A 57,101-nucleotide genomic window follows, 5' to 3' on the forward strand; every position below is an offset into this window, starting at 1 on the left:
GCGCGGCCTGCTCGACCGGGACCGGGCCGCGCTCGAGCGGGCCGCCGCCGAGCACGCCGACCCGTGGGCGCGCGCCGCGGCGGCCGAGGACCTGGGAATACTGATCACCGCGGCGGGCCCCGCCCTGCGGCGGGACGCAGTCGCGGGCCTGGACACGGCCCTCGCGGCCTACACGGCTCTGGGCGCGGCCCGCGACGCCGCCCGGGTGCGCCGCCGACTGCGGCGGCTGGGCATCCGGCGCCGGCACTGGAACCAGGCCGACCGGCCGGTCTCGGGCTGGGCGAGCCTCACCGACACCGAGCGCAGCGTCTCCGTGCTCGTCGCGCAGGGCCTCACGAACCGCCAGGTCGCGGACCAGCTGTTCATGAGCGCCCACACGGTCGCCTTCCACCTGCGGCACATCTTCCGCAAGCTCGACGTGACCTCCCGGGTCGAGCTGACCAGGCTGACCATGGAGGCGGACACCTGACATCCGCCGGCCGCTCAGCCGCTCAGCCGCTCGTGGACCAGCCGGACCGCCATGGCGCCCTCGCCCACCGCGGAGGCGACGCGCTTGATCGACCCGCTCCTCACGTCGCCCACCGCGAACACGCCCGGCAGATTCGTCTCCAACGGCAACGCGCCGCCGGTGCGGATGAAGCCCTTCTCGTCGAGGTCCACCTGACCGCCGAGCCAGGCGACGCACGGGTCGGCGCCGATGAAGACGAAGAGGACGCGGGCGTCGAAGGCACGCCGCTCGCCGCTCTCGTTGTTCTCGGCGACGACCACCCGAAGCGTGTCGTCGCCGACCAGTTCCCGCACCTCGGTGTGCAGGTGGATCTCGATGTTCGGCGAGCGTTCGAGCTGGTCGACGAGGTAGCGCGACATGCTCCTGCCGAGATCGCCGCCGCGGACGAACAGTCGTACCCGGCTCGCGCGCTTGGCGAGGTACAGCGCCGCCTGGCCGGCCGAGTTGCCGCCCCCGACGATCGCGACGGGCAGCCGCTCACACATCAGTGCCTCGACCTCGGTGGCGGCGTAGTAGACGCCGTACCCTTCGAACCGCTCCAGGTTCGGAACGTCGAGCCGGCGGTAGCGAGCGCCGGTTGCGATGATCACTGTGCGGGCCCTGATCCGTCCGCCGTTTCCGGCCGAGACGGCGTACTGTCCGTCCAGGATCTCCAGGCCGGTCGCCTCCACCGGGACGCCGAGCCGCGCGCCGAACTTCTCGACCTGGATGACCGCCCGCTCGGCGAGTTCGGCGCCGGAGACGCCAGAGGGAAAGCCGAGGTAGTTCTCGATACGGGATGAGGTGCCCGCCTGGCCGCCGGTGGCGATCGCGTCGAGGACGGTCGTGTGCAGGCCTTCCGACGCGCCGTACACGGCGGCGGCCAGTCCGGCGGGACCGGCTCCGACGATCACCAGGTCGGCGATGTCCTCCTCGACCGGCGCGGCCAGCCCGACCAGCCGGGCCAACTCGGCGTTGCTCGGGTTGCGCAGGAACCGTTGGCCGTTCAGGATCACCACCGGCGTGTCGGCAGGCGTGACGTGCAGACGCCGCAGGGCCTTTTCGGCCTCTTCGTCCTCTTCCAGGTCGATCCACCGGTGGGGCAGCCGGTTGCGCGCGGCGAAGTCGCGTAGCCGCCGGATGTCCGGCGAGAACCGCGAGCCGATGATCCGCAGACCGGCGCCCTGCTCGATCAGCAGCGACCGCCGGATGAAGTAGGCACGCAGGACCAGGTCGCCGAGAATCGGGTCCCGGGCCACCAGCGCGCGCAGGCGTTCCACCGGGACCCGCAGGACCCGGCCGGGTTCGTCGACGACCGCGCCGACCAGTATCGACTGTCCGGACAGCAGGCTGATATCGCCGAGGAACCGGCCGGGTCCGTGGACCCGGATCACCGCGTCACCGTCGAGGATCGCGACCTTGCCCTCCAGGACCACGAAGAAGTCGTAGTCGCGCTCGCCCTGGCGGAACAGGAACTGGCCCCGCCGAGTCGGCATGCGCTCCCCGTACCCGGACAGGCGTTCGATCTGCTCGGGGTCCAGGCGCGGGTACGCGCCGTTGAGGTCAGGCGTCTCCTGCAAGGGCCTTCTCCACCCACGCGCGCAGGACCGGGGCCGGTGCGGCGCCGGCCTGGCGGGCGACGACCTTTCCGTCGCGGAGGACGAGCAGGGTCGGCACGGCCTGGACGGCGAAGCGCTCCTGGAGCTTGGGCGCCCGGTCGATGTCGACCTTCACGAGCTTGATCCGGCCGGCCATCTCGCGGGCGAGCTGTTCGAGCGCCGGGCTGACCATGCGGCAGGGGCCGCACCAGGTCGCCCACAGGTCGACCACGACGGGCGGCGAGGCGCGTTCGGCGACCTCGGCGAAGTCGTCGTCGCCGGCGTCGGCGACCCACGGGAGCGGCTGGTGACAGTTCCCGCAGTTCGGGGCCCCGTCGGCCACGGCCGGCACGCGGTTCTTCGTTCCGCAGTGCGGGCACTGGACGATCATCTGTCCCCCTCGCGGTTCTCGTAGGAGATCACCAGTTCCTCGTTCTCCAGGCCCACGCGGATGACCGCGCCGTCCAGGATCTCCCCGGACAGCAGCGCGCGGCCGATCCGTGTCTCGACCTCGCGGGCGATGAACCGCCGCAGCGGCCGGGCGCCGTACACCGGGTCGAAGCCCTGCCGGGCGATGAAGGCGCACGACTCCGGCGTGACCTCCAGGGTCATCCGGCGGTCCGCGAGGCGGGACCGCAGGTCGTTGAACATCAGGTCGACGATCTGCTCGATCTCGCGCTGCGTCAGCGGCTTGAACAGCACGACGTCGTCCACGCGGTTGAGGAACTCCGGCCGGAAGTGCGACCGCAGGGCGCCCATCACGGCCTCACGGGCGTCGGGCTTGATCTCACCCTCCCCGGTGACGCCGTCGAGCAGGAACGCCGAGCCGATGTTCGAGGTCATGATCAGCACGGTGTTGCGGAAGTCGACGGTACGGCCCTGGGCGTCGGTGAGCCGGCCGTCGTCGAGGACCTGCAGCAGCGTGTTGAACACGTCGGTGTGGGCCTTCTCGATCTCGTCGAGCAGCACGACGGAGTAGGGCTTGCGCCGGACGGCCTCGGTGAGCTGGCCGCCCTCCTCGAAGCCGACGTAGCCGGGCGGGGCGCCGACCAGCCGGCTGACGGTGTGCCGCTCCTGGTACTCGCTCATGTCCAGCCGGACCATGTTCTCCTCGGTGTCGAAGAGCGCCTCGGCCAGCGCCTTGGCCAGCTCCGTCTTGCCGACCCCGGTCGGGCCGAGGAAGATGAACGAGCCGATCGGGCGGCGCGGGTCCTTGATCCCGGCGCGGGCCCGGATGATCGCGTCGGTGACGGCCTGCACGGCCTCGTCCTGGCCGACGACGCGCTCGTGCAGGACCTCGTCGAGCCGGAGCAGCTTCTCGCGTTCGCCCTCCTTGAGGCGGCTGACCGGGATGCCGGTCCAGTGGGACACGATGTCGGCGATCTCATCCTCGGTCACGACCTCGAGCAGCAGCCGGTGCCCGCCCTGCTTGGCGGTCAGCCGCTCCTCCTCGGCGTCCAGCCTGCGTTGCAGTTCCGGCAGCAGGCCGTGGCGCAGCTCGGCGGCCCGGTTCAGGTCGTAGTTGCGTTCGGCCTGCTCCGCCTCCCGGCGGACCCGTTCGATCTCCGACCGCAGCTCCTGGGCCTTGCGCAGGGTCTGCCGCTCGGCCTCCCACTGGGCGCGCATCGCGTCGGCCTCGGCCTTCAGGTCGGCCAGCTCCTTGCGCAGGTCCTCCAGGCGCGACCGGCTGGCCGGATCCTCCTCCTTGGCCAGCGCGGCCTCCTCGATCTCCAGGCGCATCACCCGCCGGGTGAGCTCGTCGAGCTCGGCCGGCATCGAGTCGATCTCGGTGCGCAGTTTCGCCGCCGCCTCATCCACCAGGTCGATGGCCTTGTCCGGCAGGAACCGGTCGGAGATGTACCGGTGGCTGAGCGTCACCGCCGCGACGATCGCGGAGTCCTGGATCTTCACGCCGTGGAAGACCTCCAGGCGCTCGCGCAGGCCCCGGAGGATGGAGATGGCGTCCTCGACGGACGGCTCGTCGACCAGGACGGGCTGGAAGCGGCGTTCGAGGGCGGCGTCCTTCTCGATGTGCTTGCGGTACTCCTGGACCGTCGTCGCGCCGATCATGTGCAGCTCGCCGCGGGCCAGCATCGGCTTGAGCATGTTGCCCGCGTCCATCGCGCCCTCGGCCGCGCCCGCCCCCACGACCGTGTGCAGTTCGTCGACGAACAGCAGGATCCGCCCTTCGGCGGACTTGACCTCGGTCAGCACGGCGTTGAGACGCTCCTCGAACTCTCCCCGGTACTTCGCGCCCGCCAGCAGCGACCCCATGTCGAGCTGGAACACGGTCTTGTCCCGCAGGCCCTCGGGCACGTCGCCCTGGTCGATGCGCTGGGCGAGCCCTTCGACGATCGCGGTCTTGCCGACACCAGGGTCGCCGACGAGCACCGGGTTGTTCTTGGTCTTGCGGGACAGGATCTGCACGGTTCGGCGGATCTCGCTGTCCCGGCCGATGACCGGGTCCAGCCTGCCGGACTTCGCCTCGGCGACCAGGTCCCGGCCGTACTTGGTCAGCGCTTCGTACGCGGCCTCGGGCGTGGCCGAGGTCACCCGCTGGCTGCCGCGGATCTTGGTGAGCTCCTGGAGGAACTGGTCGCGGCTCACCCCTTTGATGACGCCGTCCTCGATGAGGGCCAGGAGAAGGTGCTCGACCGAGACGTACTCGTCCTTCAGCCGCCTGGACTCCCGGTCGGCCGTGTCGAGCAGGCGGGACAGCCGCTGGGTGACGTAGACCTGGCCGGGCGCGGCGCCCGGGCCGGTGACCCGGGGACGCTTGTTGAGCTTCGCTGCGGTCTCGGAGCGCAGGAGGTCGATGTTCACGCCGGCCCCGGCGAGCAACCGGGGCGCCAGCCCGTCCGGTTGGTCGAGCAGGGCGAGCAGGAGATGCTCGGCGTCCACCTCGGTGTGCCCGAAGCGCAGGGCCTTGGTCTGCGCGTCGTGCAGGGCCTCCTGGGACTTCTCGGTCAGTCGGTTCAGGTCCATGGTCGACCTCCGGTGCGTTGCTGAGCGCGATGTCTCTGGGCCGCCTCCAGGGCGGCGATGCGGTCGAGCAGGTCGCAGATCAGGCCGACCGCCGCGTAGTTGAGCGAGAACCCGGTGCGGAGCCGCTGCACGCGTGCGATGACGGCGAGCTGCTCGGGGGAGAACCACAGTCCGCCGGAGACGTCACGGTCGGCGTCGACGATGCCCAGCGCGACGAACCGGCGGACCAGATCGGGATGGACGTGGGCGTCGCGGGCGAAGGTCTCCAGATCGAGCCGTACCGGCCGCATGAGCGCGTACCTCACGATCGTCTCCTCGGATCGAACGACGACTTGGCGGCCAGCTCCTCGAAGAGCCGTCTCTCCTCGGGACTGGGCTCGGGCGGCACCTTGATCTGGACCTCGGCGTACAGGTCCCCCGGACTACCGCGTGGGTTGGGCAGGCCGCGGCCGCGCAGCCGCAGCCTCCTGCCGCACGACGAGCCGGGCGGCACCTTCACCTTCGCGTCGCCGCCCGGCGTCCCGACCGGGGCGGTGGTGCCGAGCGCCGCCTCCCAGGGGGCGAGCGGCAGCCGTACGGTGACGTCACGGCCGTCGACGCGGTACCTCGGGTCCGGCGCGATGCGCACGATCAGGTACAAGTCGCCCGGCTGCCCGCCTTCGCCGCCGCGGCCGCCCTGCCCGGTGAGCCGGATCCGCTGGCCGTCGGTGACCCCGGCGGGGATGTCGACGTCGATGGTCCGGCCGTTGAGGCGGATCGTGCGATGCCCGCCGTGGTACGCCTCGTCGAGGCCGATCTCCAGCTCGGCCTCCTGGTCGGCGCCGGGCATCGGCCCCCAGCCGAAACCGCCTGGACGGCGTCCCCGCCCGGCGCGGCCGGCGCGTCCTGCGAAGATGCCGCCGAGCAGGTCCTCGAGGTCGACCTCCTCGCCCCCCGTACCGAACCCGCCGAAGCCGCCGAACCCCCCGGCTCCGGCCCCGGCTCCCGCGCGGGCCCGTCCGCCGGCGCCTGCGCCGGCACGGGCCCGCGCCCAGGTCTCCGGGTCGACGTCCGGCGGCACCCGCCGGAAGTCCTCGCCGAAGGCGTCGTAGCGCTTGCGCTGTTCGGGGTCGGACAGCACGGCGTACGCCTCCGAGGCCTCCTTGAATCGGTCCTCCGCGTCGGGGGCCTTGTTGACGTCGGGGTGGTATTCACGGGCGAGCTTGCGGTAGGCGCGCTGTATCTCGTCCTGACCGGCCGTCCTGGGCACACCGAGGATCTCGTAGAAGTCACGGGCCGGAGGCATCGGCCTGCCGCCCCTTCGAGACCACCACCTGCGCCGGACGCAACTGGTTCTCGCCGTGGCCGTAACCGGGACTGGTCACCTGCACGATCGTCCCTTCCGGGACGTCGGCGTCGGGAACGGTGGCGACCGCCTCGTGCCGGGTGGGGTCGAACAGCCGCCCCGCGTCGTCCTGGCGTGGGTAGCCGAGCCGTGCGAGCAGCGCGAGCGCCTGGTCGCGGACGGCGCGTACCCCGTCGAGGAGGACGTCGGGCTCCGCGCCGGCGTGCTCGATGGCCCGTTCGAGGTTGTCCACGACGGGCAGCCACTCGGCGGCGGTCCTGGCCCGCTCGTCCGACCGCAGCCGCTCGGCGTCGCGGGCGGCGCGCTTGCGGTGGTTCTCCAGGTCCGCGAGCGCGCGCTTCCACCGGTCCTCCAGCTCGGCGAGCCTCGTCGCCAGGCCGCCGTCCTCTTCCGCCGGTTCTTCCGGCCGCGTGTCACTCATCGGTCGTGAACTCCGCGTCGATCACGTCCTCGTCGCCTCCGGCGGCTCCGCCACCGGCGCCGGGACCGCCCGGACCGCCTGGAGCCCCCGGAGCACCGGGTCCGCCGGGACCTCCCGGCCCTGTGGCGCCCGGCCCGGCGCCGGCCGTCGCGGTGCCGAGCCCGTAGTAGACCTGCTGGAGCTCGGCGGTCAGGGACCGGAGGCGCTCGATCGGCACCTCTTCCTTGATCGCCTGGCGGGCGTCCATCACGAGCATCTCGGCCCGCGCCTTCTCGTGCGCCGGCACGGCGTCCCCGAGCTCCTGGACCCGCTTCTCCACCTGGTAGGCGGCCGAGTCGAGCGCGTTGCGGGCGTCGATCGCCTCGCGCAGTTGCTCGTCCTCGGAGCGGTGCTGCTCGGCGTCGTGGATCATCCGCTCGATCTCGGACTGGTCGAGGTTGGTGGTCTCGCTGATGGTGACCGTCTGCTCGACGCCGGTGTCCTTGTCCCGCGCGGAGACGTTGAGGATCCCGTTGGCGTCGATGTCGAAGGTCACCTCGATCTGCGGTACGCCGCGCGGGGCGGGCCGGATGTTCTCCAGCCGGAACCGTGCGAGGACCCGGTTGTCGGCGGCGCGTTCCCGTTCGCCCTGCAGGACGACGACGTCCACCGCGGTCTGGTTGTCCTCGGCGGTGCTGAAGGTCTCCGTACGGCGGGCCGGGATCGTGGTGTTCCGCTCGATGATCTTGGTCATGACGCCGCCGAGCGTCTCCAGCCCGAGCGACAGGGGAGTGACGTCCAGCAGGACGACGTCCTCCACCTCCCCCTTGATCACGCCGGCCTGAGCGGCCGCGCCGAGGGCGACGACCTCGTCGGGGTTGACCGTCATGTTGGGGTCCTTGCCCCCGGTCATCCTGCGGACGAGCTCCTGCACGGCCGGGATGCGGGTGGACCCGCCGACGAGGATGACCTCGTCGATGTCGTTCGCGGTGGTCTTCGCGTCGGCCATCGCCGTCTGCACCGGGCCCTTGGTGCGCTCGATGAGGTCGCCGGTGATCTGCTCGAACGTCGAGCGCATCAGCGTGGTGTTCAGGTGCTTGGGGCCGGTCGCGTCCGCGGTGATGAACGGCAGGTTGATCGTCGTCTGGGTCACCGAGGACAGCTCCACCTTCGCCTTCTCCGCCGCCTCGAACAGGCGCTGCAGCGCCTGGGGGTCGCGGCGCAGGTCGATGCCGGTGTCCCGCTGGAACTCGTCGGCGATGTGATCGACGATCCGGCGGTCGAAGTCGTCACCGCCGAGGTGCCCGTCACCGGCGGTCGCGAGGACCTCCACGACGCCTTCGCCGATGCTGAGAAGGCTCACGTCGAACGTCCCGCCGCCCAGGTCGAAGATCAGCACCGTCTCGTTCGCGCCCTTGTCCAGCCCGTAGGCCAGCGCGGCGGCGGTCGGCTCGTTGATGATCCGCAGGACCTCCAGGCCCGCGATCTTGCCGGCGTCACGGGTCGCCTGACGCTGCGCGTCGTTGAAGTACGCGGGGACCGTGATGACGGCCTCGGTCACCCGCTCCCCGAGGAACTTGCCGGCGTCGTCGGCGAGCTTGCGCAGCACCAGCGCGGAGATCTCCTCCGGCGCGTACATCTTGCCTCGGACGTCGAAACGGACCGCCCCGTCCGGGCCGGCCACCACATCGAACGAGACCGCGTTGATCTCGCTGGCCACCTCGTCGTACCGGCGGCCGATGAAGCGTTTCGCAGAGTAGATCGTGCCCTTGGGGTTCAGGATCGCCTGTCGGCGCGCGAGCTGCCCGACCAGGCGCTCACCCTGCTCGGTGAAGGCGACCACCGACGGCGTCGTACGGGACCCCTCGGCGTTCGGGATCACCGTGGGGTGACCGTCCTCGGTCGTGGCGATGACCGAGTTCGTGGTACCGAGATCGATTCCGACTGCCTTAGCCATTCCTTCCTCCTCGACCGGTCCGGCGGGTTCCCGGCCTTCCGAACGCCGGGACCGGCCGCATCGCTCAGTCCGAGATCTCTATTCGCCGTTGTCTCTCCGTCGTCGACCTGGGAACGCGCACGGTCAGCACGCCCGCAGAGAGGCTCGCTTGCACGCCGTCGGGATCGATCTCGCCGGGCAGGTGCGTGTGAAGCTCGAACCGGCCGGTACGCCGTTCTCTCCGGCGGAACAGGCCGCGCCCCTCCCGCTCGACGGTGTCGCCCGTGATGACGAGCTCGCGGTCCTCCAGCTCGATGTCGACCGCGTCCTTGCGCACACCGGGCAGCTCGGCCTCGATGACGTACGTGTCCTTGGTTTCGTACACGTCCGCGAGCGGCACCCAGGGGACCTCCTCCCCGAGACCGCCGAATGCGGCGTTCAGCAGCCCGCCCATCTGGTCGTAGACGTCGGCGAACTCCTCTGACCTGCCCGAGAGGGCGGTGCCGGGCTGATGCCGGCGTGTCATCGGCGGTGCCATGGCTCAGACCTCCTGGCCTCCTGGCTGATAGCGCCTTCACTATCGAAACTCGCTCTTCGAACAGGACCGCCACATCCTCCGACCTGGTAGACATCACGCCTCCGGCCGGAGCGGTCGCGGCCGGCGCGGTCTAGAGCAGGAGATCGAACACGCGGGTGACTCGCTCCCAGTGCTCGGTGCGCGGGTTCTTCAACCTCGTGTCGATGAGTTTGAAAGCGCGGGCGAGCGCCACCGTCAGCCCGCCCGCGAGCTCGGGGAGCCTTCCCTCGGTCTCCTCCGCGACGGCCAGGTCGAGCGGAGGGCGCTTCGCGAGCCGCTCGAGCAGGGACTCGACGTCGATCCCCTCGTCGAGCCTGCGGAACTCGTGGACGCACTCCTGCAGCCCCTTCGTCACGGGCAGGTCGTGTGGCTGGATGACGTCACGGGCGTTCGCCCTGGCGTGCGCCTGGCCGATCAGGAGCAGGTCGTGGGTCTTGCCGTCGACGAAGTCGTCGTAACGTTTGAGATCATCCTTGTCGACGTCCAGGCTCGCCGCCGCTCGGAAGAGACGCTGGAACTGGGGTATGCCGGTCGGGGGCATGGATACCACCTCCCACTGTCGAGCCTGGACCGCGGGGGCCCCGCCCGGCATCCCACATCCGGGTAGGTCGAAGGCAAGCCCGTCCGCCCGGCTTCGTCCGCGGGCGGCCGGGGGGCGAGAATGGTGCGAGGGGACGTTCGAGACCCGGGGGTGACGCGACGACGATGCTGGTCGATGTCGCCGTGGAGCGCTTCAGGTTCGTCTGCGGACGCTGCGGTCACCGCTGGATCACCGACTACGACGTGCAGTACGTGCAGGACGACGTCGGCACCACGTTCGCGTTCTACCGGCTCGACGGCGTTCCGGTCGAGCCGCCCACCGGCGGAGAGGTCACCTGCCCCCGGTGCGGAGCCGCGGGCGTCGCCGTCATTCCCAGCGGACGCCGTGACAGCCCGCCCGCGCGCCTGGAGAGCGGCGAGCCCCGTCAGCGTGTCCAGACCACCGCCGAAGAGCGGCGGGCGGCCGTACCTCACCTGCCCGCACTCGTCAGGGCGGACCGGTGATTCGCTCCGTGGGACGACCGCCCGACGGGGAGGCAAAATCCGGCAAAAGAGGCGGTTGCCCACGATTGCCGCAGGTGACCCAGGGCAAGGGCGGCGCGATGGAGGGCGGTGCGACGCCGAAGGAACGGAGGCGCTGCGATGCCCCAGACCGGATACCACTCCATCGACACCACCGTCGACAAGACGAATCGCATCCTGCACCTGATCGAAGAGTCCTACGACTGGCCGAAGGAGCGGCGTAACCAGTCCTACAACGCCTTGCGCGCGGTACTGCACGCGCTGCGCGATCGACTGACGGTCGACGAGGCCGTCGACTTCGCAGCCCAGCTGCCGATGCTCGTCCGCGGGCTGTACTACGACGGATGGCGCCCGAGCCAGGTGCCGAAGAAGATGCACAAGGACGAGTTCCTCGACCAGGTACGGGCGGAGATGCCGCCGTACGAGATCCAGGGCGGCACGGAGGACCTGGTACGCGCGGTCGTGGAGGCGCTCAGGGTCTACATCACCGAGGGCGAGTGGGAGGACATCAAGGCGGAGCTGCCGAAGGACCTCGCCGCCATGCTGCCCTAAGTCTAAAACTGCCCACATCCGTCCAGGCCGTGGTTGTGGTGCCAGCAACCACCGGAGGGCTCGGTGTCGAAGCGTACGGCGGCGACGCCGTTCCCCCCGAAGTCGTTGTCGTGGACCCACGCGACCCCGCAGGTTCCGCGATCGGTGATGACCAGCCCGTGGGTCTGGGTCTTGCGAGGTTCGCCGTCCCAGACACGGTTGTCGCGGATCGAGGGACTGTGCACGCTCGCGGCCAGCGTGATGCCGGCTCTGACCTCGGGTGCGTCGGGCAGCCTGTACGGTGCGCCGGGATTCGGCGTGCCCTCGGACCACGCGGTGGAGGCACCGGGACGGGAGGGCGCGAGGATGAGTTCGGTGGCGGTGTTGCCGATCACGATGGCCTGTTGCCCGCCGGCCGTGACCCACTTGCCGACGTGCCCATCCGCGCGCCAGCCGGCCGAGGTGTCCATCAACGAGCGTGCCGTGTAGAACACCGTGGCGCCCTCGCCTTCGGCCGCTGGTTCGCACTGCCGGCCGTTGCTGCGGATCCGGTTGCCGGCGATGTCGGGATCGGCGAGCGCCGACTCGACGAAGATGCCGTCGAGGCCGTTGTCCCAGAACTCGTTGGCATCGATGATCATGTTGGCGGCCGCCTCCTGAGGGCCCGCGGCCAGGTTGTGCTGCCAGTACCCGTAACGGCCGTTGCCGCTGATGCGGTTGCCCGCCAAGGTGTAGGGGCCCGGGGTGTTGCCGATCGCGACACCGTCCCAGACGTTGTCCTCGATGACGCAGCCGGTGATGATCCCGCCGCGCCCGGCGACGGCGGACGTGCCCAGGGCCGAGACGTCGTAGCCGGCCTGATGGTTGCCGATCAGGGTGCATCCGGAGACGACCAGTCCGTCCGTGCCCCAGTCGGAGAGGCCGAAGCGATTTCCCTCCGAGTGACAGCCGATGACACGTATGCCGCGGGGTGGCGGCCATTCCCGGTTCTGCAGTTCGAAGAAGATGCCGTTCGTGCCGTTGCGCACGGTGGTGCATGAGGAGACCGTGCAGCGTTCGATGGAGCCCCAGCCGCCGGTACCGATGCCGATGCCGGCGCCGCCCAGCCACTCGCCGCTGCGCTCAAGCCGCCCGCAGTGGACGACCAGCAGGTTCTCGACGAAGGTGTCCTGCAGGAAGTCGCAGCCGAACCCGGTGGCCGGAGTGTCGTGGATGTACAGGTCGCGGAATCTTCCCCGGAGGACGTACTGCAGGCCGAGTCCCTTGGCCAGCACGTCGTACTCGGAGAGGATCACGCCGGAGCCGTCGATTTCGAAGTGCGCGAAGGTGCAGTCGGCGACGTGGTTGTGGCGACCGGCGCCGTGTTGCAGCGTGGTGAAGTAGGCCAGTGGGGTGGCGGTGGTCGGGTCGCCGGGGTTCGCCAGGGAGAACCGTGTGGCCGCCGGGCCGGCCCCGATCAGGGAGATGCCGCTCCGCCAGACGGTGCCCCGGTCGCGGATCGAATAGCGGCCCGCCGGGCAGAAGATGGTGCGCGGCTGGCCGTCGTCCAGGTAGGCGTCCCCGAGCTTGTCGACCAGGTCCTGCAGGGCGGGCTGGTCGTTGGCCTTCCCGTCACCGACCAGCCCGTGCTCGAGCGCGTTGTGGAAGAAAGGGTCTGTGGACATCAGGAAACCGGATCCAGACGGTCGATGAGGGTGCGGCAACGCTCCTGGTTCTCCCGCGCGCGCTCGCGCAGGTACTGGAAGCGCTGCCGCAGTCGGTCGGTGCACGCGTGCCGTTCGTCCCACAGCCGGTCGAGCTGGGCCAGCAACGGTCCGGCCTGGCTTTTCGCGATGGCGGTCAGCGCCGGCGCGCCGACCGTCTGCGCGAAGTCGAAGACCTTGCCGGCGTACGGCAGGGGCAGCACCGGCACCCCGGCGCAGGCGGCGAATATCAGGAAGTGCAGCCGCATGCCGACCGCGAATTCCAGGTGCCGCATCAGCCCGGCGATCTGGCCGGGGCTGTAGGGGCGGTTGAGGATCCGCGCGTTCTCCGGCGCGCTCATCGCCGACAGCACCGCGTGCGCGTGGGCGATGTCGCCCCGCTCCATCGGAACGAACACCGCTTGGGCGTTGTATCTGCAGGTCATGAAGTCCGCGATCTCAGCGATCAGACCGTGGTAGGTCCTCTCGTCCAGGTTGTCGGCCGCGCCGCCGGGTTCGCGCACCGAGATCCCGACGAGGCGCGTCTGGGCGTCGATCCCCTCGCGGATCAGCATCTCCTCCGTGAACTCCTCCGGCTCCAGCAGCACCGCCGCGTCGGCGGTCGCCGAGATCTGCCGGGTGATCCCCATCCCCTCCAGGACGAGGATCGACTCCTGATCCCTGACCGTGAGGTCGGTCATCCGGTCGATGACCTCCCGTACGACGTCGATCTCCTCGTGGCCGGTCAGCGGTCCGGCCCCGATCGCGTAGCCGAACGTGGGGATGCCCAACTGGTGCGCCAGGCGTACGGGCCGCATGACCGAGGCCGCGAGGCCGTTGTGCAGGATTCCGCCGCCGCCGAGGACGAGCAGGTCCAGCCCGGTCTCCGCCTCGAGGAGCTGCCCCTGGGAGACCCCGGCGTAGGCCACCGCCGGGATGCCGAAACGGTTCTGGGTGTGTTCTGGGTGACGGCTGAAGACGACCCTTTCCGCAGCCGGTCGTATCTGCCGAAGGCTGTCCAGAACGCAGGCGAGGATGGCCTCGTCGCCGAGGTTCAGGCCTCCGTACGATCCGAGCACTCCGATCCGGAGTTCGTGCCGGTCATCATCCGACATTCGGTTCACCTCCCCTCGGGTCCGGTCAGCCGGACGAGGGATACGGTGTGATACGAGAGGCGTCGGTAGCGGCTCGGCGGCGGCCTCCGGCGCCGGGGCCACGGTCGGCGCACCGCCGCGCCGACCGGGACGCAATCACACACACCATGGTGACGGCAGCGGTGTGCCGCCACATCCTCACTTCAGGTAGCCCCGCCCCCGGGAGGACCTCCGCCGGCACGGCCGGGCGCCGTACAAGAGCCGCCGGGCCGAAGCGCGCCGTATGGCGAGAGCGGGACCCGGGCGCCCGCCGAGGGCGGCGCGGGGCTCAACGTTCTGGACACGGTGGGGCCCTGAGAGACTAGGTTCGTATGGTTTCACCGCGGCAGGGATCGTGGTGGGCCGGTGCACGGCGGAAGAGGTGGGTCGGTGGGCGCGGACACAGATGCTCAGATCACGGATCTGACCGTCCATGATCACGCCTGCCTGACCTTCGGGGAGGCCGAAGAGCTCGCCGATCTGACCGCCGCGTTCGTCCGCGACGGACTGACCGGGGGCGCGCGCGTGGTCTGGCTCAGCGACACCCCGCACGAGGCGGCGGCCGAGCTCGGCCGGCGCGGACTCGACTCCACGGACGTGCCGGGGCGGCGGGCGGCCGACCCGGCCGCCGACGGGGCCGGGCCGATCACGGTGGTCGGCTGCCAGGAGGGTCTGACGGCCGGTCGCGCGTTCGACGTCGGACGGGCCGTGGGCTGGCTGCGCGAACAGGTGGAGCTGACCCGCCGGAAGGGCTACCCGGCGCTGCGGATCGCCCTGGACATGGGATGGGCGTTGCGGCCGATCGCCGGCATCGAGCAGCTCCCCGCCTTCGAGCAGGAGATCGCCGCGATGGTCGGCGAGCCGGCGAAGAGGACGGCCGACGGCCGCGGCGCCGGGAGCGAGACCACCGGCGCGCTGTCGGTGCTGTGCCAGTACGACCGGGACCGGTTCGACCCCGTCACCCTCGCCTCGGTCGCGCCGTTCCACACGCATTCGGTCGCGGCGGCCACCTACCACGACGACGAACTGCTGCGGATCTGCCGCCAGTACGCGCCACCCGGGATCCGCATCGCCGGCCAGATCGACGTGCAGGCCCAGGAGCCGCTCTCGCTGGCGTTGGCCGAGGCGATCCGGGTCGAAGGCGACATCACCGTCAACATGGCGGATCTCACCTTCATCGATGTGTCCATCACCCGCCTGATCCTGGAGGCGGCCCGCAGCATCCCGCGGTCCCGCCGCATGGTCCTGCACTGCCACCCGGCGATCGAGTCCCGGTTCGTGATCCTGGGCGCCGCCGACCTGCCGAATGTCGATGTGAGCCGACGATGACGCACGACGCTCCGCACGATCCCCGCCGCCCCGACCTTGGGAGCGGGGAGAAGAGCGAACCATCGAGTACGGTCGGCGCGGCGCCGGAGCAGGCCGAGCCACCGGAGCCGCCGATCCTGGACCAGGTCTTCGACGGCGACTCCCTGTACGCGCTGCGTTCGGCGGTCGAGGCGCACGCGGTCGCGGCGGGCATGCCGCAGGGCCGGGCGGAGGACGTCGTGATCTGCGTGCACGAGCTGGCCACCAACGCCATCCGGCACGGCGCCGGGACCGGACGAGCACGCCTCTGGCACCTTTCCAGGCGCCTCCGCTGCCAGGTCGACGACGACGGCGCGCCGTCGGCCGCGGCACCGCCTCCCGACGGTGACCCCACCGACCGCTGGCCCTACCGGCGCGGGCACGGCCTGTGGCTGATCCGCTGCGCCGCCGACGCCGTCAGCCTTCGCTCCGACCGGACCGGTACCCACGTCGTCCTGACGTTCGCGCTGCCCGAGCCCGGACCCCGCCCGCCGTTCCGCCTGACCACCCGAGCGGTGCGGGACGGCACACCGGCGGGCCGGCCGCGGCTGATCCTCACCGCGACCGGACATCTCGACCGGAAGGCGGGCGCCGAACTCCTCGGCACCGCCACCGACCTGATGACCGACTCCCGCGCGGAGCTGATCCTCGACCTGCGCGCGGTCGCCTACTGGGACACCGCGGGAATCGCCGCGCTGTCCGGTCTGCAGCACCGCGTCCAGCAGGACCCGTCCGCGCGGCTCACCGTCGTCTTGGGGGAATCCTCGCTGCGCGAGCGCCTCCGGCACACCGGCCTCGCCGACCGGCTCCTCCTCGTCGCCGATCTCGCCGACCTCGGTGACGCCGTCGACCAGGACGGCGCCGACCTCTGTGACGGCGTCGACCAGGATGGCGCCGACCTCGCCGACGGCCCCGCCGAACGGCCGGAGGACACCGGCCCGGCGCGCTGAAGCTCCGGCGCCGGTCGCGGTCGACGGCCGCAGGGAACGGTCCCTGTCACGACGACTCACGCCGGCGGCTGGACATCGCAGACTCGGATATATCGGCGTACCGTGCGGGTCGTACCCCTGGACGGGAGGAGCGGGAATGACCGAGGTCGAGCACGTCGACGTGCTGATCATCGGGGCCGGGCTGTCCGGCATCGGTGCCGCCCACCACCTCCAGAAGGCGTTTCCCGGCAAGACGTACCGGATCCTGGAGGCACGGGACGCGATCGGCGGGACCTGGGACCTGTTCCGGTACCCCGGCGTCCGGTCGGACTCGGACATGCACACCCTCGGCTACCGGTTCCGGCCCTGGGACCAGGCGAAGGCCATCGCGGACGGGGCGTCGATCCTGCGCTACATCCGCGACACCGCCACCGAGGCGGGGGTCGACCGGCACATCCGCTTCGGGCACCGGGTCGTGTCCGCGGAGTGGTCGAGCGAGGAGGCCCGCTGGACGGTCGAGGCCGTGCACGACGGCGTGCCGGTCCGGCTCACCTGCGGTTTCCTGTACTCCTGCAGCGGTTACTACCGCTACGACGCCGGCCACACGCCGGAGTTCCCGGGCGTCGAGCGGTTCGGCGGCACGGTGGTGCACCCTCAGCACTGGCCGGAGGACGTCGACTACACCGGCAAGAAGGTCGTGGTGATCGGCAGCGGCGCGACCGCGGTCACGCTGGTGCCGGCCATGGCCGAGCGGGCCGCGCACGTGACGATGCTGCAGCGCTCGCCCACCTACATCATGGCGTTGCCGGCCGAGGACCCCATCGCGAACAGGCTGCGGCGCCTGCTCGGCAGCCGCCGCGCGTACCCGATCGTGCGGTGGAAGAACGTCGTGGTGATCACGCTGCTCTACCAGCTCAGCCGCCGCCGTCCGCGGCTCGTCAAGTCGGTGATCCGGAAGGGGCTGCTCCGGCGGCTGCCGCCGGGCTACGACGTCGACACCCACTTCACGCCCCGCTACCAGCCCTGGGACCAGCGGATGTGCTTCGTTCCCGACGGCGACCTGTTCCGGGCCATCCGCCGGGGACACGCCTCGGTGGTCACGGACCGGATCACGGAGTTCACCCGGACCGGGCTTCGCCTGGAGTCGGGCGCCGAGTTGGACGCGGACGTCGTCGTCACCGCCACGGGTCTGCGGCTGCTGGCCTTCGGCGGCGTTCGGCTCGCCGTCGACGGCCGCGAGGTCAGCCTGCCGGAGACGATGACCTACAAGGGCATGATGCTCAGCGGCGTGCCGAACTTCGTCTTCACCATCGGCTACACGAACGCCTCCTGGACCCTCAAGGCCGACCTCGTCAGCGAGTACGTCATCCGGCTGCTGCGGCACCTCGACGCCCACGGCTATGACCAGTGCGTGCCGCGCAACGACGATCCGACGGTCACCCCACGCCCCCTTCTGGACTTCCAGGCCGGTTACGTGCTGCGCTCCGTCGACGAGTTCCCCAAAGCGGGCTCGCGGGCCCCGTGGCGGCTCGGCATGAGCTACGCGCACGACCTGATCACCTTGCGGTATCGCGCCATCGACGACGGCACCCTGCGGTTCTCCCGCCGACCCGCCGCCGCCACGGCCGGGTAACGGGATCGCCCCTGACGCAGATCGACCGCAGGAAGGCTCGAATCCACCCCTTCCGGCCGGGACGGCGGGACGCGTAAGGAGAAGACGATGGCGCTGAGCACTCAGACGATGACCGACGAACAGCGCAAGGCGGTGGCGCTGGAATACCTCAAGCGCCTCGACCGCGGCGACGACTTCCTCGACCTGTTCGCCGACGACGCGCAGGTCTACTTCCCCAAGTGGGGCGTCGCGACCGGCGTGAAGGAGATCAAGGGCCTGTTCGCCGACGTCGGCGGCATCCTCGCCGCGATCGAGCACGACTACGCCTATCTCAACTTCGCCTACAACGGCGACCTGCTGGTCGTCGAGGGCACCTCTTCCGGGCGTACGGCGTCCGGCGCGGAGTGGCGGGCCGGCGTCACCCACGCCGGCCGCTGGTGCGACGTCTTCGAGATTCGCGACTTCGAGATCCAGCGGCTGTTCATCTACCTCGACCCCGACTACGCGGACGCCGACACCGCGCGGTATCCGTGGCTGGCCGATTAGGAACGCGGGCGCGGGTCAGGGTTTCCGGTCTCCGCCGCGCGGAGCGTCGTGGTCCGGGGCCGGAAGCTCCTGCGGCCGCTCGGCCTGGCTCTCCAGGCGGGCCGCCTCCTCCCGCAGCCGCGCGGCCTCCTCGCGCAGCCCCCGTGCGGACTCCGGTTCCTCGTCATCGGTCATCAAGCCCTTGGTCTCGGACTTGAAGATGCGCATCGACCGCCCCAGCGACCGCGCGGCCTGCGGCAGCTTGGTGGATCCGAACAACAGGATGACCACCGCGAGCACTATCAGCCAGTGCCATATGGACAACTCGCCCATCGCCCTCTCCTCACTGACCAGGACGCCGGGTCACAACGCGCTTGGTTCCGTATCCCTATCGTACTGTCGCGTCCGTCGAAGCTTGAGTCGCCTGCTAGATCCGATTTGACGCCTGTTGACGGTGGGACGGGTACATACACGACGGAATCGGCAGATGGAGGAGGCATGCGTAGACCGACCAGGCGTCAAGCCCTGCTGGCAGCCACCGTCGCCGGTGCCGGGTTGGCGGCGGGCGGCGTCCCCGAACTGATACGGCTGGTACGGCCGGACACCCGGCCCGGGAAGAAGCCCGCCCCGCACGCGCGTCCCTCCGGGGCCGGGCGTCCGGCCGGGGCCGGGCGTCCGCCGCGACGCGATCCCGGCTACGCGCACGGATCACCGCGGGCGCTGCGCAGGCCGGTGCACAGTCTGCACGACCTGACACCGGCCGCTCCGCCGAACGCCGTCGCGCTGACCATCGACGACGGCCCGCACGCGCGTTGGACGCCGATGATGCTGGATCTGCTCGCCGAGTACCAGGTACCGGCGACGTTCTCCCTGATCGCGAGCGAGGTCGCCGAGTATCCGAAGCTGGTCGAGCGGATCGTGGCCGCCGGGCACCAGGTCTGCGATCACACCGTCACCCACCCGCTGAACCTGCCGGGGCTCGGCGCCGGCCAGATCAAGGAGGAGATCGGCGGCGCGCACGACCGTATCGCGCAGGCCGCGGGGGTGGCGCCGAGGTACTTCCGCGCCCCCGGCGGCAACTGGTCCGCCCAGGTGATGGACACCGCGGCGGAGCACGGCATGATCTGCATCGACTGGCAGATCGATCCGCGCGACTGGGCGCGTCCCGGCACGATGTCGATCACCAGGAGCATGCTCGGCAGCAAGGCCGGCGACATCATCCTGTGCCACGACGGCGGCGGTGATCGTTCGGAGACGATCCAGGCGCTGCGGACGGTGCTCCCGGCCCTCAAGCAGCGCGGCCTGACGTTCGTGGCACTGTGACGCGGCGCGGTGACTCCTGTGTGCGGTAACGATCCGCTCTGGGGCGGGGTCTCGTCCGGTAAAGGGACGAATCAACGGGACCGGCCGCGGGCAGGCGGGTGACATGACCTTGCGCGAGCTGATCGCGTCATGGCCGGTTCTCCGCCAGCTCAGCGGCGGCGATCCACGGGGCGACGCGGCGAAGAGCCGGCGCACCGCCCGGCTGCGCCCTCGGATCCGTGACGCGGACAAGGTGGTCAACTCCGTCTGCCCGTACTGCGCGGTCGGCTGCGCCCAGAAGGTCTACGTCAAGGACGAGCGGGTCATCCAGATCGAGGGCGACCCGAAGTCGCCGATCTCCCGCGGTCGGCTCTGCCCCAAGGGGTCGGCCAGCCTGCAGCTCACCACCGGCTCCTCGCGGATGCACGAGGTCCTGTACCGGAGGCCGTACGGGACCGACTGGGAGCGGCTCCCGCTCGACCGGGCGATGGACATGATCGCCGACCGGATGATCGCCGCCCGCCGGGACGGCTGGGTGTGGGAGCACGACGGCCGGAACGTCCGGCACACGCTGGGCATCGCGAGCCTGGGCGGAGCGACGCTGGACAACGAGGAGAACTACCTCCTGAAGAAGCTGTGGACCGCGCTCGGCGCGCTGCAGATCGAGAACCAGGCCCGCATCTGACACTCCGCGACCGTCCCCGGTCTGGGGACCAGCTTCGGCCGTGGCGGCGCCACGACGTTCCAGCGGGACCTCCGGAACGCCGACTGCATCCTCATCCAGGGCTCGAACATGGCCGAGTGCCACCCGGTCGGGTTCCAGTGGGTGATGGAGGCCAAGGCCCGGGGCGCGGTCGTGATCCACGTCGACCCGCGCTTCACCCGGACCAGCGCGCTGGCCGACCTGCACGTGCCGATCCGCGCCGGCACGGACATCGCGTTCCTCGGCGGGCTGATCCGCTACGTCCTGGAGCAGGAGAAGTACTTCCGCGAGTACGTCCTCGCCTACACCAACGCGGCGACGATCGTCCGAGAGGAGTTCCGGGACACCGAGGACCTCGACGGCCTGTTCTCGGGCTTCGACGAGGAGCACCGGAAGTACGACCCCCGCAGCTGGCAGTACGCGGGGAGCGAGACGCCCGCGCCCGCCGGCGAGATCGACGAGGAACTCCTGCTGCTGACCGAGACCGCGCGCGTCGAGGCGCACGGCTCAGGCGGCCCGGAGGTCTCCGGCGAGATCCACACCGACGAGACGCTGCAGCACCCGCGGTGCGTCTTCCAGATCCTCAAACGACACTTCGCGCGGTACACGCCGGAGATCGTCGAGCGGATCTGCGGCGTCCCCCGGGAATCGTTCGACCGGGTCTGCGAGCTCATCACCGCCAACTCCGGCCCCGACCGTACGACGGCCATCGCGTACGCGGTCGGCTGGACGCAGCACACGACCGGGGTGCAGAACATCCGCGCCGCCTCGATCCTGCAGTCGCTGCTGGGCAACATCGGGCGGCCCGGCGGCGGCATCCTCGCGCTGCGCGGGCACGCCAACATCCAGGGCTCCACCGACATCCCCGCGCTGTTCGACCTGCTGCCCGCGTACCTCCCCATGCCGCATCTGGGGCAGAACGCCGGGCTCGCGGCCTACCTCGAGGACGAGGCCGCGAGCAAGGGCTACTGGGGCAACATGTCCGCCTACATGGTCAGCCTGCTGAAGGCATGGTGGGGCGAGCACGCGACCCCCGACAACGACTTCTGCTTCGACTACCTGCCCCGGCTGACCGGCAACCACAGCACGTACCACACCGTCCTGCGGCAGATGGAGGGCGTCTGCAAGGGGTACCTGCTGATGGGCGAGAACCCGGCCGCCGGCTCGTCCAACTCGCGGTACCAGCGCATGGGCATGGCCAATCTCGACTGGCTGGTGGTCCGCGACTTCTCCCTCATCGAGAGCGCGACCTGGTGGAAGGACGGCCCGGAGATCGAGACGGGGGAGATGCGCACCGAGGACATCCGCACGGAGGTCTTCTTCCTGCCCGCCGCGGCGCACACCGAGAAGTCGGGCAGCTTCACCAACACCGACCGCCTGCTGCAGTGGCGGGACCAGGCCGTCGAGCCCGCCGGTGAGGCCCGCAGCGACCTGTGGTTCGTGTACCACCTCGGCCGGCTGATCAGGGAGAGACTGGCGGACTCCGACGACCCGATGGACCTGCCGATCAAGCGTCTGACGTGGGACTACCCGACCGAGGGAACCCAGGGTGAGCCGTCCGCGGAGGCCGTGCTGGCCGAGATCAACGGCTTCGGCCCGGACGGGCGGCACCTGAGCTCCTACGAGGAGCTCCGCGACGACGGTTCCACGTCCTGCGGCTGCTGGATCTACTGCGGCGTCTACGCCGACGGCATCAACCAGGCCGCCCGCCGCAAACCCGGCTGGGAGCAGGACCACGTGGCACCGGAATGGGGCTGGGCCTGGCCGGCGAACCGGCGGATCCTGTACAACCGCGCGTCCGCCGACCCCGACGGCCGGCCCTGGAGCGACCGCAAGGCGTACGTGCGGTGGGACCCGGAGGCGCGGCGCTGGACGGGACCGGACACGCCCGACTTCCCGCCGACCCGGCCCCCGGACCACCGGCCGCCGCCGGACGCCACGGGCCCGGACGCGCTCTCGGGCACCGACGCGTTCATCATGCAGGCGGACGGCAAGGCGTGGCTGTACGCGCCGGCCGGCATCGTCGACGGCCCGCTGCCCGCGCACTACGAGCCCCAGGAGTCGCCGTCCGACAACCTGCTCTACAAGTACGGGCGCAATCCGGCCCGGGAGCTCATCGAGCATCCGATCAACCGGTACCAGCCCAGCGACGGCAAGCCGGGATCGGAGGTCTTCCCCTACGTCACCACGACCTACCGCCTCACCGAGCACCACACCGTCGGCGGCATGTCCCGCTGGCTGCCGTACCTCGCCGAGCTGCAGCCGGAGTTCTTCTGCGAGATCTCTCCGGAGCTCGCGGCCGAGCGCGGCCTGACCCACCTCGGCTGGGCCACGATCGTCTCGGCGCGCGCCGTCATCGAGGCCCGGGTCCTGGTCACCGAGCGGATGACCCCGCTGGTCGTGGAGGGGAAACGGCTGCACCAGATCGGCCTGCCGTACCACTGGGGGAGGAACGGCTACAGCCGGGGCGACTCGGCCAACGAACTGGCCCACCTCTCCCTCGACCCGAACATCCACATCCAGGAGGTCAAGGCGATGGCCTGCGACATCCGCCCCGGACGGCGGCCGCGCGGACCGGCGGCGCTGGAACTGGTCCGGGAGTACCAGCGGCGGGCGGGCATCACCGAGCGGACCGGCATGGAGATCTGACATGGCGCAGCGCATGGGCTTCTTCACCGACACCTCGGTGTGCATCGGCTGCAAGGCGTGCGAGGTGGCCTGCAAGGAGTGGAACGGCCTGCCGGAGGACGGCCTCAACTTCACCGGGATGTCCTACGACAACACCGAGAAGCTCGGCGCCGACACCTGGCGGCACGTCGCCTTCATCGAGCAGCGCAAGCCGCTGGCCCGGCAGGAGCCGGGAGTGGACCACACCGGCCCGGTGCCCCCACTGGGCACCCCGCCCGAGACGGCGCCGATGACCCCGATGACGCAGGGGGAGGGCGGTGACCTGCGCTGGCTGATGTCCAGTGACGTGTGCAAGCACTGCACGGTGGCCGCCTGCCTGGACGTGTGCCCGACCGGCGCGCTGTTCCGTACCGAGTTCGGCACGGTCGTCGTCCAGTCCGACGTCTGCAACGGCTGCGGCTACTGCATCCCGGCCTGCCCGTTCGGCGTGCTCGACCAGCGCAAGGACGACGGCCGGGCCTGGAAGTGCACGCTGTGCTACGACCGGATCGGCGACGGCCTGGAGCCCGCGTGCGCCAAGGCCTGCCCGACCGACTCGATCCAGTACGGGCCCCTGGACGAGCTGCGCGAACGCGCGGCGGCACGGGTCGCCACGCTGAACGACGCGGGCGTCGACGACGCCCACCTCTACCTCGCGGACACCGACAACGGGATCGGGGGAGCGGGCGCCTTCTTCCTCCTCCTCGACGACCCCGAGGTGTACGGCCTGCCTCCCGACCCGGTCGCCACGACCCGCGACCTGCCGGCCATGTGGCGCCACGCCGCGGTCGCCGCCGCGGGCCTGCTCGGCGCCGGCCTGCTGGCATGCGCGGGGAGGTCGCGATGACCGAGGAGGCGCAGGGGCGGGACGACGAAGAGACCGCCGGCCAGGAGGCGATCGATGAGGAGGTACGCGCGCGGCGCGCGCTGAGCGAGGAGGACCACGCGCGCGACGCGCTCACCGGCACCGCCGGCCCCCGCCGCCGTCGCCGCCGCGAACGGGCGGTGGTGCCCGAGCCGGAGTTCACGTCCTACTACGGCAGACCGGTGCTCAAGGCGCCCGTCTGGAAGGCGCTCGACATCGCGGGGTACCTGTTCCTCGGCGGTCTGGCCGGTGGTTCCTCGGTGCTGGCCGCCGGCGCCGAGGTGACGGGGCGGCCTCACCTGGCCCGCGGCGCCCGGATCGGCGCCGCCGGCGCGATCTCGATCAGCCTGGTCGCCCTCGTGCACGACCTCGGCCGCCCCGGGCGCTTCGTCAACATGCTCCGGGTGCTGAAGTGGACCTCGCCGATGAGCGTCGGCTCCTGGCTGCTCAGCGCGTACGCCCCGGCCGCCGGAGCCGCCGCCGTGTCCGCGGTGACCGGCCGGCTGCCACGGACCGGCACGGCGGCCGCGATGGCCGCCGCCGTGGCCGGCCCGGCCGTCGCCGCCTACACCGGCGTCCTCATCGCGGACACCGCCGTGCCCGGCTGGCACGAGGCGCATCGAGAGCTGCCCTACCTGTTCGTGTCCTCCGCCGCCGCGGCGGCGGGCGGTCTCGGTCTGCTCGTGGCACCGCTGGAGGAGTCGGTCCCCGCCCGGCGGATGGGCGCGGCGGGCGGGGCCGCCGAACTCCTGGTGGCGCACTACATGCGGCGCCGGATGGGCGTCGTCGCCGAGGCGTACGAGACGGGCCGGGCCCGTGTGCTCATGCGCGCGGCCGAGGCGCTGACGGGCGCGGGTGCCGTCGCGGCCGCCCTCGGCCGGCGCGACCGCCGGGTCTCCGCCGCGGCGGGCGCGGCCCTCCTCGCCGGCTCCGCGCTGACCCGCTTCGGCGTCTTCGAGGCCGGGATGATCTCCTCGTCCGACCCGAAGTACACGGTCGTCCCCCAACGCGACCGCCTCGGCGCCCGCTGAAGCGGACCCAGTGACCATTGAGGCTCAGTGCCGAGGATTTTCGTCGTCATGGCGACGGAAATCCTCGGCACAAGGCTCCGCGAGTGATCAGTCGCGGATTACCGCCTTCGTGCGCATCAGGAACTCTCCGAGGTAGGCGTCGTGGGGGACGCCGGGCGTCATCCAGTAGGTCGGGTGGTCGCCGATGTAGAGGTTCTTGATCGTGGGGTCGGCGAGCAGCACGTCGAGGAGCTTCTCGTCCTTGGTGACCGCGGTCAGCACCAGCGTGTCGTGGAACACCGCGGGCCCGGCCTCCCGGGTCCAGGGGGCCACCCACACGCACGGGAACGCGAGCTCGACGCCGGCCTGCTCGGCGAACGGGTCGGCGAGCTCGTGCACGGCCGGCCGGAGCACGGCGCTGCCGTCGGGGAGCTCGTCGACCACGCCGTCGCCGCCGAGGTGGGCCCTGGTGCCGGCGGCCTTGGCCCGCAGGTAGCCCTCGATCTTCCGGGCGGCCGGCATGGAGTAGGCGGTGAGCACCGCCTTGTCGTCCTCCGGCGGCAGGCTCGGGATGGCCGAGAGCCGGGCGGCGATCGCCTCGGCCACCGGGGCCGGGTCGCCCTCGACGAAGACGGCGGTGGTGTTCACGCAGGCCGTCCCGCCCTCGTGGCTGATCGAATCGACGATCATGTCGATGTGGTCGCGCCAGTCCGAGTCGGCGGTGATGAGGATCTTCGACCGGCCGGGCCCGTTCGGCAGGACCGTCGTGTCCGCGGCGTACTTGTCGATCACCTCCTGTCCGCCGTACACCATGCTGAGGTCGGCCTGGCGCAGGATCTCGTCCGCCTCGGCGTAGTCGGTGGGCAGCAGCACGATCTGGTCGTCGCCGAACCCCGACGCGCGGAGCGCGGAGATCAGGCGGTACGGCGTGAGCGGCTCGCGGCGCGAGGGCCGTACGGCCACCCGGAAGCCGAGCGCGAGGGCCTCCAGCCACAGGCTGTGCACGCCGGGGTGGTTGCCGGCCGCGTGCACCGCGAAGACGTCCCCGCGGCGGATCCACACCGCCGTGCCCTCCCGGGCCTTCGGGTCGCGCCAGTCGTTCACCGCGCCGACGGGCCGGGCCTTCTGGGCGCTGTCGTAGGAGTCGGCGGCGCTGCGGGCGATGGCCCGTACCGCGCGCTGGACGATCGGCAGCGGGGTGCCGGAGATCCGGCTCACCGTGTACTGGTAGTCGGTCGCGGACATGCCGTCGACCACTCCGGTGGCGAACAGCTCGCCCGCCGCGCGGAGCGCGGCCAGGCGCTCCTTCGTGGGAAGGGTCTCGGCCTTGTGCAGCGCGGACATGGCGCGGGTGACGAACAGCCTCGGGACGAGGCTGAGCTCGACCAGCGGGTTCCCGGCCACGTCGGCGACGGTCAGCCGGTTGCGCGCGCGGTAGGGGCCGTTCGGTCCCAGCGCGTCGATGAAGATGGGATCGGTCATGTGGCCTCCTCCGTCGGCCTTATGACCAAAGGTGCTGTGCCTACCGATTCCCTCGCTTCGCTCGGTCATCAGTACACCCCCTCGATGACGGCCTCGTCGTCGAAGTGGGCGACGGGGGAGACGTCGGCCACCGAGTCACCGGCCTGGCCGGCCGGCGGTTCGACCCGGGTGGCGAGGTCTCGTTCCAGGTTGTTGGGCAGCAGCATGTTCTTGGTCACGTGGTTCATCACGACCTGGCCGCGCTCGCCGTGGTCGACGGTACGGCCGGTGTCGGGGTCGACGACGCGGAAGGTGACCCACGGGGCGGGCGGGTCGAAGACGCACGCGTCGTCATGGGCGAGGTCGAGGCGCTCGTTCGAGCCGCCGAGGATCATCGTGCTCCCGTAGGTGCCGCGGAGCTTGATGCCCGGGAAGACCTCGGTGCGGTACAGGTAGCGGGTGTCGGCGTCCATGTGCGCGCCGCCCCAGACGATGCCCTTGACCTTCTCGTTGATCAGGTCGACGAGGTCGTCGTGCCGTGAGATCCGCTCCAGCAGCGGCGGCGTGGTGATGATGACGCCGACGTCCTGGGTGCGCAGCACGAAGGCGGCCTGCTCCACGAGGTGCTCGGCGTACGCCTCGGCCTCCTCGGCCTTGCCCGCGGCGACGAGCTTCTTCACCCAGCGCGGATCCATGTCCACCGTGAACCTGATGCCACCGCGGTCGGTGGCGTGCTGTTCGGACATCTTGCCGGCCATGTGCGGCCCGCTCGGCATGACGACGAGCCAGTCGACGTTCCTCGGGAACCCGGCGGCGTCCATCCCGGCGTTCATCCACGCCATGATCCGCGTCCACCAGTCCCGCAGGATGACCACGCGCTTCGGGGCGCCGGTGGTGCCGCCGCTCTCGTACACGCCGACGACGTCCGGCTCCGGGCCGTAGCCCCGGGGGATGAGGTCCTCGACGCGGACCTCGCGCAGCTCGTTGATGATGTTGGGGAACAGGGCCAGGTCCTCGACGGTCTTGACGTCACTGCGCGGGTCGAAGCCGAGCGTCTCCGCCCTCCGCAGCCAGTACGCCGAGCCCGTCTCGGGGTTGAAATGCCACTCCATCGCGGCGCGGACGAACTCGTCGGGGTCCGGCCGGGCGTCGAGTGGAAGATCCAGAATATGTTCGCTCACTTTGGCACACCCTCCTTGGCCGCGACGGGCGGCCAGGCGGTTCGTGGGTTGTCTTCGTTCTCCTTCCAGAGTATTTTTTATTACGGTACTGTCAAGTAAAGAAATGATCGTTTCCGCAGGTCAGGAGGCATGTGATGGTGGCGGATGCTCCTAGAAGGCAACGGGGGCGCCCGCGCGACCCGCTGATCGAGGAGGCGATCCTGCGGGCGGCGCGCCGCCGGCTCGCCGTCGACGGCTACTCCCGGATGACCATCGGCGACGTCGCCGCCGACGCCGGCGTCACCCGGCCCACGGTGTACCGGCGCTGGGAGAGCAAGCACGATCTGGTCGTCGACGCGCTCGACCATGGCTTCCGAGCGCTGCAGGAGGCGGCCCCGCCGGTCGACCTCGAGCGGCTCACGGCGCGCGAGGCCGTCACCGAGGCCGTCCGCCGGCTCGACCTCCGGGCGCCCGACCGGACGGGGATCATGCTCGTCGGCCACGTCATGGCCGAGGCCGAGCACAACCCCGAGCTCCTGGAGATGGTCCGGGCCCACGCCGTGCTGCCCCGGCGGCGGCTCCTCCTCGACACGCTCCAGGCGCTCCAGGAGCGCGGGGACCTCCGTTCCGGCCTCGACCTGGACGCCGTCGCCGACATGTGCATCGGCAGCTACTACGCGGCGTTCATCCGCGGGGGAGAGGACGAGGAGCTGCCGACGCGCGTGGTCGACACCCTCTGGCCCGCGATCTCGACCCGGCCCGGGGAGCCGGCCGACGAGGACCGCGCCGCCTCCTGAGCCCGCCCGCTCAGCGTACGACCATCCAGGAGAGGGGCCCCGTCGCCATCAGGACGACGAGGACGGCGAACCCGATGAGGCAGGCGACGCTCCACGGGAAGGTGCGCCGGAACAGCGTGCCCTCCCGGCCCGCCAGCCCCGCGACCGCCGCGGCCATGGCCAGGTTCTGCGGGCTGACCAGCTTGCCGAGGACGCCCGCCTGGCTGTTGGTCGCCGCGAGCAGGATCGGGCTGATCCCGATCCGGCCGGCCGCCGCCACCTGCACCGCGCCGAACAGCGCGTTCGCGGACGTGTCGGACCCGGTCGCCGCGACCCCGAGCCACCCGAGCAGGGGGGACAGCAGGACGAACGCGCCGCCGGTGCCGGCCAGCCACGTGCCGATGGTCACGGCCTGGCCCGAGTAGTTCATCAGGTAGGCCAGGGCCATCACCAGGACCACGGTCGTCGCGGCACACCGGATCCGCGCCGCCGCCAGGCCGTACTCACGGAGCGCGGTTCGCGCCGGCACCCGCAGGATCACCGTCGAGACCAGTCCGGTCAGCAGCAGGATCGTCCCCGTCGCGGTCGGCCAGTCGAACCGGAAGACCGCCAGGCTCAGCGGCCCGCCGTGGACGTCGACCACTCGCACGCCCGGCCAGGAGAACCGCACGCCGAGGCGGGCCGTCGCACGTGACACCGGGTCGTTCAGCGAGACGAGTGCGAGAAGCACGATCAGCAGCAGGTAGGGCGTGAACGCGCGCAGCCTGGTGGTGACCGGCGAGGGGCTCGCCGGCCGTTCCACCGGGGCCCCGGAACGTCCGGCGCCGGACGCCGCGAGAGCCGGCGTGGCGGCGGGCGACCACAGTCGTAGCAGGACCACGGCCGCCGCCGTCGCCCCCAGCGCGCCGACCAGGTCCGACAGCGGGTAGGCGAGGTAGTTCGACGTCACGAACTGCCCGGCCGCGAAGCCGAGCCCGGTGGCCAGGGCGAGCGGCCACAGGTCGCGGAGTCCGCGCCGCCCGTCCAGCACGAGCACGATGATCAGGGGAAGGAACGCCGCCACGATCGCGGACTGGCGGCCGACCATCCGGCCCAGTTCCGCCGCCGGCAGGTTCGCCGCCTTGGCGAGGGCCACGATCGGGTTCCCCATCGACCCGAAGGCGGTCCCGCCGGCGTCGGCGAACATCGCCACGGTGGCCGCGCGGACCGGGGCGTGGCCGAGCGCGAGGAGGAGCGCGGTGATCACCGCCACCGGCGCGCCGAAACCGGCCAGTGCCTCCAGCAGGCCGCCGAAACAGAACGCGAGGACGAGCGCCTGCACCCGGGGGTCCGGCGACAGGCCGGCGAAGGTGCGCCGGATGACGGACAGGAGCCCGGACGCGTCGATCAACCGGTTCACCCACACCGCGTTCAACATGATCCATACGATCGGGAAGAGGCCGAACGCCGCGCCCTGGGCCGCGCCGCTCAGGGCGGGCGTCACCGGCAGCCGATAACCGAACACGGCGATCACGAACGCGGCGAGCAGGCCGCAGGCCGCCGCGACGTCGGACCGTACGCGGAACACGCCCAGCAGCACGAGCAGGAGGACCAGGGGGATCGCCGCGACCGAGGCGGACAGCGCCAGGGAGCCGCCGATCGGGTCAAGGATCTGTCGGTACATCGGTCGCCCCCACGCCGATGCTGATTCCCCGGTCGGGCCGACGCCGTGCTCACGGAATGATGACGATCTTCAATGGATCGCCCTCGCGTTTCCGCAGGACGCGGAACGCCTCGGCGATGTCCTCCAGCGGGAAGCGGTGGGTGACCAGTCGCCCCGCCTGGAGCATCCCCGCGGCCGCCAGCGCGACGGCACGCCGTACGTTGTCGCCGCCCTCGCCGCGCGACGTGTACATGGTGACGTCCTTGCGGACCATCGCGCCGAGGTCCAGCCTTACGGGCCCAGAGTAGAACGCGAGAAAGAGGATCTTGCCGCCGCGTTTGACGACCCGACCGCACTGCTCGGGCGCGTCGAGACCTCCCGATGCCTCGATCGCGAGATCGACGCCCAGGCCGCCGGTGAGGTCGAGCACCGCCCGGACCGGGTCGGCCTCGCCGGCGTTCAGCGTGTGGTCCGCCCCGAGTTCGCGGCCGAGCCGCAGCCGGGACTCCCGGGTACCGACGAGGATCACCCGGGCCGCGCCGATGCGCTTGCACACCTGCGCGGTCATCAGGCCGACCGGCCCGGGCCCGAAGACCGCGACGTCCTGCCCGGCGATGTAGGCGCCGGCGGTGTCCAGCCCGTACAGGCCGGTGCCGGCCGTGGTGATGAGCACGGCGTCCTCGTCCGTGACCCGGGCCGGCAACCGGTAGAGCGCGCTCACGTGGTGGATCGCGTACTCCGCGAAACCACCGTTCGCCGTCATCCCGGTGGCCCGGTGCCCCTTCGCGGAGTCGCCGTAGTTGAGGCACGCGGTGTACCGGCCGGTCAGGCAGTTGCCGCACCGCCCGCAGCCGTGGTGCGCCTCGATGCACACCCGGTCGCCGGGCGCGAACTCGTCCACGGCCGAACCGGCGGCCACGACGGTGCCGGTCCACTCGTGGCCCGGGATGTGGACACCGTACGGCGGGGTCTGCGGGAAGTGCCCGTCGAGGATCTTCAGGTCGGTCCCGCAGGTGCCGCACATCGCGACCCGGACGAGCACCTCGTCCGCCTGCGGCACGGGCACCGGCCGTTCGACGACCCGCAGGTCGCCCGGGCCGAACAGGACCGCCGCCCGCATCGTGTCCGGAATCGACGGACGGAGTGGTTCCGACGGGCGAATCGTGACCACTCGTCCACACTAAGCGGTGCCGCCGGCGAGGGTCCGGCTCACCTCACCTCCGCACCGCGGCCGCGCGGAGCGCGGCGTGCGGGGACGGGGCTCCCGCACGCCGCGCGGCGCGTCAGCCCGGCAGCGTCCACTGCTGGGCGGCGGTCTTGTTACAGCCGTAGATCTGCAACTGGGTGCCGTCCGTGGTGGTGCTGTTCGGGTCGTCGAGGCACTTGCCGGACTCGGGGTTGGTCAGCGCCTTGGCCGTGGAGTCGTAGGTCCACTGCTGCGCGCCGGTGTTGTTGCAGTCGTACAGCTGGACCTTCGTGCCGTCCGCCGTGCCGCTGTTGGAGACGTCCATGCACTTGCCGAAGGCCGTCAGGGTGCCGTCCCCCTGCACGGTCCACTGCTGCGCGTTGCTGCTGTTACAGGTGTAGAGCTGGACGTGCGCGCCGTTCGCGGCGGAGCTGTTCGCCACGTCGACGCACTTCCCGGCGATACCGGAGGTGATCGGCCCGGTGCGGGTCGGCGTGCCGCCGCTGCCCGGGTACGACGGGGGAGCCGACGAGGCGGCGGTCGCCCACGAGGTGTTCGCCGTCGTGCCGAGCGTGAAGCCGAGCGTCCCGCCGGACGTCACCGCCGAGGCGGGCAGGTACGCGTTGTTCCAGGCGCCGCCGTTCCAGGTCGCGCTCTGGACGTACGGCGCGTCGGTCGCGGCCTGCGGCGCGTTGACGGTCAGCTTGTTCCCGGTGCCGAGGGTGATCACCACCTGGGTGAACAGCGGGCTGCCCAGGGCCAGGTCGGCGGTGCCCGGCGTCTCGGGGAACATCCCCATCGCCGACCAGACGTACCAGGCGCTCATCGTGCCCAGGTCGTCGTTGCCGACGCCCCAGCCGGTGGGGGAGTCCGGCCACAGCTTGTTCTGCACGCTCCGGATGACCTCCTGCGTGCGCCACGGCCGGCCCACGTAGTCGTACTCCCAGGGCAGTTCGACGCTCGGCTCGTTGCCGAGGTCGGCGTGGTCGCCGCCGCTGCCGTCGTACGCGGCGAGCACGTGGTCGAGATAGCCCACCATCCCGGCGTTGCCGCCCTTCGCGTCCGCCAGGCCGCGGACGTTGAACGGCACCATCCCGGTGTACTGCCAGGACGTGCCCTCGACCATCTCGGTGCCGCTCGTCGGGGAGAAGCCGCCCGCCCACGGCCCGCTGGCCGTACGCGGCTGCATGAACCCGCTCGAGGTGTTCAGCAGGTTCTTCCAGTTCTGGGCGCGGTCGACGAACTTCTTCTGGTTCGCGGTGTCACCGAGCGCGCCGGCGAACGCCCCGAGCGCGAAGTCGGCCGTGTCGTACTCCAGGGTCGTCGAGACGGACCCGTAGTAGTTGCAGCAGCCGTACGTCCCGTCGCTGGGCAGGTAGCCGATGCTGGAGAGGTAGTTCAGGCCGGGCCGGTCGTTGTTCGTGACGGTCGCCTGGTGAATCATCGCGTTCTTCGCGGCGGTGGTGTCGAAGTTCCGGCCGCCGAACGCGTAGATGTCGGCGATGATCGAGGCGGCCGGATCGCCGACCATGACGTAGGACTCGCCGTTGGCCTGCGCCCACTTCGGCAACCGGCCGCCCTGCGCGTAGTCGTTGACCGCGGACTGTGCCACGTCGCTCGCCTGCGCGGGCGCGATCATGCCGATGAGCTGGGCCTGGCTGCGGTAGATGTCCCAGCCCGAGTAGTTGGCGTACTGCGCGTGCCCGGACGCGGCGGTGTGCACGGCGTTGTCGAACCCCATGTACTGGCCGTTCGCGTCGCTGAACACGTTGGGGTGCAGCAGCGCGTGGTACAGCGACGTGTAGAACACGTGCTGCTGCGCGGTGGTGCCGCCGGCCGTCTGGATCTTGCCGAGCATGGTGTTCCAGGCGCCCCGGGCCGCGGTACGGGTGGCGTCGAAGTCGAAGTTCGGTACTTCGGCGTCCCGGTTCGCCTTCGCGTTGGCGTCGGAGGTGAACGAGATGCCGACCCGCGCGGTGACCACCTGGTTCGCGGTCGTGTCGAAGGTCAGGTATCCGCCGTTCGGGGCCGCCAGCGGAGCCGCCGTGGTCCCCGCCGGGCCGTGCAGGCGGGGCTCGTTGGGCCGGTCCGCCGCGTGCGGCGACACGGTCGTGCGGGTCGCCCGCGCGGTCGACTTCTGCGCCAGCCGCTGGGCTCCGGTCCGCACACCGGACGCGAGCCAGGTTCCGGTGTTGAACGGGTGGTCGAAGGCCACCGAGAAGTGCAGCGTGTAGGCGTTGCCGGCGCCGCAGAACCGGCCGCTGGTCACCGAGCCGGCGACCTCGGTGTTCCCGACGGTCTGCCAGGTGGTCGCGGAGTCGCCGTTCTGGCTCCCGGTCAGCTTGAACAGCAGGTTCGCCTGGGTGGTGGACGGGAAGGTGAAGCGGCCGATGCCGCCCCGGGTCGTCGTGGTCAGCTCGGTCTTGACGCCGTTGCCGAGCGTCACGCCGTAGTACCCGGGGGAGGCCGACTCGTTGGCGTGCGAGTACGACGAACTGGCCGATCCCGGACTGCTCACCGCCCCGGTCGTCGGCATGATCGGCACGTCACCGTACGCGCCGCAGCCCGGTCCGGCCATGTGGGTGAGGCTGAACCCGGTGATGGTGGAGCTGTTGTAGGAGTAGCCGCCGCCCAGGGCGCGGCTGGAGGTGTCGGGACTCCACTGCAGCATGCCGAACGGGACGTCGGCGCCGGGGAAGTCGTTGCCGCCGTTGGTCGTGCCGAGGAGCGGGTTGACCAGGGAGGCGGGGTCGGAGACGAGCGCGGCGGCGCTCGCCGTGGTGGGGAGGAGGAGCGCGCCCAGCATCAGGAGAGCGGGCATGAGGGCGTGCAGGGGGCGGGGGAGTGTCATCCGGACTGCCCTTTCGCGGAGGGAGATAGGGCGATGACAACGTTGTCGCCTGGTTCTTATGTCAGCCTTTAGCGCCAGTCAAGGCATCTGTCATTAGTCGGCCATGGGCACCGCGGCGGGCGAGGGGTTTTCGCCGACTCGCGCGCAAGAACCCTCGTGGCGTCAGTGCGCCCGCCTCCTGACCGGCGCGCCGCCGGGCCCCGCCGCGCCGGGGGATGATCGGTGAACTGCCTCCCGGGCGCGGCGCGCCGGTGGTCAGGCGGAGCGGGCCTCGGTCTCCTCGTGGAGCGCGGGGTCGTCGGTCAGGTGGGCGTCGCGGCGCACGAGGGCGGCGTAGCGGCCGCCGAGGGCGAGCAGGCTCTCGTGGGTGCCCCGCTCGACGACGCGGCCGTGGTCGAGCACCACGATCTGGTCGGCGCCGCGGATGGTGGACAGCCGGTGCGCGATGGTGATCGTGGTGCGTCCGGCGGACAGCGCGTCGATCGCCTCCTGAACGGCCCGCTCGGTCCGCGTGTCGAGCGCGCTCGTCGCCTCGTCGAGGACGAGGATCGGCGGGTCGCGCAGCACGGCCCGCGCGATCGCCAGGCGCTGTTTCTCCCCGCCGGAGAACCGGTACCCGCGCTCGCCGACCAGGGTGTCGTAGCCGTCCGGCAGGGCGGCGATGTGCTCGTGGATCTGCGCGATGCGCGCCGCCTCGACGAGCTCGGCGTCGGTGGCGTCCGGCCTGGCGAACCGCAGGTTGTCCGCGACGGAGGCGTGGAAGAGGTAGGTCTCCTGCGAGACGACGCCGACCGCGCGGGCGAGGTCGTCGAAGGACAGGTCGCGCACGTCGACGCCGTCGATGGTCACGCTGCCGGAGGTCACGTCGTACAGCCGCGGGATGAGGTAGCTGAGAGTGGTCTTCCCCGAACCGGTCTCGCCGACGACCGCCAGGCTGCTGCCGGCGGGCACGGCGAGGTCGACGTCGCGCAGCGTGGCGTCCTCGGCGGCCCCGTAGCCGAACCCGACCTCGCGGAGCCGTACGTCACCGCGGATCTCGCCGACGCGTACGGGATGCTCGGGCTCGGCGACGTCGATGGGCAGGTCGAGGTACTCGAAGATGCGGCCGAACAGCTCGAGCGAGGTCTGCAGGTCGACCCCCACCTGGAGGAGCTGCACGGTGGGCCGGAACAGGCTCTGCTGGAGCGTCGTGAAGGCCACCAGCGTTCCGATGGAGATCAGCATGTGGCCGTTCCGGCCGGTGAGGCCGGTCGCCCAGTAGATCACCGCGGGCATGGAGGACATGACGATCTGGATGATGGACTGCCGCCACCGGCCCGCCATGTTGGCGCGGACCTCCAGGTCCGACAGCGTCACCGACTCGGCGGCGAACGCGTCGGTGAGCGTACGCGAGCGGCCCATCGTGTGCCCGAGCAGGATCCCGCTGACCGACAGGGACTCGTGGACGATCGAGGCCAGCGTGGCGAGCTGTGCCTGGCGCATCCGGGTGATGCGGCGGCGTTCCCGGCCGACGCGGCGGCTGACCCACACGAAGACCGGCATCATGATCAGTGACACGACCGTCAGCCGCCAGTCGAGCGCGGCCATGGCGATGACCGTGGCGACGACGGTCGTCAGGTTGGACACCAGCGTGGTGGCGGTGGTGGTCACCGTGGCCTGCATGCCGCCGATGTCGTTGGCGATGCGGGACTGGACCTCGCCGGTGCGCGTACGGGTGAAGAAGGCCAGCGACATACGCTGCAGGTGGGCGTAGACGGCGGTGCGCAGGTCGTGCATCACCCGCTGCCCGACCTTGGTCGACACGTAGGTCTGCGACACGCTGAAGCAGCTGTTCGCGACGGACACGACGATCATCCCGGCGGCGAGCACGGTGAGCAGGCCCACGCGTCCCTTCGGCAGCGCGACGTCGATCACCTCGCGGAGCAGGAACGGGTTGAGCAGCGACACCAGGGACGACGCGGCGACGAGCAGGCCGACGAAGGCCAGGCTCCAGCGGTACGGCCGGAACAGGCGGACGATCCGGCGCAGCGGCACACGCGGCGCGGATGTGGCCGGTCCATCGGGGCCGGGCTCGGCCGGCGCGCGCGTGCGAGGGGCGGCCGGGGTGCCTCCGGCCGGGTCCGGGGGCGAAGGGCGATCGCGTTCGTGGAAGTGGAAGTTCAAGGGCGCCTCACGATTCGGTGGTTCTCGGGACATAGCAGAGTAACACTCACAATGTGCCAGGCTCAGTATGAGTACCGTCCGGTATGCTCGGCGACATGGATCAAGAGGAGTCGTCGGCGCAGCTCGCGGACCTGTTCCAGGGGCTGACCAAGCGCCTGCGGCGGGCTCAGCTGGCCCGGCTCGCCCCCCTGGGTCTCACACCCGCCCAGGAGCGGGCGCTGCGCATGATCACCCGCAGCGACGAGCCGCTGCGGATGACCGAGCTGGCCGACCGTCTCGGCGTCGTGCCCCGGTCGGTCACCACCGTGATCGACTCCTTGGAGCAGGCCGGCCTCGTCCGGCGCGCGGTCGATCCGGCGAACCGGCGCGCCATCCGGCTGCACCTCACCGACGCGGGGCTGGCCGTACGGGAGGAGATGCGCCAGGCCCGCCGGCAGGCGAGTGAGGATCTGTTCGCGCCACTGTCCGCGGACCAGCGCCGCAGCCTCATCGACCTGCTGTCCGCGCTGGACGACGGGCTGGGGGAGCGGCGGGCGGCGGGTGATCTCGTGTCGCATCGGGGAAGCGGGAAGTAGCCCACCGGCCTGGGCGCGGTGGGCTGTCTCCGGAGAGCGTGCCGGCTAGGGCGTGTCTCGAAGTCCCGCTGTCCTACTGCGCGGCGTCCAGACGACGCCTCGCCGCGTTGTCGTCGGTCGCCAGCCAACACCGGGCTGACTCCCTCCTCCGCCTTGCGACGCGCCGCCTGGACGCCGCTCGCTACGGACGGGGACTTCGAGACACGCCCTAGTCGCAGAGGGTCCAGATGTCCCCGTCCTTCTCCTTCAGCGGCTCGAGGACGCGCAGGGCGTCCCGTCGGCCCAGCTCGATCGCCTGGTCGATGAACTCCGGCTCGAACAGCAGGTAGCTCATCAGCTCACCGCGGCTCGTCGTCGGCCCGATGAGCGCGCTGAGCAGGCGCAGCTCCGGGTGCTGGAGTCCGCGCACCCCGGCCATGGCCGTCGACATGACCGTGTTGGCGAGCTGCCCCAGCTCGTCCACGTCGCCCGGAGCCGGTCCGGCGAAGAGGGAGTCGACGACGCGGTACTTACGGCCGGTGGCCCGGCTCATGACGTTCGTGGCCCCCGCCCGTACCAGTTGGTTGACGTCTCGCAGGGTGTTCAGGTCCTCCAGCATGGAGTCCACCAGCGCGCCGTGGAGAAGCTGGGCGAAGGTGTCCTGAACGGTCGGCGGCATCCCGGCGTGGCCGTCGAGCGGCTTGTCCAGGCGCTTACCGGGGTCGGTGGCGATAACGACGACCCGTTCGACGCCGAGGTCGATCGCCGGCTCGATCGGCGCGTTGAGCCGGACTCCGCCGTCGATGTACCAGCCGTCGGTCTCCTCGGTCTTGATGCGCACCGGCGGGAACAGCACCGGGATGGCGGCCGAGGCCATGATGTGGTCGGGCATCAGGTGGGCGTCGAGATAGTCGACCGCGCGGATCAGGTCGTTCTCCGGGGTGCGGACGTTCGGGCTCTCGACGAAGATCTGCGTGCGCCCCGTGTGGCTCGCCGTGGCGGCGACGGCCACCGCCTTCACGGCTCCGGTGCGCAGGTTCTTGTGCAGGTCCCGCCAGTTCAGCATGCCGGCCAGGGCGGTTCCCAGCGGCCGGGTGTCGAGCAGGCCGCCGGTCGTCGGGATCGGGAGGTTGCCCAGTCTGAGCAGGTAGCGCATCGCCGCGAACGGCAGTGTCGGCAGGATCGGCCTGAAGACCATGCCGCGGCGCACCGATCGCCACATCGCCAACGCTCGTTCGGCGGCCTCGGCGGCGTCCAGATGCGCGAGGGAGGCGAAGAGCGCGGCGTTGATCGCACCGGCGCTGGTGCCCACGAAGACGGACGGCCGGTAGCCCCGGTTGTCGAGCTCCGGCAGCAGGATCGACAGCACCCCGGCCTCGTACGCGCCGCGCGCGCCGGCCCCCGCCAGCACGACGCCGACGCTGCCGTCCGATGGCTCTTCGCGTCTGCCGCGCTGCTGCGGCCGTTCCCGTCGCTCCTCGCGCTGCTCCTGTTGCCGCGCCCGCTGAGCCGTCTCTGTCATCGGTGCCCTCCTCGAGTTCCGTGGCGTTTCGGGACATGCGAGGGGGTCAACGACGCAATGCCCTGTGGCGCGGCGGGGAACCCCAAGAGAACGCACAGGTAGTTCGTGGATTCCGCGCGAACCCGCGTCAACCGCGCGAACCGGATCCGACCGTGCGAACCGCTCGAGGGGAGGGGGCGGGGTCACGGCTCCTGCATCGCCGGCCTCCGCTGCGGGTTCGTCGTCCAGGACAGCAGCGCCGACGCGACCGCGCAGGCCATCATGACCCAGTACACGGCCGGGTAACCGGACGCGCCCGCGATGAGTCCCGCGAACGGGCCGCCCACCGCCAGCCCGATGTCCCAGAACGAGGTGAATCCGCCCAGCGCCGCGCCCTGCTGCGCCGGCTTCGTACGGTTGATGACGAGCAGCGCGAGCGCCGGGAACAGCAGGGACAGGCCCGCGCCCATCACCAGCCCCCCGATGATGACGGTGACCAGGTTGGTGGCGACGGCGACGACCAGCAGCCCGACGGCCTCGACGATCGCCGACCAGAACGCCACCTGCCGGGCGCCGATCCGGTCCGGCAGGTTGCCGATGACCAGGCGGACGCCCACGTACGTGACGCCGTAGGCGTTCAACCCGGCGATCCCGTCGGAGACGCCGCGCGCCGCCATGTGCAGCGCCACGAACGACGACAGCGCCGCGTATCCGAGGGCGGCGAGCGACAGCGCGACGCCGGGCAGCACCGTGCTGACCGGCAGGATGGCGGCGCGGGCCGTCGTCGCGGCCTCGGGCTGCTCCGGGCGTTCCCGGAGCGACACGACGAGGAGACCGAGTGCGCCGACCGCGACGCACAGGCCCCAGACGGCGGAGAAGCCGCTCTCCCGCATCGCCACCGTGCCGAACAGCGCGCCGAGGGTGATCCCCAGCCACATGGAGATCCCGTACAGCCCGACGACGCGGCCCCGCCGCTCGGTCGGGCACAGCCGCACCAGCCACGCCGCGCCCGACGTGTAGACGCTGCCCTCCCCGATGCCGTGCAGGATCCGGACGGCGACCAGCACCGGGACGTCGCGGGCGGCGTAGTAGCCGGCGCCGGCCAGGACGCAGATCGCCGCGCCGGCCAGCATGACGAGCTTGTAGCCGTGGCGGTCGCCGATCCGTCCGGCGATCGGGCGCGTGACGACCGCGGCGACGGCGATCGTGGCGGTCACGACGCCCACCTCGACCTTGTTGCCGTGCAGTTCGTCCAGCACGTAGAAGGGCAGGGTGGCGAGTGACGCGCCGACGCCGAGGAGGCAGAAGAAGATCCCGCCGAACATCGCGGCGTACGGGCGGTAGAACGCGACGTTCCGGAAAGGACGCCTCATGCGGCCCCCTTCGTCGGAGGAGGGGCCTGGACCGCCGTGTTCATCGGTTCGCTCGCTCACGCGGCGGCGTCCGCGGGGGCGACGATGTAGAAGAGCGCGGGGAGGAGCACGGCGAGCCCTTCGTAGACCTCGGCGCAGACGGCGACGCCCGGCCGCGCGAAGGTCCCCGGCGGAGGCTCCGCGACGCGGATCACGGAGCGGCGCGCGTCCAGGAGCCGGGCCGCCACCGAGATGTCGCCGACCAGGGCCGTGCCCGGGGCCACCCAGCGGTTCCGGCTGATCTTCATGCCGTTGCTCGTGGCCAGCTCCGCCAGCAGCCCGTTCCGGCCGAGGAGGTGGTGGTAGAAGTCGTTCGGGTTGACGATCATCGCGTGCGGGGTGGCGCCCGTCTGCTCGATCTCGTCGCAGGCCGTCAGGATCCCGGTGACGTAGTCGTGGTAGGCGATCCGGGCGATGTCCGGATGGTTGAGCAGGCCGTACGGCCCGTTCGTCAGCGCCTGGTTCTCCGCGGTCGCCAGGCGTACGAGCAGCCGGTAGTCGATGAACTCCGCGAGCGCGTCCGGGTCGCCGGCGAGCCCGTCGGGGATCTGCACCCACGCCTGGATCGGGTGGACGCCCGCCTCGGCCATGCCGAACCGGAACGCGGCCTCGCGGCGGACGTCGGCGTCCAGCACCGTCCCGGCGTCCTCGGCGGCCGGCCGCGTCTCGGTCCAGAACCGCGCGACGTCCTCGTCGACCGGACGCACCTTCAGCAGGTTCCGTACGGTCAGCCGCGGCCGGTCCTTCGTCGGCTCGTGCGCCTCGGTGATGGTGTAGTCGAACCGCACCTCGGCGCGCTCGGGGTCGGCCGCGTAGGCCCGCGCGAACAACCGTCCGGGGGACTGTTGCGGCAGACCGGTGGTGGTGTCCGCCGGCACTGTCTCTGTTGCCATGCCTGCTCCTGCTCAGAACGCGTGCTGGACGAGTTGCTCGTAGAACGGCAGGTGGTGGTCGTAGAAGGACTTCAGGGTGGTGTCGTTGTCGACCGTGACGGGATAGGTGTTCCGGCGGCTCGTGAAGCCGGTGCTGTGGCTCGCGTCGACGTGCCACTCACGGGTCCGCCGCCACTCGGGCCGCTCGCCGGCCTTCCAGGCGAGCGCCTCGGGGAGGAACGGCAGCCCGGTGTAGGCGCAGAAGCTCCTGACGACCGCCTCCGGGTCGCGTACAAGGCGCTCCGCGCGGATGACGAGCGGGACGCGGCCGGTGGCGGAGCGGACGACCTCGAAGAGCCCGTACAGGCGCTCGTAGCCGATCTCCGCGCAGGTCACCGCGGGCTTCACCGCGTAGTGCGAGCTGATCGTCTGCTTCGGGTCACGGACGATGAAGGTGTGCGTCATCCCGGCGAGCTCACCGGACCGCCCGCGCACGAACCCGTAGTCGTAGTCGACGACCTCCTTGACGAAGACCGGGCGGGTGCGGCCGAGCTCCTTGAGCCGGGCGAGGAGCTCCTCCTCCGACCGCGCGGTCGCGCGGCCGCCGGCCGCGGCGGGCACGGAGACCTCGCCCTCCTCGGTCAGCGCGAGGAAGGGCTCGTGCAGGACGGCGACGTCGCCCCGCTCGATCATCATGCGCAGGAACGCCGTCGAGGCCGAGCGCGAATGCGCCCACATCATGATCACTCCGGGGCTCACATGGACCACCACGTCGGGACGCGGTCCCAACGGTGTTCGCGCAGCTCCCGCAGCAGCGCGTCGTCCAGTGGCCTGCCGTCGCCCACCGCGAGGTTGGCGCGGACGTGGGCGGGCTTGCGCATGCCGGGGATCACCGTGCTGACGGCCGGGTGGTGCAGGATGAACCGCAGCGCCATCTCCGGCAGCGACATGCCCTCCGGCAGGACCTCCTTCAGGCGCTCGGCGCGTTCGACGCTCGGCTTGAGGTTCTCGTCGCAGAAGTAGGTGGCGCGCCAATCCTCCTCCGGGAACGTGGTGTCGGCGGTCAGCGTGCCGGTGAGCGTTCCCTCGTCGAACGGCACCCGCGCGATGATCCCGATGCCGTCCCGCCGCGCGCGCTCGAACAGCTCGTCCTCGGGGGCCTGGTCGAAGATGTTGTAGATCACCTGGATCACGTCGATGAGGCCGGTGTCGAGCGCGGCGAGGCAGTTGGCCGGCTCCCACCGGTTGACGCTGATGCCGACCGCGTCGACGACGCCCTCCCGCTTGAGGTCGGCGACGACCTCCTGCCAGCGCTCGTCGCCGGCCCAGCGGTCCTCCCACGTGTGGAACTGCAGCAGGTCGACGCGGGAGGTCCCGAGGTTCTCCAGGCTGCGGTAGGTGTACTCCCGCATGTGGTCGGCCGGGTAGGCGTCGTCGAGGGTGTCCTCGGGGCCGGGCGGCCACTCGCGGTTCTTCGGCGGGATCTTCGTCGCGACGTACAGCCGCCGGTCGGGATGGCGCTTCAGCAGCGCGCCCAGCATCCGCTCGCTGATGCCGCGCCCGTACACCCAGGCGGTGTCGAAGAACGTGCAGCCCAGCTCGACCGCCTCGTCGAGGCAGCGCGGCGCGAGGTCGTAGTCCCAGCCGGTGAAGTTGCCGGGGCCGCCGCCGATGCCCCACATCCCGTAGCCGACCTCGCTGACCTCCCAGCCGAGTCTTCCCATCGTGCGATAGCGCATCGCTCGCCCTTCCCGTCTCGTCGTCAGCTGGCCGAAACCTGGCGTCGCGGCCCCAGCGCGTCATGGGGCTCCGGCGTCTCGCCCCGGATGAGGCGGTCCCGGTACGCGGCGATCGCGTCGTCGAGCCGCCCGTCGGCGAGCCGCCGGCGCTCCTCGAGCCGGCGGCACTCGTCCTTGCGGAACAGCCGGGGGTTGTCGGTGAGCACGGCCGCGAACGCCTCCTTCAGCGTCCGCTCGTCCGCGTCGGGCCGGCCGGGCAGGAGCGACGCGAGGGCGGTCAGCTCCCGGTCCCCGGTGGCGAGGGCGGCCTCCCGTACCCGGGCGAGGAAGTCGCCGCAGGGAACCGCGGGCAGCGGCGCCATCAGCGCGCCGAAGTCGACGCTCTCCGGATGGAAGACGTTGAACGTACGGCCCCAGGCGTCGCGGTCGCAGACCGCGGCCACCACCCGGGCGGCCACGTAGTCGACCGGCGTGTAGTCCGACCGGATCACGGCGTCGGGCCGCACGCCGAGGCGGGGGAACGCCGCGAGCAGCAGGTGGGTGAGCGCCGAGGTGTTCGGGTACGCGTTGTCCGCGCTCGGCATCACCTCGCCGAGCCGCAGCACGGTCACCAGCGCGCCCCGCGCCCGCGCCGCGGCCAGGTGCCGTTCGGCGACCAGCTTCGAGCGGGCGTACCCGCCGTCGGGCATCCTGGCGCGGGACGGTTCGAACCCCTCGGACAGCGGGTCGTCGTGCCCGAGCGCCTCGGTCTGGAGCGTCGCCAGCGTCGAGACGTGGTGCAGCGGAACCGGCCGGTGCGCCATCGCCAGCCGCAGCAGCTCGATGGTGCCGCGCACGTTCGCGTGACGGTGCGCACGGTAGTCGAACAGGAAGTTGACCATCGCACCGTTGTGCAGCACCAGGTCGCAGGTGCGGGCGAGATGCTCCCAGGTGCCGGGGTCCAGGCCCAGGCCGGGCCGGGCGAGGTCGCCGGCGTAGCCCTCGATCCGGTCGGCGAACCGCGACTCCCACAGGCCGCGTTCGGCGAGCGCGCCGACCACCCGTGCCGTGGCGCCGAAGTCGCCGCCGGCGCGGGTGAGGCAGCGCACCCGCAGGTCGGTACGGGCCAGCAGCTCGTGGACGAGGCGGCTGCCGACGAATCCGGTCGCCCCGGTCACCAGCACGGTCCGCAGCCTCCCGGCGGGGTCGGCGGCCCGGATCGGCTCACCGTCGGGCACCGCCGCGTCGCGGACCATGAGCACCGAGTCCGCCTCGATCACCGCTCCGCCACGTCGCCGGGCCTCGATCAGCCCGGTCAGCCCGTCGGCGGTCGGCCGCTCGTACAGGTCCTGGACCTCCACCTGGACCCCGCACTCGGCGGTGAGCATGCGGACGAGCGACAGCGCCTGGAGCGAGTCCCCGCCCGCCTCCATGAAGTCCGCGTCGGTCGTCAGGTCCGGCCGGCCGAGCACCGACCGGAGCGCCCGCAGCACCTGGTCGGCCGGCGTCGCGGCGGGCGGGCTCTCGGCCAGCCGTGCCGCGTCCTCCGCGAGCCGGGCGTCGAGGATGGTCTGGAGCCGTGCCCGGTCGGCCTTGCCGTTGTCGTTCAGCGGGATGTCCGGCAGCAGGAAGTAGTACCGGGGCACGCTGATCCGGGGCAGCGTGCGGCGCAGCCCGTCGCGGAGCGCGTCCACCGTCAGGTCCGTCCCGGACACGAACAGGGCCAGCGACCTCGTGCCCGCCTGCTCGGCGACGAGGACCTCCGCCTGCCACACGCCGGGGCACTTCTCCGCCGCCACCGCGATCTCGCCGAGCTCGATCCGGACGCCGCCGATCTTGACCTGGAAGTCCTTGCGCCCGGAGAAGTAGAGCAGACCCTCGTCGTCGAGGTGGCCGAGATCGCCGGTGCGGTAGAGCCGGTCGCCGGGGATCTCGGGAAAGGGATTGCGGACGAACGCCCGCGCGGTGACCGCCGGCGCGCCCAGGTAGCCGGCGCCCAGGCAGGCGCCGCCGATGACGATCTCGCCGACGGTGCCGGGCGGCACGGGGCGGAGGTCGTCGTCCACCACCACGGCGTAGCAGTTGTCGATCGGACGGCCCAGCGGCACGACGTCGCCGTCCGCGGGGGAGACGGTGTGGAAGACCATCCCGATGCTCGCCTCGGTCGGCCCGTAGCCGTTGGTCACCGTGAGTCCCGGCAACTGGGCCATCATCCGGTGGACGGCGTCGGGATTGAGCGGTTCGCTGCCCACGATCAGCCATCGCAGCGACGAGAGTCCGCGCAGCGACCGTTCGTCCCGGTCGACCTCGGCCGCCAGCGCGTTGAAGATGCTCGACACGAAGTCGGTGGCGGTCACGCCGTACTCCGCGATCGTGTCGATCGTCCGCCGCAGGTCCAGGAACTCCCCCTGGACCTGCAGCACGGCGTGCCCGCCCGTGATCAGCGGCAGGAACAGCTGCCAGAGTGAGGAGTCGAAGGTGTGCTTGCTGTTCTGCAACACCACGTCCGCGTCGGTCACGCCGAAGTAGCGCGCCATGGCGCGGAGCCGGTTGGTGAGCCCGGCGTGCCGGTTCATCGCGCACTTGGGCGTGCCCGTCGTGCCCGACGTGAAGAAGCCGTAGACCAGGTCGTCGGGCCCCGGCGTCACGGTGTCGAAACGCTCCGCCGGCGTGATCAGGTCGACGTCGACCACGACCGCGCGGCCGCGGTGCTCCTCCGGGACCGACTCCGCGTCGGCGCACGGCACGGGAGTTCCGGGCAGCACGCCGAACGTGCCGCGGATCCGCTCGCGCGGCCACGCCGGGTCCAGCGGCACGAACGCCGCGCCGAGCCTCATCAGCGCCAGATACGTGATCGGCAGCTCGAGGCTGCCCCCGAGCAGGACGGGCACCACGTCGCCCCGGCGCACTCCGCGCTCGGCCAACGTGGCCGCGAGGCCGCCCACCAGCTCCGCCAGCCGCCGGTAGGTGAGCGTGCGCCCGCCGCATGAGACGGCCGGGCGTTCGGGATGCCGGTCGGCCTGCTCCTCGATCAGTGCGGAGACCGGACGGAACCCGCCGTGGTCGACCGCTCGTCCGGTGAAGCGCCGCTTGGACGGGTCACGCTGGTCTGTGGAACTTATCGGTGACTTCGAATCACCGCATACGTCGTCGGCCGACTGTCCGGGCATCCACACCTCCCCATCGGGGGGTCACAAAAGGTGAGCGGGCCCTTTCTGGGGACCCGCCGGAGATATGGCTGCGAAGCTGGCGGTAAATTAAGCTGCCCGCCGCCGATTTCGCAAGGCCCTCTTTCGGGTACCTTCCCGGACCTCGTGCCGGAACGGATGGTGGCCGTTTCGTCGCCGTACGGAGTCGCCCGAGAGGCCCCCGGCCGGCGGGACCCCGTGCGGCAGCGTCATCGACCGACTGAGTTGACTGAGCGCGGACCGGTGCCGACGCGCCCCTGTGACCATCGGATTCGCCGCTCTCCCCGGAGTCGGGGCCGCCGTCATATGCGGCGATCCCGAGCGCCCGCGGCGCGAGCCGCGGGCGCGCCGGCCGCGACGGGACTCTCATTCGAACGCCGGTCGGCCGGGACCGGAACGTACATTATCGACAACCTTCGGTGACCTAGACCTGGCCGCTCCTGGTTTCGGTCCGGTGGGATCTCGGCGCGAATTTGTTTCGGTCAGATGATCTTGTGAAATGGCGAACGAGAACCGATGGTCCGATCATATCCGATGCTTTTCGGGTAGAGTATCGCGCATTTACCGATGTCCTTTCTCGCGGAAAGAGGACTGTCGGATCATGTTTCTGACTCTGTAATATGACTCGCCATCGGCGACCCGCCGTGGCCGGTGGTCACCGGACCGGGCGGGCCTCCTGGAACCGGGCGGGCGACAGCGCCGCCGGATCCACGCCGGCGTCGGCGGGCGGCTTGCGGGTCGCGGCGGCCGCGGCGATCCGGCCGACCGCGGGCGACGTCTGCACTCCGTATCCGCTGAGGCCGGCGAGCCAGACGAAGCCCGGAGCCTCCGCCGCCTCGCCGACCACCGGGGTGTCGTCCGGCGCCGCGGTCCGCAGCCCGGCCCACGCGTGCCGGACGCCACGGATCCGCAACGTCGTGGCCTCCTGGACCCGCTCGACCGCGCGCGCGACGTCGAGGTCGTCCGGGCGCGCGTCGCACGGCGGCACGGGCGTCGCGTCGGACGGGGACACGAGCAGCCGTCCCGACTCCGGCTTGAGGTAGAAGGTGTCGGCCACGTCGGTCACCATCGGCCACCGGGCGGCGTCGATCCCGTCGGGCGGGTCGGCCAGGAACGCCGTACGGCGCAGCGGTGTGAGGCCCAGCGGGCGGACGCCGGCGAGCGCGGCGACCTCGTCCGCCCACGCTCCGGCCGCGTCGACCACGACGGGCGCGGTGAACACCCCCGCGTCGGTCTCCGCCCGCCAGTGCCCGCCGTCACGGGACAGCTCCCGTACCCGCGCGCCCGTGACCACCGTGCCGCCGCGCGCCCGGACGCCGCGCAGGAACCCCTGGTGGAGCAGGTCGACATCGATGTCCATCGCGCCCGGCTTGACCATCGCGCGGGTGTACCGTCCGGTCCGGACGATCGGGCAGTGCCGAGTGACCTCGGCGACGTCGATCTCCCGGACCGGGACGGGAGCGGACAGGCCGTCGGCGAGCATCGCGGCGAAGTCGTCCTCCGCGCCCGCCGGGCACAGCGTCAGCACGCCGCGCGGAGAGAGCAGCGGTCCGTCGGCGAAGCCCGGCGGCGGTGCCGTGAGGAACGCACGGCTCGCCGCGGTGAGCGCGCGCACGGTGGGGTTGCCGTAGTACTCGGAGAACAGCGCGGCGGACCGCCCGGTCGAGTGGTACCCCGGAGCGGACTCCATCTCCAGGAGGGTCACGTCGCCGAACGCGGACAGGAAGTAACCTGCGGCGGCACCGGCCACGCCGGCGCCCACAACGAGGAAATCGCCCATCCTCGCAAACGATCACACCGTGCCGGAACGCGCAATCGTCGTCCGGCTCCGCGCGGTGGGTGGCGACCGCGACCGTCTTCGGCCGTCTCGGCTGGGGCGGCGGCACCACCACCAAGGTCGTCGCGCTCATCGTCGTCGCGGTGCTGATCGTCGGTGGCGGCGCCATCGGCTTCGATTGATCATGCGCATGCGGGCGGTCATCACCGTCCTCACCGGCGTGCTGACGGTCGTCTACATCCTCCTGGTCGCGCACCGGATCGAGTGGCACACCGTCAGCGGCACCCACGCCGGCTCCACCCAGGAGGTCATCGGCGCTCTGGTCTTCATGATGACCGGTTTCGGCCTCGGGTGGGTGAACGCCGCAGCCGACTACTCCCGCTACCTGCCCAGGAGCACCTCCGGGCGCGGCGTCGTCGGCTGGACGACGTTCGGGGCGTCCCTGGCGCCGGCCGTGCTGCTCGTCTTCGGCCTGCTCCTCGCCGGATCGTCGGCCGGCCTCGGCAAGGCGATCGCCGACGACCCGATCGGCGCGCTCACGAGGATCCTGCCCACCTGGTTCCTCATCCCGTTCGCCGCGGTGGCGGTGCTCGGCCTCGTCGGCGGCGCCGTGCTCGACATCTACTCGTCCGGGCAGGCGCTGCCGGCGGCCGGCCTGCGGGTGCCGCGGTACGCCGCCGGGACTACGACGAGGCCGACCTCTACCGGCCGGCGGGCCGGTACGGCGACGTTCCGCCGCTGCCCCCGGTGATCCTGCCCGCCGCCACCGCCGTCGGCTGGGGGCTGGTGACGAACACGGCCGCGAGTTGGCTCAAATGGCAGGGGTACCTGCTCGAGCCGCTCGGCCCCGGCGGCAGGTCCGGCTCCTGGGCCTTCGCCAACCTGGGCGTGCTGGCCGGGCTGGTCATCGGTTTCGCGGCGACGCGGGCGCTCACCCGGCGACCGTACGCGCCCAGGAGACCCGCCCCTCCGTCGCGCCGGAAGCGCCCGAGGCCGAGACCGCCCAGGCCTGACCTCGTGTTCTGCGCCAATAACCGTCGAAGCCACCCAGTGCGGGTTCGTCAGCCGCTGTGGCGTTGGGGGGCGTACCGATCGCTCGGAGAAGCGCTCCCTACGGCTGCGGTACTTGGGCTCCGGTCCGTTTCCCGCAGGCCGTTGCCGAGCATTCCGGCACTCGCCGGAAGGCTCCGATATTCGGTGGTGAACGCTCCGGGGGCGACGCGACACTGGGTCGTCGGTGACAGAGGAGCGATGAGTCATGACCGGTCGGCGGGCCACCGTGACCTTGTGGCGGCCGGTCGGGCCCGCCGAGCTGGCGCTGCTGCGCGCGTCTGGGTGGCGGGCGTGGCCGCCTCGGCTGCCCGACCAGCCGATCTTCTATCCGGTGCTGAACGAGGCATACGCGGTCAAGATCGCCCGGGACTGGAACGTCCCGGCGTCGGGCGCCGGGTTCGTGACGCGCTTCGAGGTCGACGCCGGCTTCGCGCGCCGCTACCCGGTCCGGCAGGCCGGCGGCCGGACCGTCCTGGAGCTGTGGGTGCCGGCGGAGGAACTCGAGGAGTTCAACGCCCACCTGACCGGTCCCATCCAGGTGGTCCGCGAGTACCACGCCCCCGGTTACGGACGGCTGGCGGCTCGCGTGGCCGACGCCGCCGCCGGCCGCGAGCCCGCGGACGAGGTCACGGCGATGCTGTCGATCGCGAGCGCGACGACCTGGATCGGGCTCGACCGGGCGTTCCGTACCCTCGCGATGAGATACGGCGTCCGTACGGCGAGGGCCTCGCTGCCGAGGAACGCGCGTCTGTCGTCGCTGGTCGAGGCGTGCTCCGAGAACGGGCACCAGAGGGAGGCCGCGGTCGGGAGCGCGGCGTGGAACGGGCTGCCGCTTCCCCTCCTCGTGCTGCGCACCGCCGACTGGGTGCCGCAGGTTCGCGAGCGGGCGCGCCGTTCCCTGGCGGCGGCGTTGCGCGCTGCGGACACCGCAGCGCTCCTGGCGGCGGCCGGCGTCGCGGTCGCGATGGGATCGTGGGCGCGGGGTGCCTACGCCCTGGAGGCCGTGGCGGAGGCCCTGCGGTCGGCTCCGGAGGACGCGCTGGCGTCGGCTCGGGCCCACCACGACCGCGGGCTGCGACGCTGGGCGTATCGGCTGTGGCTGGAGGCGGGCCGGGCCCGGTCCGAGGAGGTCATGCGCGCCGCACTGGGGGAGCGGGACGTGGTGTGCCGCGCCCTGTGTGCGGAGCGGGTCGTCGCCGAAGCCGTACGAGACGAGCGTCCCGATGTGCTGGAGCGGCTGCTCGGGGAGGGCGGCGCGAACGTCCGGGTCGAGGCGCTCACCGGCCTGGTGCGGCTCGGCCGTCCTGAGGCCGGTGCCGCCCACCTCGCGGACCGATCCGCGATGACGCGCGCCACCGCACAGTGGGCGGTCCGCCGTGAGGGGCGTGACCCCGCCGCGCTCTACCGCGACGCCCTGACCGCGGATCCGGCGGCGGGCCGGATTCGGACGCTGGTCGCCGGGCTCGGTGAATGCGGTACCCGGCAGGACGTCGATCCGCTGCTGCCGTTCCTGGAGCACCCGAGTCCTCGGGTGCGGGCCGAGGCGGTCCGCGCCGTTCGACGCCTGGGGGCGTCCCTCGCCCGGATCGCCCCGATGCTGGCCGACCCCGCTCCCGTGGTCGTCCGGGCGGTGGGCAGGGCGTTGCGAACCGAGCCCGACGTGGTGCCGGCCGCGCGGTTGTGGGACTGGCTGGGCGCCGACTCGCCGCCTCATGTCCGGCTGGCGGCCTACCAAGGTCTGCGGGCCGGGGACGTTTGGACCCGCCTGCACGTCGACCTGCATCTGATGGCCGACCGCGACGCCGAGTTGGGCGATCGGGCACGCGCCGACCTGATCGCCTGGTCACGGGGTGACGCCGCGACCGCCTACCGAGGGCCGACGCCGGAGGCGCGGGACCGGCTGGACGCTCTGGTGGACGCCGCCGAGCCCGTCATCGGCACCGAGGAGGCCCGCCGGCTGCGCTGGTTCCTGGACGGCCACTGATGCGGGGCCGCTGTCGTGGCGTACGGAATGCTCGGCGATCGCGGTGCGGGAAGGGGGCGAAGCTCACAGACCGGCCCCGCAGACGTACCTTCTCCGAGCATTCGGCATGACCGCGCACGCCCCGGCCTGGGCGCGCCCGGCGAACGGGTCCGGCGAGGCGCTCTCGCCTCGCCGGACGGCTCGCCCGGAGGTGCGGAGGTCAGGTCTCGGTGGCTGTCTCCGGGCTCGGTCGGGCGGCGGCGATGAGGCGGACGCAACGGGCCGTGTGCTCGGGGGCCGCGCCGATCCCGACGACCAGCTTCGTCCCGAGAGGCACCAGGTACCGCTCGACGGGATCGCCGTCGCCGTCGAAGAATCCGGCGATCTCCAGCAGCACGTAGCCGTGGATCGCGCTCCAGAACTGGGCCGCCGCCGAGTGCGGCTCCTCCTCACGGGTGCCGGCCGCCTCCATGACGCGTGTCACGGCGGTGACCAGCCGGGCGAACGCGGCCTGCCCCTCGGGTAGGTCGTTGCCGACGCTGGACACGGTCAGGTCCTTGCCGCCCTGGCGGCCGCCCGGTGGGATCACCCCGAACATCAGCCGGTAGAGCTGGGGGTTGTCCAGCGCGTGGTCGCGGTACGCCAAACCCAGCGCGAGCAGATCGACGACCGGGTCGTCGCCTGCCGGGATCTCCTCCATGCGCCGGCCCAACCGGATGAAGCCCTCCCGCACGATCTCCGTGATCAGCCCGCCCATTCCGCCGAAGTGCGTGTAGACCGCCATCGTCGACATGCCGACCTCGGTGGCCAGGCGGCGGGTCTGGAGGGCTTCGGGGCCGTCGGCGGCGAGGATCCGGATCGCCGCCTCCAGCAGGCGACCGCGCGGATGCGCCTCGGCGGTGGGTTCTCGCGGACTCACTCTTGTCATCCTGCCATAACAGTGTTATGCCCTAAATAACGTTGTTATGTACGCGGCGACGAGGAGAGACGCGGATCATGGGCAACCCATTCCTCGAGGGCGGCTTCGCGCCCGTCGGGCAGGAGTTAACGGTCACCGACCTGCCCGTGACCGGGACGATTCCCGAGCATCTGGACGGCAGGTACCTGCGCAACGGGCCTAACCCCGTGGCGGAGGTCGACCCCGACACGTACAACTGGTTCACCGGCGACGGGATGGTGCACGGCGTCCGCCTCCGCGACGGGCGGGCGGAGTGGTACCGCAACCGCTGGGTTCGTACGCCCCGGATCGCCGCCGCCCTCGGCGATGCCTTCCGGCCGGGCAGGAGCAGCGCGCCGCTGCACGGCACGGGCGCCAACACGAACGTGATCGGTCACGCCGGCCGTACGCTCGCGCTCGTCGAGGCGGGTTTGGCCGTCCAGGAGCTCACCGACGAACTCGACACCGTCGGGTTCTGCGACTTCGACGGCACGCTGCCCGGCGGCTACACCGCCCATCCGAAGCGAGACCCCGAGTCCGGCGAGCTGCACGCGGTGTCGTACTTCTTCGGCCGCGGCAACGAGGTGCGGTACTCGGTGATCGACGGCGCCGGACACGCACGCCGTACGGTGGACGTCCGCGTCACCGGCAGCCCGATGATGCACGACTTCTCGCTCACCGAGTCCCATGTCGTGTTCTACGACCTGCCCGTGACCTTCGACGCGCGGCAGGCCGCGGAGGTCGCGGTACCGCGGTTCCTGCGTGCCCCCGCCCGGCTGGTGATGTCCGCGCTCGTCGGGCGGGTGCGGATCCCCGACCCGATCATCGCGGCGGCGGCACGGCGGGGCGGCTCGAGCGACCGGCTGCCCTACCGCTGGAACCCGAGATATCCGGCGCGGATCGGCGTCATGCCACGCTCCGGTGGTGCCACCGACGTCCGGTGGTTCGAGGTGGAGCCGTGCTACGTCTTCCATCCGCTGAACGCCTACGACGACGGCGACACGATCGTGCTCGAGGTCGTTCGCCACACCAAGGTCTTCGACCGGGACCTGCGGGGACCCGACGAAGGCGCGCCCACCCTGGCCCGCTGGACGGTCGACCTGGGCGGCGGCAAGGTCCGGGAGGAGCAGGTGGACGATCAGGCGCAGGAACTTCCCCGGGTCGACGAACGGCTCGTCGGCCGGCGGCACCGGTACGGCTACGCGCTGGCGCTGAACCACGGCAGCACGGTGTCCGACACGATTCTCAAGCACGACGTGGTGCGGGGCACGACCACGCGGCGTTCCTTCGGCGCGGGCCGGCAGGCCGGTGAGTTCGTCTTCGAGCCGAACTCACCCGACGCCGCCGAGGACGACGGGGTGCTGATGGGGTTCGTCTACGATCCGGCCACCGACCGTACGGACCTCATGCTGCTCGACGCGGGCAGCCTGGAGACCGTCGCCGCCGTCCACCTCCCCGCACGCGTGCCCGCAGGCTTCCACGGGAACTGGGTACCGGCCCGGTGACCCGCGCCGGGCGGTCCGGCACCCGCCCGCGCGCCAGCTCCGGATGACCTGAGTGTGACATGGGCGACATCCCGGGTCCCTGACGCGTAGAGTCCCGCTCGTGCAACTCCCCAGTTTCCTGACGGTGCGCAACGTGGACCCGCACCATCTGCAGCGGTACCTGCTGCCCCAAGAGGAGGACGCGGTCGTCATCCGGCGCCACCCTGCCATGCTGCTGCGGAACATCGCGGAGGCGGTCGCCGGATTGATCCTCGCCGGGCTGCTGAGCGGCCTCGTCTCGCAGAGCACCGTGCTCACGGTGATCTGGTGCGTGTGGTTCGCGATCCTCGGCCGGCTGGCCTTCAAGGTGTACGAGTGGTCCGACGAGTTCTTCGCGGTGACCGGCGTCCGGGTGATGCTCGTGCACGGGCTGGTCACCCGCAGGGTCGACATGATGCCGCTGTCCAAGATCACCGACCTCACGGTCGACCGGTCGGTCTTCGGCCGGATGCTGGGATACGGCACCGTCGTCCTGGAGTCCGCGGGCCAGGACCAGGCGCTGTCGAAGGTCCGGTACGTTCCCGAGCCCGAGGGGATCTACCTGCAGATCTCCGCCGTGGCCTTCGGGCACGGGGACGACTGAGCGGCCGCGTCACGCGATTAAGCCCTGGGATCCACGAAGCGATCACGTGTCCGAAAACCGGCTCGGGGCAACGCGCGCCGCCGCTGGTCTAGGCCGGTTACTGCGGCGATCCGGACGGTCGGGGCGGGCGCCGGGCGCTGCGTGCCCGGTGGCGGAGAGACGGTCGATGACCCAATTGTTAAGAATATTGACAGATAACTGGGCCGGTCAGACCATGGTGCGCACGCGGATCCGTGCCGTACCCCCGTCACCCGACGCATCCCATGTCCGTCCGCTCCGCCTGTCCCAGGGCCGGAGCGGCGGCTCCTCCCGCCATCTGGAGCCCTCATGCGACCATGCACGCCCCCGCGCGCGGTCCTCACGGCCCTCGCCATGATCCTCGCCGCGTTCGGCCTCGTCGCCGCCGGACCGACCCCGGCCCACGCCGCCACCCTCCCCGCCCACGTGTTCGCGCCCTACTTCGAGGCCTGGACCGGTGACGACCCCGCGACCCTGGCCCAGCAGTCGGGGAACAAGTACCTGACCATGGCATTCATCCAGGCCGCCACCAAGGGCTCGTGCACGGCGTACTGGAACGGCGACACGAGCATGCCGATCGCCGCGTCGACGTTCGGCTCCTCGATCTCCTCGATCCAGTCCGGCGGCGGCGACGTCATCCCCTCGTTCGGCGGCTACACCGCCGACGACACCGGCACCGAGATCGCCGACAGCTGCACGAGCGTCGACCAGATCGCGGCGGTGTACGAGAAGGTGGTCACCACCTACAACGTCACCCGCATCGACCTGGACATCGAGGACAACTCCCTGACCAACAGCGCCGGGATCGACCGGCGGAACAAGGCGATCAAACAGGTCGAGGACTGGGCCGCGAGCACCGGGCGCACCGTGCAGTTCTCCTACACGCTGCCCACCACCACGAGCGGCCTGGCCGACAGCGGCCTGGCCGTGCTCCGCAACGCCGTCTCCAACGGCGCCCGCGTCGACGTGGTCAACATCATGACGTTCGACTACTACGACGGCGCGACCCACGAGATGGCCAATGACACCAAGAGCGCGGCCACCGGCCTGCACGGCCAGCTCGCCGGCCTGTACTCGGGCAAGAGCTCGGCCCAGCTGTGGAACATGATCGGCGTCACCGAGATGATCGGCATCGACGACTACGGACCCGCGGAGACGTTCACCACGGGCGACGCCGCCACGGTGGAGAGCTGGGCGCAGAGCACGGGCATCAACACGCTGTCGTTCTGGGCGCTCCAGCGCGACAACGGCGGCTGCCCGGGCACGCAGGGGTCGGACAGCTGCTCCGGCGTCTCCCAGAGCACCTGGTTCTTCAGCCACGCGTTCGAACCGTTCAGCGGGGGCGGCGGGGGCACGCCCGCCAACGACTTCTCCCTGTCGCTGTCGCCCGCGTCGGCCGCCGTCAACCCGGGCGCTTCGACGTCGGCGACGGTGAAGACGGCCGTGACCTCCGGCTCCGCCGAGACCGTCGCGCTGAGCGTCACCGGCGCGCCCTCGGGGGTGACCGCGGCACTCAGCCCGACCTCGGTGACCGCCGGCGGGTCCGCGACCCTGAACATCAGCACCACCTCCGCCGCCGCGCCCGGCAGTTACACCCTCACCGTCGGCGGGACCGCCGCGTCGGCGAGCCACAGCACCTCCTTCACGCTCACCGTCAACGGGTCGGGCGGTGGGACCGGCCTGGTCAACCCCGGCTTCGAGACCGGCTCCCTCACCCCGTGGAGCTGCCGGTCCGGCGGCGCGGTGGTCGCCTCGCCGGCGCACTCCGGTGGGCACGCCCTCCAGGTGACGCCCACCTCCGACCAGACCGGGCAGTGCGAGCAGGCGGTGACGCTCCAGCCGAACCACTCCTACACCCTGACGGCCTGGGTACAGGGCTCCTACGCCTACGTCGGGGTCTCCGGCGACGCCACCGCGAGCACCTGGACGTCGTCCGGCGGCTGGACCAAGCTGACCGTCCCGTTCACCACCGGATCGACCGGGAACGTGACGGTCTACGTCCACGGCTGGTACGCCCAGGGCAACGTCTACGCGGACGACTTCGCTCTGTCCTGACGGCCCCTGCCCGGCGTTCCGGCTCCACCGGCTCCGGCCCCATCGGGCGATCCCCGATGGGGCCGGACGCGCTCCGGGCTCGGTTCCTCGCCCGGATGAGACCGCCGCGGATCGGGAGACCTGTCAGACGCCGACGGCCTCGCGTTCGGGTTCAGGCGCGGGCACGGGCGTGCGGAGGGTGGCGAGGCCGAGCAGCGCACCGGGCGAGTGCGACGACGGCGGCGCCGATGAAGGCCGCCCGGAAGCCGTGGGTGAGGGCCCGCGGGTCGTCGAGGGCGCCCGCGCCCTGGGAGGTGGCGATGGCGGTCATGGCGGCCAGGCCGACGGCCGAGCCGATCTGGTAGGTGGTGTTGACGATGCCGGAGGCCAGGCCGCCCTGCTCCGGTGCCACGCCGCCGATGGCCGCCATGGTGGCCGGGATGAACACCAGCGCCATGCCGACGGCGGAGATCAGCGAATCGGGCAGCACGTCGGTGACGAAGCCGCCGTGCGGGTGGACGGTGAACAGGACTCCCAGACCGGCGGCGAGGACGACCAGCCCGGTGACGATGAGCGGTCTGGGGCCGAACCGGGCGATGAGGCGGCCGGTGACGCCGACCATCAGCAGCATCATCAGCGCGGTCATCGGCACCAGCGCCGCGCCGCCCGCGAACGAGCCGTACCCGAGGACCTGCTGCAGGTACAGGTTGAGGAAGTACCACATCGGGATCCAGGCCGCCCCCAGCAGCGCCATCGCGACGTTCGCCGCCGCCAGGTTCGGCGTCCGCCAGATCGACAGCGGCATCAGCGGAGCGCGGACGGCCCGCTGGGTCAGCACGAACACGGCCAGGAGCAGTACCGCCCCCGCGAGTTCGCCGAGCGTGGCGGCCGCCGTCCATCCGTGCTCGGGCGCCAACCTAGGGGGTACGCGAGATGGATGGCAGGACCGAGGGCTCCGGCCGGCGGGGACTTTGGGCCCTCCCCGCAGGGGGCCCACGCGGCGAGGCTGAAGGGAAGGCGTGCGTCCGAGGAGGTGTGTCGGCTCGGCGCGGTCAGCCGTGCGGCGGCCGGGAGCGGGTCCGGCCGAATGGCGGAGATGTCGGATGACCAACAGGCATGAGCGGATACTGAACATCGGCGCCCTGGCGCGGGTGGAGGGCGAGGACGCGCTGGCCACGGCCCGCTGGGTGGCCGGCTTCGACTTCCCCGCCCTGACGTTCGACCACGAGCTCCTGGCCCTGGCCGGTGGGGAGTGCGCGCTCGAGCGTGGCACGCCACGGACCACCACGGGCGCCGCGTTCGAGGCCGCCGCCGACGCCGGGCTCGGGACGCGGTGCCGGAACCCGTTCCCGAGCATCGTCGTACGCGCCGTCGAGGTCGTCCACGCGATCGAGGAGGACCTGCGCCGTCTGGTGCGGGATCGCCTGGACCTCGACGACGAGGCGCTCACCTCGGCGTGCGAACGGACGATCCGCAGCTACGACCCGTGCGTCTCCCGCACGGCGCACTTCGTCGACCTGAAGGTCGTCCGATCATGATCGTCATCGGGGTGGGCAGCGAACTGCGGCGGGACGACGGAGCCGGCCTGGCGGTGGTCGATGAGCTGCGCGGTCGATGCCCGCCGGGCGTCCGGCTCGTGACCTGCGACGGTGAGCCCACCCGCGTCATGGACCTGTGGGCCGATGAGGACCTCGCCGTGGTGGTCGACGCGGTCTCGCCCGCCTGCGGCCCGGGACATGTGCACGAGGCCACCGACCTTCCCACCGCGTCGCGCGCCGACACGAGCTGCCACGGCATGAGCCTCGGTCTGGCCGCCGAGCTGGGCCGGGTCCTGAACCGGATGCCCCATGGCCTGCGCGTCTACGGCATCGAGGGCGTGGACTTCGGCTTCGGCGCCGGCCTGAGCCCCCCGGTGCGGCGTGCCGTCACGGAGGTCGCCGACCGGATCGCCGACCTCGTCCGGCAGACGGCGCGGCACCGCGAGCGGCCCCGGCCCGACCAGGACGGCTCCA

At 71.5% G+C, this 57,101-nt stretch carries 47 protein-coding genes and 1 pseudogene (1 of these 48 running past the window's edge); 21 read left to right on the forward strand and 27 right to left on the reverse strand.

The window, feature by feature from the left end; translation table 11 throughout:
- The coding region (locus AB0K82_RS07025; RefSeq protein WP_364393730.1) for a helix-turn-helix transcriptional regulator at positions 1-469 on the forward strand (469 nt) is incomplete at its 5' end.
- Between the two features lie 14 nt (positions 470-483).
- On the opposite strand, the gene AB0K82_RS07030 is transcribed toward AB0K82_RS07025, so the two are convergent.
- The 9 genes from AB0K82_RS07030 to AB0K82_RS07070 form a co-directional block, all read right to left on the reverse strand.
- Complete coding sequence (locus tag AB0K82_RS07030) at positions 484-2,067, reverse strand: FAD-dependent oxidoreductase (RefSeq protein WP_364393732.1); 1,584 nt, start codon at positions 2,065-2,067, stop codon at positions 484-486.
- Complete coding sequence (gene trxA, locus AB0K82_RS07035; RefSeq protein WP_364393734.1) at positions 2,051-2,476, reverse strand: thioredoxin; 426 nt, start codon at positions 2,474-2,476, stop codon at positions 2,051-2,053. Before trxA ends, AB0K82_RS07030 begins: the two co-directional genes overlap by 17 nt.
- Positions 2,473-5,070: an ATP-dependent chaperone ClpB gene (clpB, locus tag AB0K82_RS07040; protein WP_364393737.1), complete on the reverse strand. Its 2,598-nt coding sequence runs from the start codon at positions 5,068-5,070 to the stop codon at positions 2,473-2,475. Before clpB ends, trxA begins: the two co-directional genes overlap by 4 nt.
- Positions 5,061-5,375 (reverse strand): chaperone modulator CbpM, encoded by a 315-nt coding sequence (locus tag AB0K82_RS07045; RefSeq protein WP_364393740.1) that lies wholly within the window; start codon positions 5,373-5,375, stop codon positions 5,061-5,063. Before AB0K82_RS07045 ends, clpB begins: the two co-directional genes overlap by 10 nt.
- A complete protein-coding gene (locus AB0K82_RS07050; protein ID WP_364393742.1) occupies positions 5,372-6,355 on the reverse strand; it encodes a DnaJ C-terminal domain-containing protein in 984 nt (327 codons plus the stop codon). The genes AB0K82_RS07045 and AB0K82_RS07050 overlap by 4 nt, the downstream gene beginning before the upstream one ends.
- Complete coding sequence (locus AB0K82_RS07055) at positions 6,339-6,836, reverse strand: nucleotide exchange factor GrpE (RefSeq protein ID WP_364393745.1); 498 nt, start codon at positions 6,834-6,836, stop codon at positions 6,339-6,341. Before AB0K82_RS07055 ends, AB0K82_RS07050 begins: the two co-directional genes overlap by 17 nt.
- Complete coding sequence (gene dnaK / locus AB0K82_RS07060) at positions 6,829-8,772, reverse strand: molecular chaperone DnaK (RefSeq protein ID WP_364393747.1); 1,944 nt, start codon at positions 8,770-8,772, stop codon at positions 6,829-6,831. Before dnaK ends, AB0K82_RS07055 begins: the two co-directional genes overlap by 8 nt.
- Positions 8,773-8,836: 64 nt before the next feature.
- Positions 8,837-9,277 carry an Hsp20/alpha crystallin family protein gene (locus AB0K82_RS07065; protein WP_364393750.1) on the reverse strand — a complete coding sequence of 147 codons (441 nt, stop codon included), beginning with the start codon at positions 9,275-9,277 and terminating at the stop codon, positions 8,837-8,839.
- A gap of 142 nt (positions 9,278-9,419) precedes the next feature.
- The gene (locus AB0K82_RS07070) at positions 9,420-9,869 is read right to left on the reverse strand and encodes a DUF1931 family protein (RefSeq protein WP_364393752.1); all 450 of its coding nucleotides are present in this window, start codon (positions 9,867-9,869) and stop codon (positions 9,420-9,422) included.
- Between the two features lie 164 nt (positions 9,870-10,033).
- Between AB0K82_RS07070 and AB0K82_RS07075 the strand changes: the two genes are divergently transcribed.
- Both AB0K82_RS07075 and AB0K82_RS07080 read left to right on the forward strand, forming a co-directional pair.
- Complete coding sequence (locus AB0K82_RS07075) at positions 10,034-10,372, forward strand: hypothetical protein (protein WP_364393754.1); 339 nt, start codon at positions 10,034-10,036, stop codon at positions 10,370-10,372.
- Between the two features lie 138 nt (positions 10,373-10,510).
- Positions 10,511-10,942, forward strand: coding sequence for a DUF2267 domain-containing protein (locus AB0K82_RS07080; RefSeq protein WP_364393756.1), 432 nt, complete (start codon positions 10,511-10,513; stop codon positions 10,940-10,942).
- Positions 10,943-10,944: 2 nt separating this feature from the next.
- Here AB0K82_RS07080 and AB0K82_RS07085 read toward each other — a convergent pair whose 3' ends face one another.
- On the reverse strand, positions 10,945-12,585 hold the full coding sequence (locus AB0K82_RS07085) for a right-handed parallel beta-helix repeat-containing protein (RefSeq protein WP_364393759.1): 1,641 nt from the start codon (positions 12,583-12,585) through the stop codon (positions 10,945-10,947).
- Positions 12,585-13,718, reverse strand: coding sequence for a polysaccharide pyruvyl transferase family protein (locus AB0K82_RS07090; protein WP_364393761.1), 1,134 nt, complete (start codon positions 13,716-13,718; stop codon positions 12,585-12,587). The genes AB0K82_RS07085 and AB0K82_RS07090 overlap by 1 nt, the downstream gene beginning before the upstream one ends.
- A gap of 408 nt (positions 13,719-14,126) precedes the next feature.
- Between AB0K82_RS07090 and AB0K82_RS07095 the strand changes: the two genes are divergently transcribed.
- The 4 genes from AB0K82_RS07095 (at position 14,127) to AB0K82_RS07110 (ending at position 18,170) form a co-directional block, all read left to right on the forward strand.
- Positions 14,127-15,065, forward strand: a complete 939-nt coding sequence (locus AB0K82_RS07095; RefSeq protein ID WP_364393764.1) for an MEDS domain-containing protein — start codon at positions 14,127-14,129, stop codon at positions 15,063-15,065.
- A complete protein-coding gene (locus AB0K82_RS07100; protein ID WP_364393766.1) occupies positions 15,062-16,033 on the forward strand; it encodes an ATP-binding protein in 972 nt (323 codons plus the stop codon). Before AB0K82_RS07095 ends, AB0K82_RS07100 begins: the two co-directional genes overlap by 4 nt.
- Before the next feature lie 136 nt (positions 16,034-16,169).
- Positions 16,170-17,645 carry an NAD(P)/FAD-dependent oxidoreductase gene (locus AB0K82_RS07105; protein WP_364393769.1) on the forward strand — a complete coding sequence of 492 codons (1,476 nt, stop codon included), beginning with the start codon at positions 16,170-16,172 and terminating at the stop codon, positions 17,643-17,645.
- Between the two features lie 87 nt (positions 17,646-17,732).
- Complete coding sequence (locus AB0K82_RS07110) at positions 17,733-18,170, forward strand: nuclear transport factor 2 family protein (protein WP_364393771.1); 438 nt, start codon at positions 17,733-17,735, stop codon at positions 18,168-18,170.
- 15 nt (positions 18,171-18,185) lie between these two features.
- Here AB0K82_RS07110 and tatA read toward each other — a convergent pair whose 3' ends face one another.
- Complete coding sequence (tatA, locus tag AB0K82_RS07115) at positions 18,186-18,482, reverse strand: Sec-independent protein translocase subunit TatA (RefSeq protein ID WP_364393772.1); 297 nt, start codon at positions 18,480-18,482, stop codon at positions 18,186-18,188.
- Positions 18,483-18,647: 165 nt separating this feature from the next.
- Between tatA and AB0K82_RS07120 the strand changes: the two genes are divergently transcribed.
- From AB0K82_RS07120 to nrfD, 4 genes are all read left to right on the forward strand, one after another.
- The gene (locus AB0K82_RS07120) at positions 18,648-19,472 is read left to right on the forward strand and encodes a polysaccharide deacetylase family protein (RefSeq protein ID WP_364393774.1); all 825 of its coding nucleotides are present in this window, start codon (positions 18,648-18,650) and stop codon (positions 19,470-19,472) included.
- A gap of 103 nt (positions 19,473-19,575) precedes the next feature.
- Complete coding sequence (gene fdh / locus AB0K82_RS07125) at positions 19,576-22,803, forward strand: formate dehydrogenase (RefSeq protein WP_364393775.1); 3,228 nt, start codon at positions 19,576-19,578, stop codon at positions 22,801-22,803.
- Position 22,804: 1 nt separating this feature from the next.
- Positions 22,805-23,668, forward strand: coding sequence for a 4Fe-4S dicluster domain-containing protein (locus tag AB0K82_RS07130; protein WP_364393777.1), 864 nt, complete (start codon positions 22,805-22,807; stop codon positions 23,666-23,668).
- Positions 23,665-24,717 carry an NrfD/PsrC family molybdoenzyme membrane anchor subunit gene (nrfD, locus tag AB0K82_RS07135; RefSeq protein ID WP_364393780.1) on the forward strand — a complete coding sequence of 351 codons (1,053 nt, stop codon included), beginning with the start codon at positions 23,665-23,667 and terminating at the stop codon, positions 24,715-24,717. Before AB0K82_RS07130 ends, nrfD begins: the two co-directional genes overlap by 4 nt.
- An 87-nt stretch (positions 24,718-24,804) precedes the next feature.
- Here the strand turns inward: nrfD and AB0K82_RS07140 are convergent, their stop codons facing one another.
- Positions 24,805-26,178: an aldehyde dehydrogenase family protein gene (locus AB0K82_RS07140; protein ID WP_364393782.1), complete on the reverse strand. Its 1,374-nt coding sequence runs from the start codon at positions 26,176-26,178 to the stop codon at positions 24,805-24,807.
- 68 nt (positions 26,179-26,246) lie between these two features.
- Positions 26,247-27,338, reverse strand: coding sequence for a phenazine antibiotic biosynthesis protein (locus AB0K82_RS07145; protein WP_364393784.1), 1,092 nt, complete (start codon positions 27,336-27,338; stop codon positions 26,247-26,249).
- 134 nt (positions 27,339-27,472) lie between these two features.
- Between AB0K82_RS07145 and AB0K82_RS07150 the strand changes: the two genes are divergently transcribed.
- Positions 27,473-28,114 (forward strand): TetR/AcrR family transcriptional regulator, encoded by a 642-nt coding sequence (locus AB0K82_RS07150; RefSeq protein ID WP_364393786.1) that lies wholly within the window; start codon positions 27,473-27,475, stop codon positions 28,112-28,114.
- Between the two features lie 10 nt (positions 28,115-28,124).
- Here the strand turns inward: AB0K82_RS07150 and AB0K82_RS07155 are convergent, their stop codons facing one another.
- The 4 genes from AB0K82_RS07155 to AB0K82_RS07170 form a co-directional block, all read right to left on the reverse strand.
- Positions 28,125-29,756: an L-lactate permease gene (locus tag AB0K82_RS07155; protein ID WP_364393788.1), complete on the reverse strand. Its 1,632-nt coding sequence runs from the start codon at positions 29,754-29,756 to the stop codon at positions 28,125-28,127.
- 49 nt (positions 29,757-29,805) lie between these two features.
- Entirely contained in the window at positions 29,806-30,855 is a 1,050-nt protein-coding gene (locus AB0K82_RS07160) for an alcohol dehydrogenase catalytic domain-containing protein (protein WP_364393791.1), read from the reverse strand.
- A gap of 163 nt (positions 30,856-31,018) precedes the next feature.
- Positions 31,019-33,772 carry a lectin gene (locus AB0K82_RS07165; protein WP_364393793.1) on the reverse strand — a complete coding sequence of 918 codons (2,754 nt, stop codon included), beginning with the start codon at positions 33,770-33,772 and terminating at the stop codon, positions 31,019-31,021.
- A 255-nt stretch (positions 33,773-34,027) separates the two neighbouring features.
- The gene (locus tag AB0K82_RS07170; RefSeq protein WP_364393796.1) at positions 34,028-35,806 is read right to left on the reverse strand and encodes an ABC transporter ATP-binding protein; all 1,779 of its coding nucleotides are present in this window, start codon (positions 35,804-35,806) and stop codon (positions 34,028-34,030) included.
- Between the two features lie 224 nt (positions 35,807-36,030).
- Here AB0K82_RS07170 and AB0K82_RS07175 point away from each other — a divergent pair, with 224 nt between their 5' ends.
- On the forward strand, positions 36,031-36,510 hold the full coding sequence (locus AB0K82_RS07175) for a MarR family transcriptional regulator (protein ID WP_364393799.1): 480 nt from the start codon (positions 36,031-36,033) through the stop codon (positions 36,508-36,510).
- A 208-nt stretch (positions 36,511-36,718) separates the two neighbouring features.
- Here AB0K82_RS07175 and AB0K82_RS07180 read toward each other — a convergent pair whose 3' ends face one another.
- The 7 genes from AB0K82_RS07180 to AB0K82_RS07210 all read right to left on the reverse strand — a co-directional run bounded on the left by AB0K82_RS07180 (position 36,719) and on the right by AB0K82_RS07210 (position 46,960).
- A complete protein-coding gene (locus AB0K82_RS07180) occupies positions 36,719-38,011 on the reverse strand; it encodes a patatin-like phospholipase family protein (protein WP_364393802.1) in 1,293 nt (430 codons plus the stop codon).
- 182 nt (positions 38,012-38,193) lie between these two features.
- A complete protein-coding gene (locus tag AB0K82_RS07185; RefSeq protein ID WP_364393805.1) occupies positions 38,194-39,363 on the reverse strand; it encodes an MFS transporter in 1,170 nt (389 codons plus the stop codon).
- Positions 39,364-39,419: 56 nt separating this feature from the next.
- Entirely contained in the window at positions 39,420-40,295 is an 876-nt protein-coding gene (locus AB0K82_RS07190) for a family 3 encapsulin nanocompartment shell protein (protein WP_364393808.1), read from the reverse strand.
- A gap of 12 nt (positions 40,296-40,307) precedes the next feature.
- Entirely contained in the window at positions 40,308-41,033 is a 726-nt protein-coding gene (locus tag AB0K82_RS07195; RefSeq protein ID WP_364393811.1) for a sulfotransferase family protein, read from the reverse strand.
- Positions 41,030-42,013 (reverse strand): aldo/keto reductase, encoded by a 984-nt coding sequence (locus AB0K82_RS07200; protein WP_364393813.1) that lies wholly within the window; start codon positions 42,011-42,013, stop codon positions 41,030-41,032. Before AB0K82_RS07200 ends, AB0K82_RS07195 begins: the two co-directional genes overlap by 4 nt.
- Positions 42,014-42,036: 23 nt before the next feature.
- Positions 42,037-45,162, reverse strand: coding sequence for an amino acid adenylation domain-containing protein (locus AB0K82_RS07205; RefSeq protein ID WP_364393816.1), 3,126 nt, complete (start codon positions 45,160-45,162; stop codon positions 42,037-42,039).
- Positions 45,163-45,835: 673 nt separating this feature from the next.
- Positions 45,836-46,960: an FAD-binding oxidoreductase gene (locus AB0K82_RS07210; protein ID WP_364393818.1), complete on the reverse strand. Its 1,125-nt coding sequence runs from the start codon at positions 46,958-46,960 to the stop codon at positions 45,836-45,838.
- A 187-nt stretch (positions 46,961-47,147) separates the two neighbouring features.
- Here AB0K82_RS07210 and AB0K82_RS07215 point away from each other — a divergent pair, with 187 nt between their 5' ends.
- From AB0K82_RS07215 to AB0K82_RS07225, 3 genes and pseudogenes are all read left to right on the forward strand, one after another.
- Positions 47,148-47,708, forward strand: a complete 561-nt coding sequence (locus AB0K82_RS07215) for a cytosine permease (RefSeq protein ID WP_364393820.1) — start codon at positions 47,148-47,150, stop codon at positions 47,706-47,708.
- 507 nt (positions 47,709-48,215) lie between these two features.
- Positions 48,216-48,563, forward strand: a pseudogene (locus AB0K82_RS07220) (ADP-ribosylation/crystallin J1); the annotation flags it as partial.
- Between the two features lie 789 nt (positions 48,564-49,352).
- On the forward strand, positions 49,353-49,994 hold the full coding sequence (locus AB0K82_RS07225) for a HEAT repeat domain-containing protein (RefSeq protein WP_364394228.1): 642 nt from the start codon (positions 49,353-49,355) through the stop codon (positions 49,992-49,994).
- Positions 49,995-50,193: 199 nt separating this feature from the next.
- Here the strand turns inward: AB0K82_RS07225 and AB0K82_RS07230 are convergent, their stop codons facing one another.
- Positions 50,194-50,892, reverse strand: coding sequence for a WHG domain-containing protein (locus AB0K82_RS07230; protein WP_364393823.1), 699 nt, complete (start codon positions 50,890-50,892; stop codon positions 50,194-50,196).
- Between the two features lie 77 nt (positions 50,893-50,969).
- Here AB0K82_RS07230 and AB0K82_RS07235 point away from each other — a divergent pair, with 77 nt between their 5' ends.
- The 3 genes from AB0K82_RS07235 (at position 50,970) to AB0K82_RS07245 (ending at position 55,110) form a co-directional block, all read left to right on the forward strand.
- Complete coding sequence (locus AB0K82_RS07235; protein WP_364393825.1) at positions 50,970-52,415, forward strand: carotenoid oxygenase family protein; 1,446 nt, start codon at positions 50,970-50,972, stop codon at positions 52,413-52,415.
- Positions 52,416-52,515: 100 nt separating this feature from the next.
- Complete coding sequence (locus AB0K82_RS07240; protein ID WP_364393827.1) at positions 52,516-53,037, forward strand: PH domain-containing protein; 522 nt, start codon at positions 52,516-52,518, stop codon at positions 53,035-53,037.
- 327 nt (positions 53,038-53,364) lie between these two features.
- Positions 53,365-55,110 carry a carbohydrate binding domain-containing protein gene (locus AB0K82_RS07245; protein ID WP_364393830.1) on the forward strand — a complete coding sequence of 582 codons (1,746 nt, stop codon included), beginning with the start codon at positions 53,365-53,367 and terminating at the stop codon, positions 55,108-55,110.
- Positions 55,111-55,261: 151 nt separating this feature from the next.
- On the opposite strand, the gene AB0K82_RS07250 is transcribed toward AB0K82_RS07245, so the two are convergent.
- A complete protein-coding gene (locus tag AB0K82_RS07250; protein ID WP_364393833.1) occupies positions 55,262-56,005 on the reverse strand; it encodes an MFS transporter in 744 nt (247 codons plus the stop codon).
- Positions 56,006-56,192: 187 nt separating this feature from the next.
- On the opposite strand from AB0K82_RS07250, the gene AB0K82_RS07255 reads away from it, so the two are divergent.
- Positions 56,193-56,627 carry a hypothetical protein gene (locus tag AB0K82_RS07255; RefSeq protein WP_364393836.1) on the forward strand — a complete coding sequence of 145 codons (435 nt, stop codon included), beginning with the start codon at positions 56,193-56,195 and terminating at the stop codon, positions 56,625-56,627.
- On the forward strand, positions 56,624-57,101 hold the 5' portion of the coding sequence (locus tag AB0K82_RS07260; protein WP_364393838.1) for a hydrogenase maturation protease. 8 nt of this gene lie beyond the right edge of the window; the window shows 478 of its 486 coding nt (coding positions 1-478); the start codon lies at positions 56,624-56,626; its stop codon lies off the right edge, out of view. Before AB0K82_RS07255 ends, AB0K82_RS07260 begins: the two co-directional genes overlap by 4 nt.

Origin of the sequence: Actinoallomurus sp. NPDC052274 (assembly GCF_040679475.1) — a bacterium.
GTDB classification, from domain to species: domain Bacteria; phylum Actinomycetota; class Actinomycetes; order Streptosporangiales; family Streptosporangiaceae; genus Actinoallomurus; species Actinoallomurus liliacearum.

Excerpts from the sequence above, each read along its gene's own strand:
- nrfD (WP_364393780.1), top strand. The coding sequence starts at position 23,665 with ATGACCGAGGAGGCGCAGGGGCGGGACGACGAAGAGACCGCCGGCCAG.
- AB0K82_RS07070 (WP_364393752.1), bottom strand. The coding sequence starts at position 9,869 with ATGCCCCCGACCGGCATACCCCAGTTCCAGCGTCTCTTCCGAGCGGCG.
- clpB (WP_364393737.1), bottom strand. The coding sequence starts at position 5,070 with ATGGACCTGAACCGACTGACCGAGAAGTCCCAGGAGGCCCTGCACGAC.
- AB0K82_RS07190 (WP_364393808.1), bottom strand. The coding sequence starts at position 40,295 with ATGGCAACAGAGACAGTGCCGGCGGACACCACCACCGGTCTGCCGCAA.
- AB0K82_RS07160 (WP_364393791.1), bottom strand. The coding sequence starts at position 30,855 with ATGCGGGCGGCGGTCCTGTTCGGCCCGGGCGACCTGCGGGTCGTCGAA.
- AB0K82_RS07175 (WP_364393799.1), top strand. The coding sequence starts at position 36,031 with ATGGATCAAGAGGAGTCGTCGGCGCAGCTCGCGGACCTGTTCCAGGGG.
- AB0K82_RS07215 (WP_364393820.1), top strand. The coding sequence starts at position 47,148 with ATGCGGGCGGTCATCACCGTCCTCACCGGCGTGCTGACGGTCGTCTAC.
- AB0K82_RS07110 (WP_364393771.1), top strand. The coding sequence starts at position 17,733 with ATGGCGCTGAGCACTCAGACGATGACCGACGAACAGCGCAAGGCGGTG.
- AB0K82_RS07150 (WP_364393786.1), top strand. The coding sequence starts at position 27,473 with ATGGTGGCGGATGCTCCTAGAAGGCAACGGGGGCGCCCGCGCGACCCG.
- AB0K82_RS07205 (WP_364393816.1), bottom strand. The coding sequence starts at position 45,162 with ATGCCCGGACAGTCGGCCGACGACGTATGCGGTGATTCGAAGTCACCG.
- tatA (WP_364393772.1), bottom strand. The coding sequence starts at position 18,482 with ATGGGCGAGTTGTCCATATGGCACTGGCTGATAGTGCTCGCGGTGGTC.
- AB0K82_RS07235 (WP_364393825.1), top strand. The coding sequence starts at position 50,970 with ATGGGCAACCCATTCCTCGAGGGCGGCTTCGCGCCCGTCGGGCAGGAG.
- AB0K82_RS07065 (WP_364393750.1), bottom strand. The coding sequence starts at position 9,277 with ATGACACGCCGGCATCAGCCCGGCACCGCCCTCTCGGGCAGGTCAGAG.
- AB0K82_RS07180 (WP_364393802.1), bottom strand. The coding sequence starts at position 38,011 with ATGACAGAGACGGCTCAGCGGGCGCGGCAACAGGAGCAGCGCGAGGAG.
- AB0K82_RS07165 (WP_364393793.1), bottom strand. The coding sequence starts at position 33,772 with ATGACACTCCCCCGCCCCCTGCACGCCCTCATGCCCGCTCTCCTGATG.
- dnaK (WP_364393747.1), bottom strand. The coding sequence starts at position 8,772 with ATGGCTAAGGCAGTCGGAATCGATCTCGGTACCACGAACTCGGTCATC.
- AB0K82_RS07090 (WP_364393761.1), bottom strand. The coding sequence starts at position 13,718 with ATGTCGGATGATGACCGGCACGAACTCCGGATCGGAGTGCTCGGATCG.
- AB0K82_RS07255 (WP_364393836.1), top strand. The coding sequence starts at position 56,193 with ATGACCAACAGGCATGAGCGGATACTGAACATCGGCGCCCTGGCGCGG.
- AB0K82_RS07200 (WP_364393813.1), bottom strand. The coding sequence starts at position 42,013 with ATGCGCTATCGCACGATGGGAAGACTCGGCTGGGAGGTCAGCGAGGTC.
- trxA (WP_364393734.1), bottom strand. The coding sequence starts at position 2,476 with ATGATCGTCCAGTGCCCGCACTGCGGAACGAAGAACCGCGTGCCGGCC.
- AB0K82_RS07120 (WP_364393774.1), top strand. The coding sequence starts at position 18,648 with ATGCGTAGACCGACCAGGCGTCAAGCCCTGCTGGCAGCCACCGTCGCC.
- AB0K82_RS07080 (WP_364393756.1), top strand. The coding sequence starts at position 10,511 with ATGCCCCAGACCGGATACCACTCCATCGACACCACCGTCGACAAGACG.
- AB0K82_RS07185 (WP_364393805.1), bottom strand. The coding sequence starts at position 39,363 with ATGAGGCGTCCTTTCCGGAACGTCGCGTTCTACCGCCCGTACGCCGCG.
- AB0K82_RS07245 (WP_364393830.1), top strand. The coding sequence starts at position 53,365 with ATGCGACCATGCACGCCCCCGCGCGCGGTCCTCACGGCCCTCGCCATG.
- AB0K82_RS07105 (WP_364393769.1), top strand. The coding sequence starts at position 16,170 with ATGACCGAGGTCGAGCACGTCGACGTGCTGATCATCGGGGCCGGGCTG.
- AB0K82_RS07155 (WP_364393788.1), bottom strand. The coding sequence starts at position 29,756 with ATGTACCGACAGATCCTTGACCCGATCGGCGGCTCCCTGGCGCTGTCC.
- AB0K82_RS07050 (WP_364393742.1), bottom strand. The coding sequence starts at position 6,355 with ATGCCTCCGGCCCGTGACTTCTACGAGATCCTCGGTGTGCCCAGGACG.
- AB0K82_RS07225 (WP_364394228.1), top strand. The coding sequence starts at position 49,353 with ATGACGCGCGCCACCGCACAGTGGGCGGTCCGCCGTGAGGGGCGTGAC.
- AB0K82_RS07055 (WP_364393745.1), bottom strand. The coding sequence starts at position 6,836 with ATGAGTGACACGCGGCCGGAAGAACCGGCGGAAGAGGACGGCGGCCTG.
- AB0K82_RS07075 (WP_364393754.1), top strand. The coding sequence starts at position 10,034 with ATGCTGGTCGATGTCGCCGTGGAGCGCTTCAGGTTCGTCTGCGGACGC.
- AB0K82_RS07100 (WP_364393766.1), top strand. The coding sequence starts at position 15,062 with ATGACGCACGACGCTCCGCACGATCCCCGCCGCCCCGACCTTGGGAGC.
- AB0K82_RS07130 (WP_364393777.1), top strand. The coding sequence starts at position 22,805 with ATGGCGCAGCGCATGGGCTTCTTCACCGACACCTCGGTGTGCATCGGC.
- AB0K82_RS07140 (WP_364393782.1), bottom strand. The coding sequence starts at position 26,178 with ATGACCGATCCCATCTTCATCGACGCGCTGGGACCGAACGGCCCCTAC.
- AB0K82_RS07085 (WP_364393759.1), bottom strand. The coding sequence starts at position 12,585 with ATGTCCACAGACCCTTTCTTCCACAACGCGCTCGAGCACGGGCTGGTC.
- AB0K82_RS07210 (WP_364393818.1), bottom strand. The coding sequence starts at position 46,960 with ATGGGCGATTTCCTCGTTGTGGGCGCCGGCGTGGCCGGTGCCGCCGCA.